We start from the raw sequence: 57,193 nt of genomic DNA on the forward strand, positions 1-57,193 counted from the left end.
CCCCCACCAACACCACCCCCACCAACACCGCCGCCAGCAGTGACGGCTCACTGGCCTACACCGGCATGGAACTCACCGCCCCCGCCATCGCCGGCCTGCTCGCCCTCCTGCTCGGCGCCGCCCTCACCCTCGGCACCCGCCGCCGGGTGACCCACCAGTAAGACCGCGCAGGCGCCACCGGCCCGGCCGCCCCCGAGGGCGACCGGGCCGGTGGCACGCCCTCGATGTCACATCGAGCGGCGTGACCACGGGACGACCCCGCTCGATGTCACATCGAGCGGGGTTGTTCCACGTGGATCAGCGACGGATCAGCTGAAGAGCGCGCTGTACCCGTTCAACGCGGGCTGCCCGCCGAGGTGGGCGTAGAGCACGGTGGCGTCACGGGAGATCTCCCCGGAGCGCACCAGCTCGATGGTCGCGGCCATCGACTTCCCCTCGTACACGGGGTCGGTGACCATGCCCTCGGTGCGGGCGGCGGTCTCCATCGCGCGCAGCGTGACGTCGTCCGGGATGCCGTAGACGCCGGCGTGGAAACGCTCGTCGAGCTCGACGTCGTCCAGTGTCAGCTCGCGCTGCACGCCGATCGCGGCAGCGGTGCGCTGGGCGATCCGGAGCACCTGGTCACGGGTCTCGGTGGGCTTGGCGGAGGCGTCGATGCCCAGGACGCGGCGGGGGCGGGCGCCGTCCTCCTCCAGCTTGGCGAACCCGGCGACCATGCCGGCCTGGGTCGAACCGGTCACCGAGCAGACGACCACGGTGTCGAAGAAGACGCCCAGCTCCTGCTCCTGCTGCGCCACCTCGCGAGCCCAGTTGGCGAAGCCGTGGCCGCCCAGCGGGTGGTCCGAGGCGCCGGCCGGGATGGCGTAGGGCTTGCCGCCGCGGGCCTCGATCTCGGCGAGCGCGGCCTCCCAGCTCTCCTTGAACCCGATGCCGAAGCCGGCCTTGACCAGCCGCACGTCAGCACCGGCCAGCCGCGAGATCAGGATGTTGCCGACCTTGTCGTAGACGGCGTCGGGCCAGTCGACCCAGCTCTCCTGGATCAGCACGCAGGACAGCCCCAGGTGCGCGGCGACCGCGGCGACCTGGCGGGTGTGGTTGCTCTGCACGCCACCGATGGAGACCAGGGTGTCGCAGCCCTGGGCCAGCGCCTCGGCGACCAGGTACTCGAGCTTGCGGGTCTTGTTGCCGCCGTAGGCGATGCCGGAGTTGCAGTCCTCCCGCTTGGCCCAGACGGCGGCGCCGCCCAGGTGCTCGGTCAGCCGGTCCAGGCGGTGCACGGGCGAGGGGCCGAACAGCAGGCTGGTGCGGGGGAAGTCGTCGAGCGTCGTCACGGGGTCTCCTCGGTCAGTTCGGACAGCAGCGCCGTCCAGATGGCGGTGGTGGTGCCGACGGCGGCCTCGACGTCGTGGTGCTGGCAGGCGGTGATGAGCTGCTCGTGCAGGTCCACCGAGTCCGCGCCGTGGGCGGCGGCGAACCGCAACCGCTCCAGCCGGCGGACGACGGGGGTGAAGCGGTCGACGGTGGCCCGCACGGCGCCGTTGCCGCACCGGTCGACGAGCACGTCGTGCAGGTCGTCGTCGGCGTCCATCGCGGCGTCGACGTCCCCGGCGCGGACGGCCGCGGCGAACCGGTCGTTGGCCGCGCGCATCGTGGCGACGTCGTCGGCGCTCACGGCGGGGACGGCGGTTCGGACGGCGAGCTCGTGCATGGCCCGGACGACGACCGCGGCGTCGTGCACGACCGAGGGCACGACGGCGGTGACCCGGGTGTGGCTCTGCGGCTTGGACTCGACCAGGCCCTCGTCGGCCAGCCGGGCCAGCGCGGTGCGGACCGGGGCCACGGAGAGCCCCAGCCGGACGGCGAGCTCGGCGTCCTTGACCACCCCGCCGGGGGGCAGCTCGCCACTGACGATGGCCTCCCGGATGGCGACGAGCGCCTGGTCGCGCAGCAGGACACGGGGGGCGGTCACAACTGACATCTCAGATGTCAGTCAGCCGGATGTCAAGTGGCAGGACCGTTGCGGACGTCGTCAGTCCCGCTCGTGGCGACCACCCCACCTCCTCGCGCAGGCTCCGGGGCATGGACTGGAGCACCGACCCCACCGTCGCCGCCGCGTACTTCGCGCACCGTCTGACGGTCGAGACCGACGTCAGCGACGTGCACGCCGCCCTGGAGTCCGGCGACCCCGGCTTCGTGCTGGTCGACGTGCGCAGCCGGGAGGCGTGGGACCAGGGCCACGTCCCCGGCGCGGTGCACGCGCCGGGCGGCGACCTGGTCACCGACGGTCCGGTCGTCGTCCACTGCTGGGGGCCGGGTTGCAACGGGGCCACCCGGGCCGGGCTGCGCCTGGCCGCCCGGGGGGTGCGGGTCCGCGAGATGCTCGGCGGCTTCGAGTACTGGGCCCGCGAGGGGTTCGCGGTCCAGACGGCCGACGGGGTGCACCACCCGACAGCCGACCCGCTGACCGCGCCGGCCGGGGCGGTCTGCGGCTGCTAGCGGTTCAGGACGGCTGGGTGGGACAGCGTGGCGCCAGGTTCTCGGTCGCCCAGCGGGCCAGCTGGTCCAGCACCGGGGACAGCGCCTCCCCCGACGGCGTCAGCCGGTAGGTGACGCCCACGGGCGGGCCGGCGTCGACGGTGCGCTCGACCAGTCCGCCCTGGGCCAGCTCGGTGAGCCGGTCGGACAGGACGGAGTCGCTGATCCCGGCGACGGCGCGGCGCAGCTCGCTGAAGGTCGCCGGACCGCTGGTCAGCACCGACACGACCATCCCGTTCCAGCGCTTGCCGAGGAAGGAGAAGGCGTGCGTCAGCGCGGCATCACAGGCCCGGGGTTCGTGCTGCACGTCCGCCACACCCACAGCGTACCCGTGCTAGCGTTTCCGGTGTCGCTCTGTTTTACCTAGCTGCACACCTGAGAGAAGTGATCCCCGTGTCCCTGTTCCGCCTGGACGCCAGCATCCGCACCGAGGGCTCCGCCAGCCGCGCCATCGCCGACATCGTCGAGGCGCAGTGGCGCGACGGCGCACCCGACGCCCCGGTCACCCGCCGGCACGTCGGCACCGAGCCGCTGCCGGCCACCGCCTGGGGCGACGCGGTCAACGCGGCCTACACCCCGGCCGAGCAGCGCACCGCCGCGCAGACCGAGGCCGTCGCCCTCGCCGCGACCCTGACCGACGAGCTCGTGGACGCCGAGGCGCTCCTGCTCGCCGTCCCGCTGTACAACTTCGGCGTCTCCCAGCACGTCAAGAACTGGGTCGACCTGGTCATCACCGACCCGCGGATGGCCCCCGGCCAGCCGCCGCTGCTGGCCGGCAAGCCCGCCGTCCTGGTCACCGTGCACGGCGGCAACTACAGCGCCGGCACCCCGCGCGAGGACTGGGACCACGCCACCGGCTGGCTGCGCCGCATCCTCGCCGACGTCTGGCAGCTCGACCTCACCGTCGTCACCCGCGAGTTCACCCTGGTCGGGGTCAACCCGGCCCTCGACGAGTTCACCGCTATGGCCGAGGAGCTCAAGGCCGACGCCGAGCGCGAGGCCGCCGAGCACGGTCGCCGGCTGACCACCGCGCGTCGCGTCGCCGCCTGACCCTGCGCCCACCCAGGCGGGGGAACCCCAGCACCCCACGGCGCGCCGGTCAGGGGGTGCTGGGGTTCCCCGGCCCGGGGTCGTCGGAGAGCCGCGACCAGAGCAGCTCGTCGTGCTTCACGCCGTCCCCGAAGCGGTACGAGCGGCGCAGCCGGCCCTCCAGGGTGAACCCGGCCCGCGCGGCGACCCGACCCGACGCCGGGTTCTCCACCGCGTGCGCCAGCACCACCCGGTCCAGGCCCAGCTCGGCGAACGCCCACCGGCAGACGGCGTCCACCACCCGCGGGGCGACCCGCCGGCCCCGGGCCGCCGGAACCACCCAGTAGCCGACCTCTGCGTCCAGCTGCACCGGGTCGATCGAGTGCAGCGACACCGAGCCCAGCAGGCCGCCGTCGGACCGGGACACGACGGCCCGCGACACGTGGCCCTCCCCCTCACTGCGCCGGGCCAGCCACTGCGTGGCCTCCTCGAGGGACGACGCGCCACTGCCGTTCCACAGCCGGACGGCGGGGTCCTGCAGCGCCGCCCACACCGCGTCCAGGTCGGTGGGCCGCCACGGGCGCAGCCGGAGCTCGTCGACGTCGATCTGCACCCGCCCATCCTGTGCGAGACCGGGGACGGCGGGTAGCCCGACGAGATGGACACCAGCTGGCCGATGGCCGCCCAGGCCACCCTGCACTGCCTCACCGGGTGCGCCGCCGGGGAGGTGACGGGCATGGTGCTGGCCGCCGGCCTCGGCTGGGGCAACGGCACGACGATCGTGGTCTCGCTGCTGCTGGCCTTCGCGTTCGGCTACGCCCTGACGATGCGCGGCGTGCTCCGGGCCGGGCTGCCGCTGCACCGGGCACTGCGGGTGGCGCTGGCCGCCGACACCGTCTCGATCGCGGTCATGGAGGTGGTCGACAACGGCTTCGTCCTCGTCGTCCCGGGCGCCCTGGCCGCCGGCCTCACCACCTGGCTGTTCTGGTGGTCGCTCGCCCTCGCCCTGGGCCTGGCCTTCCTGGTGGCCTGGCCGGTGAACCGCTGGCTGATGTCCCGCGGCCGGGGGCACGCGGTGGTGCACGAGCTGCACCGAGCCGACCGTGGTGGGATCGGCGGGTGACCGCAGCAGAGCCCGTCGTCCGCCTCGCGCAGCGCCGGGACGTCCCGCGCCTGGCCGCCACCCTGGCCGCGGCCTACCCCGACTACCGCTGGACCTCCTGGGCCTTCCCCGAGGACGGGCGGGCGCAGCGGGTGCACCGCTGGCACGAGCTCGTCGCGGGGCTGGCCGGGGTCGACGCGCAGACGACGTGGGTGACCGACGACTGCGCCGCCGTCGCCACCTGGACCCCGCCGGGCGACCCGGCCCCGGCCGCGGACCTGCAGGCGGTGCTGGACCGGGACCTGCCCAAGGTGTTCGGCAGCCGGCACCGGGTCGTCCAGGCCACCGACCGGATCGCCGCGGCCGGACGGCCGGAGACCCCGCACTGGTGGCTGGTGTCGGCCGGGACCCGTCCGTCACAGCGTTTCGCCGGCCTGTCCCGCGCCGTCGTGACGCCGGTGCTGGACCGCTGCGACGCCGACGGCGTCCCCGCGGCGCTGGCCGCCTACACCTCCGGTGTCGTGCACTGGGCCGAGGCGCTGGGCTTCGTCGTCACCCAGTCGACCCGCAGCGCCGTGGACCACGAGCTGCCGGTCTGGACGCTGGTCCGCCCGCCCCGCGGGGCCTGAGGGGCGGGCGGACCGGAGCGGTCAGTCGCGCGGGCCACCCGCGACGTAGACGACCTGGCCGGACACGAAGCCCGCGCCCTCACTGGCCAGGAACGACACCGTGTGCGCGATGTCCTCGGGCTGGCCGACCCGGGCGACCGGGATCTGCTTGGCGGCCATCGCCTTGAAGTCCTCGAAGGGGACGCCGACGCGCTCGGCGGTCGCCGCCGTCATCTCGGTCTCGATGAAGCCGGGGGCGATCGCGTTGGCGGTCACGTTGTAGCGGCCCAGCTCGATCGCCAGGGTCTTGGTGAACCCCTGCATGCCGGCCTTGGCCGCGGAGTAGTTGACCTGGCCGCGGTTGCCCAGCGCCGAGACGCTGGACAGGTTCACGATCCGGCCGAACTCGGCGGCGACCATGTGCTTCTGGGCGGCCTTGCTCATCAGGAAGGCGCCGCGCAGGTGCACGTTCATGACGGCGTCCCAGTCCTCGACGCTCATCTTGAACAACAGGTTGTCGCGGGTGATGCCGGCGTTGTTCACCAGCACGGTCGGCCCGCCGAGCTCCTCGGCCACGCGCTCGACCGCGGCGTTCACGCTGGCCTCGTCGGCGACGTCCGCGCCGACCGCGATCGCCTCGCCGCCCGCGGCCTGGATCGCCGAGACGGTGCCCGCGCAGGACCCCTCGTCCAGGTCGAGGACCGCCACGGCCATGCCGTCGGCCGCCAGCCGGGTGGCGATCGCCGCCCCGATGCCCCGGGCAGCTCCCGTCACGATCGCCGTCCGCTGTGCCTGCGCCATTGCCTGCTCCTCTGCTACTGGTGAGTAGAACGTCTGCGCTGATCTCTACCAGCCTCACCTGCGCGCCCGCGCGGCACCACCCGGGCGGGTGGGAAGGCCCAGGTCAGGGTCGCGGACCCGGGTCCGGTGGCCGATGGGGAACCGACCGGTCCCCCCGCACACCACCGACGGAGCCCTCCCGTGCCGCACCCGACGCCCCCTGGCCGGCCCGACGCCGGCCGCACCCGGGTCCTCGCGGCCCTGGTGGGCGCGTCGGCAGCGATCGGGCTGCTCGCCCTGCTGGACCCGACGACGCTGCGCCCCGGCGCCTGGACGGCGGTCTTCCTCGCCGTCCTCGGGGCGGCGGCACTGACCGCCCTGGCCCTGCTCACCGTCGGCCGTGACTGGTCCGACGCCGTGCTGGGTCTGCTCGTCTGCTGCCTGATGGGGCTGGTGCTCCTCTCGGTGCTGGCCAACCAGAGCCGCGCCGGCGGGATGCTGAACGTCGTCCTGCTGTTGCCCAACGCCGTCTACGCGGCCGTGTACCTGTCCCGGGCGGCGAGCCGGGCGGCCATGGTGACGCTGACCGCCTGCACCGGGGCGGCCATGGGCGCCATCACCAGCGACCCGCTGCAGTGGCTGACGCTGGTCGCCCTGCCGCTGCTGGCCTTCCTGGGGACCACGGAGGTCGTCCTGCGGCTGCGCCACCGACTGGGCAGCGCCCTCGAGGCGCTCCACCGGCAGACCGTGACCGACCCGCTCACCGGCCTGCTCAACCGGCGCGCCCTGCAGGACCGGGTCGCCGCCACCGCCGGCGGCACGCCGGGCACCACCACGGTGGCCGTCCTGGACATCGACCGCTTCAAGACCGTCAACGACACCCTCGGCCACGCCGCCGGGGACGAGCTGCTCCGGCGGTTCGCGGCCGGGCTGGCCGCCGAGACCCGGGACGAGGACGTCGTGGTCCGGCTGGGCGGCGAGGAGTTCCTCGTCCTGTCCACGACCCCGGCCGACCGGGCCGGCGCCTACGCGGAGACGCTCCGGGTGCGGGCCGCGGAGTGGATGGCCGACTGGTCGGCCACCGTCAGCATCGGCGTCGTCACCCTCGCCGGACCCCCGCCCGACGGGCTGGTCGGTGCCGAGCTCGAAGCCGCGGTACAGGCGGCCGACGCCTGCCTCTACGCCGCCAAGCGTGGCGGGCGCGACCGCGTCGTCCTCGCGGAATGGCCACGGGAGCGCCCTGCCGGGGCCGACGCCGTCCGGGCCGGCGTGTCCGGCTGAGCCGGCGTGCGTAGTCTCTGCGGCACAACAGAACACACCGACAGGGGAGCGCCAGGAGGCGCTGAGAGTGCGGGAGACCGCAGACCCTCGAACCTGAACCGGGTCATGCCGGCGTAGGGAGTCTGGAGAGAGCACCATGACCGCTGAGGTCACCCGTCCGACCGCTGCCACCGAGGCCGCGCCGCGCCGCTCCTGGCGCACCGTCGACATCGTCACGACCGCCGTGCTGGGCGTCGCGTTCGGTGTCGTCTTCATCCTGTGGAACCTGCTCAACTCGACCGTGGGCAGCGCGTTCTCCTTCTTCCCGCCCGTGCAGGGCCTGATGAACGGCGTCTACCTGCTGCCCGGCCTGGTCGCCGGCCTGCTGGTGCGCAAGCCCGGCGCGGCCACCTTCGCCTCCACGCTGGCCGCCGCGGTCAGCCTGCTCGCCTCGCCCTACGGCGGGATCATCGTGGTGTACGGCCTGGTCCAGGGCCTGGGCGCCGAGTTGGGCTTCGCCCTCACCCGCTACCGCACCTTCGGCTGGGGCACCGCGGTGCTGGCCGCGGTCACGGCGGGGCTCTCGACCTCGGTGCTGGACAACTCGCTCTACTACGCCGACCTGGGCTTCTGGGCCTACCAGCTGCCCTACACCGTGCTGACCGTGATCAGCAGCGTGCTGATCGCCGGGGTGCTCGGGCTGCTGCTGGTCCGGGCCCTGGCCCGCACCGGCGCGCTGAGCTCCTTCGCCTCCGGGCGCAGCCGCGTCTGAGCACGGCCCGGTCGCGGTCCGGGCACGGGGCCTGGCGGTCCGGCACGCCTCCCGGCTCGCCTGGGCGCTGACCGGCGTCGACCTGGACGTCGCCCCCGGCGAGCGGGTGCTGGTCACCGGCCGCTCCGGGGCCGGCAAGTCCACGCTGTTCGCCGTCCTGGCCGGGCTGCTGGACCCCGAGGCCGCCGAGGTCACCGGTGAGCTCACCGTCGACGACCGCTCCCCCGCCGACGCCCGCGACCGGTTGGGCCTGCTGCTGCAGGACCCCGACAGCCAGCTGGTGATGACCCGCGCCGGGGACGACGTCGCCTTCGGCCTGGAGAACGCCGGGCTGCCGGCCGCGCTCATCTGGCCGCGGGTCGACGAGGCGCTGGCCACCGTGGGCTGGCGGTACGGCCGGGAGCGCCCCACCCAGGCGCTGTCCGGCGGGGAGAAGCAGCGGCTGGTGCTGGCCGGCGCGCTGGCCCGCCGTCCCGGGCTGCTGCTGCTCGACGAGCCGACCGCCCAGCTGGACCCGGCCGGCTCCGACGTCGTCCGGACGGCGGTGGCGCGCGCCGTCGCCGACCGCCGGACGACGCTGCTCGTCATCGACCACGACGCAGCGCCCTGGCTGCCGCTGGTGGACCGGGTGGTGGAGGTGGTCGACGGCGGGCTCATCGAGCACAGTCCGGGGTGGACGCCGGCGCCCCGGACGGCGGGGCTGGACCTGTCGCGCCCGGGAGCGTGGATCAGGGTCCCTGATCAGAGTCCGTCCTCCTCGACGAGATGTGGTGAGGGAGGACGGACGTGGACCAGGGACCCTGATCCACGCTCCTCCCCCCGGCTGGCGGCAGCGGCGGCCGGTTTCACCCACCGCGGGGCGCAGCAGCCCTCGCTGGCGCCCACCGACCTGGAGCTCCCCGCGGCCGCCGTCACGGCGGTGACCGGGCCCAACGGCACCGGCAAGTCCACGCTGGCCCTGCTGCTGGCCGGGCTGCGGGCACCCTCGACCGGCCGGGTCGTCGCCTCGGCGGAGCTGGCCGCCCGCGGGGTCCGGGAGCCGCACCGGTGGCGGGCCGGGGAGCTGGTCACCCGCATCGGGACGGTCTTCCAGCAGCCCGAGCACCAGTTCCTCACCGGGCGGCTGCGCGACGAGCTGGAGCTGGGCCCGCTGCGCTCGGGCGCCGGGTCCACCGCGGCCCGGGCCCGCGCGGAGGAGCTGCTGGAGCGGCTCGGGCTGACCCCGTTCGCCGACGCCAACCCCTTCACCCTCTCCGGCGGGCAGCAGCGCCGGCTGTCGGTGGCCACCGCGCTGGCCACCGCCCCCCAGGTGCTGGTCCTGGACGAGCCGACGTTCGGCCAGGACGCAGTCACCTGGCGGGAGCTGGTCACCCTGCTGGCCGAGCAGCGCGCCGCGGGCTGCGCGGTCTGCGTCGTCACCCACGACCGGGACCTGGTCGACGTCCTCTCCGACGCCGAGCTCGCGCTGTGACGGCGTCCCTGGCGCTGGGCCCGACGCCCGACGTCCCGCTGTCCCGGGTGAACCCGGTCGCCCAGATCGTGGCCACCGTCGTCGTCAGCCTGGTGCTGCTGTCCACCCTGGACGCGGTGACGCCGGCCGTCGTCGTCGCCGCGGAGCTGTGCCTGCTCCCGGCGGCCGGGCTGACCGCGCCGCGGGTGCTGCTGCTGCGCACCTGGCCACTGCTGCTCAGCGCGCTCACGGTGGGCCTGGTCAACCTGGTGCTGGGGGACTCCGGGCCGCTCACCGCCCTGGGGATCACGCTGCGGGTGATCGGGCTGGCGCTGCCCGGGGTGCTGCTGGTGGCCTCGACCGACCCGGTCCGGCTGGCCGACGCGCTGATCGTGCACTGGCGCTTCCCACCCCGGTTCGCCGTCGGGGCGCTGGCTGCGCTGCGGCTGGCCCCGCTGCTGGTCACCGAGTTCGAGACCGTGCGGCTGGCCCGCCGCACCCGCGGCGTCGAGACCGGCCGCAACCCCGTCGCCCAGGCCCGGGCGTTCGCCGGGGTCGCCTTCACGCTGCTCATCGGCGCGGTCCGGCGGGCGGGACGCCTGGCCACCGCGATGGACGCCCGCGGCTTCGACTCCGGCGTCCCGCGCACCAACGCCCGGGGTTCGGTGCTGCACACCCGGGACGCGCTCTTCGTCGCGGGCGCGGTGCTGGTCGGGGCGGTCGCCGTCACGACCAGCGTGCTGACCGGGGCCTTCGACCCGCTGTTCGTCGGCGGCTGATCCGACCGCCCCCGGCCCGCCGGGGACGGGTCAGGACCGGGAGAGGGTGTCCGGGTAGGGCTGCAGGTACTGGGCCACCAGGTAGGTGCGGCGGTCGGCGCCGTCGTCGGCACCCCGGGTCCGGTCCGACCACCGGGCCAGGACGGCGTCCACCTCGCGCGCCAGCTCCTCGGCCTCCGCCTTGGTCAGCCGCATCGTGACGTTGGTGATCGACACGGTGGTCGCGTCGTCGGTGCGCCGGGCGTGGGCGGCGTCGACGACGGCGTGCCCCCAGGCGGTGGACTGCCGGCGGAAGACGCCGACGGCGGCCGCACCGCCGGGAGCGGCCTCCAGCTCGTCGAGGCTGATGCTGAGCCCGTGCTCGGCGACCAGCCGCCACACCCGGTCGCGGCGGTCCCGGCCCTCGCCCTCGGCCTCCTCGACCAGGCCGTACTTGGCCAGCTGGCGGAGGTGGAAGCTGGCCTGGTTGGCCGGGATGCCCAGCTCCCGGGCGACGTCGGCGGCCCGCACGGGGCCGGTTGCGTACATCTCGTCGACGATCCGCGAGCGCACCGGGTGGGCGAGCCCGCGCAGCACCCGGGGGTCGTGCACCGGGCGGGTGGCCCCGGGCTCCTGGGTCATGCGCCGACCCTACCCAGTCCCGCACCCGTCAGTGCGCAACGACCGTTGCGCAACAACCAGTGCGCACCATACGGTGCGCGTCATGCCCGGCCACCCCTCGCTCGCTCGCAACCGCGACTTCCAGACGCTGTGGGTCGGCCAGACCGTGGCCGAGCTGGGCAGCCGGGTCAGCACCTTCGCCTTCCCGCTGGTCGGGTTCGCGCTGTCGGGCTCGGCGGTCGTGGCCGCCCTGGCCGAGGCGGCGTTCCTGGCCGGCACGGTGCTCACGCTGCTCCCGGCCGGGGTGCTCGTCGACCGGTCGGACCGCCGCCGGCTGATGGTCGGGGCGGCCGCGACCGGGGGCGCGCTCTACACCTCACTGGCCGTGGCCGGGGCGGCCGGCGTCCTGACCGTGCCGCACCTGGTCGTGGTGGGCCTGCTGGTCGGCGCGGCCGTCGGGGTGTCCGGCCCGGCGCAGGTCTCGGCGATCCGGTCGGTCGTGCCCACGGGCGACCTCCCGGCGGCGCTGGCCCAGAACGAGGCACGTCAGCACGTCGCCTCCCTGCTCGGCGGCCCGCTGGGCGGGGTGCTGCTGGGGGTCGCCCGCTGGCTCCCCTTCGCCGTCAACGCCGGGACGGCGGTCGTGGCCTGCTGGGCGGTGCGCCGACTGCGCACCGACCTGTCGGCGCCCCCGGCGGACGGCCCCCGCCCCCGGCTGCGCACCGAGCTCAGCCAGGGCCTCCGGTTCGTGCTGGCCCGCCCGCTGTTCCGGACCCTGCTGGTCTGGTCCGCCCTGACCAACCTCGTGCTCAACGCCCTGCTGTTCGTGGTGGTGCTGCGGATGGTCTCCGACGGGGTCTCCCCGGGCGCGATCGGGCTGGTCAACGCGGCGGCCGGCGTCGGGGGCGTGCTCGGGGCGGTGCTGGCCCCGGCGCTGGTCCGGCGGCTGCCGACGGGGCGGCTGACCGTGGCGGTGGCCTGGTCGGTCGTGCTGCCCCTGGTGCCGTTGGTCTGGTGGGCGCACCCGGTCGTCGCGGCGTCGTCCCTGGTGGTGGTCCTGCTGCTCAACCCGGCCGGCAACGCCGGGATCGGCGCCTACCGGATCGCCGTCACACCGGCGGACCTGCAGGGCCGGGTGCAGGCCTCCTCGAGCTTCCTGTCCACGGCAGTGATGCCGCTGGCCCCGCTGCTGGGTGGGGTGCTGCTGGAGTCCCGCGGCGGGGGGACGGCGACCGCCGTCCTGCTGGTGGCGACCGCCGGTGCCGCGCTGGTCGTCACCCTCAGCCCCCAGGTCCGCCGGGTCCCCCGCCCGGAGCAGTGGCCGGACACCGCCGAGTGCGGAGCCGTGCCGGTCACGGGGACGCGATGACCGGCACCGCTCCGCACTCGGCGGGGCGGGCCCGGACGCACGACGGCCGGGGCCCCGTGCGGGACCCCGGCCGTCGGTGGGCGCGGTGCGGTTACTGCTGACCGGCTGCCAGGGGGGCGCCGGCGGGCACGAACCGGGCCGTGGTGGGCGGGCCCCACTGGTTGGGCTGCGGCTCGCCCTCGAGGCAGTAGAAGACCAGCAGCACGATGCCGCCGACGAGGGGCACCAGGCCGATCAGCAGCCACCACGCCGAACGGCCGGTGTCGTGCAGCCGGGTCACGGCCGAGGACACGCTGGGCACGGCGAGCGCCAGGTAGACGACGAAGAGCAGCAGGGCCGGCCCGCCGGTGACGCTGACCTGACCCGGCTCCGACGACTGGCCGAAGGCGGTGAACACGACCGCGGACACCACGACCATGACGACGAACACGGGCAGGAAGTACTTGAGCCAGAAGGTGGACCGGTTGATCCGGCCGCGGCTGACGTACCAGGACACGAGCGCTCCAGGGGGGAGGGGCGCAGACGGCGTCGGCTGCGGGGTGGGCCAGGAGCGGAGACCCGCCCGGCACCGCGGAGCATGCCGGACAAACCGCAGGTCAGAGGCTCGACACGCAGGTCAGTCCTTGCGGCGCTGCGCCGTCTCCACGGAGATCGCGCACAGGCCCGCCGACACCGCCAGGGCGATGGCGAGCAGCAGCTGCGGCACCTCGCCGAGCAACAGGGCCACCACGAGCGGCACCGTGCCGAGCACGCCGAGGTCGGGACCGCGGACCAGGGTCGCCCCCACCCCGGTCGGGACGGCGCCCACCGGCGAGGACAGCACCGGCCCCGACCAGTCCAGCTCGGGCCGGTAGCCGCCGCGGACCGCGGCCCCGGCCCACGCCGGTGCGGTCACCATCCCGAGCACGACCCACTCCCAGCCCAGACCGACCGCACCGGCCGACACCCCGCAGAGCAGCACCAGGCCGACCAGCGGGACGACGGTGCGAGCCCGGACCAGCTCGCGCGACCCCAGCGGCAGCGCACGGTCCGCGGCCGGGGAGCCGTGCGCCCGCCGGCTGGGCTCCCCCAGCGCGACCGCGGCCAGGCCCCAGCCCAGGACGACGGCGACCGCGACCAGCGCCGGCACCTCACCGAGACCGCTGGTCCGGGCGGCCAGGACCGGCAGCGCCGCGCCGATGGCCAGCTGGCCCCACCGCCACGGGGACCGGGCGAGCACGGCCAGGTCCGCGGCGACGACGGCCTGCCACGGCTGCCGCACCCAGGACCAGCGGCGCTGCCGCCGCGGCGGGTGCACCGGGGTGCCCAGTGCCCGGCCGAGCTCCCGGGTGTCCAGCGACAGTGCGGACGCCGAGGCGACGAAGACCGCCGCGCCCCGCTCCCGCAGCGCGCCGGCGGGCAGCCGTCCGGTGACCCGGTCGGCGGCCAGCAGCGCGGCGACCGCGAGCACCGCCGGGACGCCGAGCAGCAGCGGGAGCGGGACGTCGGGGGCGGCGGGCACCCAGTCCCAGGCGTCGACGAGCGTCCCGCCGACCGCGGGGACGACGACCACCGCGGTGGCCAGCCCGCCGGTGACCGGGGCGACCCAGCCGGTCCGCCCGGAGGCCTGCAGCACGACCAGCCCACCGACGACGGCGAGCGCCAGCAGCCCGGCCCCGGCGACGGTGACCGCGACCTCGGGCACGGAGGGCACCTGGGGGGCGGCCAGCACCACCGGCAGCGCGACCGTCACGGCGGCCACCACGCCGACCAGCCCGGTCTTGCCCAGCTCGCCGCGCAGCAGCCCGCGCCGTCCCGCCGGCAGCGGCAGCCACCAGGCGGCGGTGGCCGGGGTGGCGCTGACCGGGCCCAGCCGGGACAGCAGGGCCACGACGGCGGCGGTGACCAGCACGGCGGCGGCGAGCGCGGTCAGCCCGCCGGGCAGCACGGTGGAGCCGGTCGCCGGGCGGGCGGCGATCCGTTCCCGCAGCGAGGCGAACGCACCGCCGAACACCGCGACGACGACGGCCGCGGTGGTGAGCGCGGACAGCACGTCCCCGCCCAGGGTCAGCCAGCTGGTGTCGGCACGGGTCGCGGTGGCCCGGCGGGTGTACCGCCGGACCCCCGCACCGGAGAGCTCCAGGGCCGGGTCGGCGTTCACCCCTCGTGCAGCGCCGCGACGGCGACCTTGGGCGAGACGACGGTGCACTCGTCGTCGTCGACGACGAGCACCCGGCGGGCCACGGTGGACAGGAACTCGGGGTCGTGGCTGGCGAAGACGACGGTGAGCCCTTCGGCGACGTCCTCGGCGATCCGGGCGGCCAGCCGCCGGCGCATCTGGGCGTCGAGGCGGCGCTCGGGCTCGTCGAGCACCAGCAGCCGGGCCGGGCGGACGAAGGCGGCCGCCAGGGCGAGCCGGCGGCGCTGCCCTGACGACAGCGCCGAGGGCAGCGCGTGCGCCCGCTCGGTGAGGCCGAACTCCTCGATCTCCTCGGCCACGGCCTGCTCGGCGTCGGTGACGCCGTGGCCGCGGGCGGTGAGCAGCAGGTGCTCGGCGCCGGTGAGGGAGGGGAAGAACGCGTCGTCGTCCAGGACGGTGGCGACGGCGCGACGGAAGCCGGCCTCGCGCTCGTCGACGTCCCGGCCCTCGAGCTGGACGGTGCCGCCGAGCGCGGGGAGCAGCCCGACGACGGTCTGCAGCACGGTGGACTTCCCGGCCCCGTTGGGTCCGATAACGCCCAGTGCGGTCCCGGCCTGCACGCTCACGGTCACCGGCGCGCAGACCGGCTCCCCGCCGTAGCCGACGGACAGGTCGTGCACCTCGAGGAGCCCGGTCTTCGCCATCGCGGGCAGCGTAGGGCGCCCCGCTGTGCGCCTCAGCGCTCGGTGCGGTCCTCGACGCGCTCCTCGGCGGCCGCCTCGACGAAGGGCTCGGCCGGGGACGGCACCTCGGGGGCGGGCACCGGCCGGCCGGGCAGTACCAGGTTCAGCACGATCGCCACGACCGCGGACACCACGATGCCGGAGCTGAACAGCGCGCCCCACTCCCCGGCGATGCCGGCGATGGCGTCCGGGGCGGCCGCGATGCCCCGGCCCAGCGCGATGGACATGGCCACGATCAGCAGCGACCGGGTGTCCAGGCCGTCCTTGCTCAGCAGCTCGATGCCGATGGCGCAGACCATGCCGAAGAGCACCAGGACACCGCCGCCGAGCACGGCGGGCGGGACGGCGGCGAGCACCGCGGCCAGCTGGGGCAGCAGCGCCAGGCCAACCAGCACGCAGGCGCCGATGGTGACCACGTGCCGGCTCATCTGCCTGGTCAGCGCGACCAGACCGATGTTCTGGCTGAACATCGTCGTGGGCAGCGCGCCGAACACGCCGCCGAGGACCGCCGAGCCCCCCTCGGCCAGGATCCCGCCGCGCAGCTCCCGCCGGGTGGCGGGCCGCCCCGCACCGCCCTCGGTCACCGCGTGCACGGTGCCGACCGAGTCGACCGTGTTGACCACCCCGACGATGCACATCGAGGCGATCGCGACGACCTCGAAGGACACCCCGAACGCGAACGGGGAGGGGAACGCCACGACCGGCCGGTCGCCCACGCCGGAGAGGTCGAGCAGGCCCGCCGGGATGGCCACCAGGTAGCCGACGACGACGGCGATGAGCACCGACGCCGCCTTGGCGATCCCCCGGGCGAACTGGTTGAGCACCACGGTCAGCACCAGCACGAGCCCGGCGACGCCGAGGTTCGTCCAGGACCCGAAGCCCTCGCGGCCGACGCCGCCGGCGGCCAGGTTGATGCCGCTGGGCAACAGCCCCAGGCCGATGACCAGGATGATCGTGCCGGTCACCACCGGCGGGAACAGGAACGCGATCCTGTGGATGCCCAGCCCGATCGCCACCTGGACCAGCGCGGTCACCAGCACCCCGCCCAGCACGGCGTCCAGCCCGAGTTCGGCGGCCAGCGGCACGGCGACCGCGATGAAGGCGAAGCCCGAGCCCATCATCAGCGGCAGCCGGCTGCCCACCGGGCCGAGGCCGATGGTCTGCAGCAGGGTGGCGAGGCCCGCGCACAGCAGGGCGGCCTGCACCAGCAGCACGGCCTCGCCGGTGGTGGCGCCGATGACGCCGGCCAGCAGGATCGCCGGGGTCAGGTTCGAGGTGAACATGGCCAGCACGTGCTGCAGGCCCAGCGGCACCGCCACGCCCCACGGCGGCATCGCGTCCGGGTCGCTGGGGTCCCGCCGTGCCGTCTGCGCCTGCTTCGTCCGAGCCACGTGCCGCTCCCCCTGGCCGTACCGGCGCCGGGCGCGCCGGTGGGGGACGAGACTGCCCGGTACCGGTCACAGCCGGGTCACAGGTGTGTGTCGACCGGGTCCCAGTCGACCGCGGCCAGCAACGCGGCCAGCCGCTCGCCGCGCACGGGGTGCACCTGCGCCACCCACGCCACCCGCCCGGCGAGGTGCGCCCGCAGCGCGCCCCGGTCGCCGTCGAACGCGGCCAGGTCCTGCACCGACGGACCGAGCCGGACCGCGTTGGTCAGCCGGGCCCGCAGCGCGTCCAGCTCGCGGCGGGGCAGCGACGTCCGGTCGTTGACGACGATCCCGGTGACGGTCTGCCGGGCACCCCGGCCGCGGACCCGGGTCTTGGCCGGCTGCAAGGCGAACCCCTCGGCGGCCACGATGCGGGCCACCCCGTGGCGCAGCGCACCCACCCTCCGGGCGACGTCGGGGCCACCGGAGAACGTGAGGTCGTCGGCGTACCGGGTGTAGACGGCGCCGGCGGCCGCCGCGTACCCGGCCAGCCGACGGTCCAGCCGCTGTGCGCACAGGTTGGCCAGCTGCGGGGACGACGGCGCCCCCTGCGGCAGGTGCGGTGCGGCCAGCGCGGACCGGACGTGCGCCCGGGCGGCGTCGGACCCCCCGGGCGGCATGGTGGCCAGGTCGTCGCGGGTGGCCCGGGTGGTGAGCAGCCCGGTCAGCAGGTCCGCGACCGGCTCGGGGTACCCGGCGGTCCGCAGCGTGGCGTACACCCGGCCGGAGGTGACGGTGGCGAAGAAGGCGGCCAGGTCCATCGTGAGGACGACGTCGGCGCCCACGTGCTGCTGGGCGCCGGTCACCGCGGACCGGCCGGTGACGAAGCCGTGTGCGGCGGGGTGCGGCGGGACCGGCGCCAGCACCCGGTCCAGCAACACCCGCTGGGCGGTGCGCAGCCGGGGCCTGGGGGTCTCCAGCAGCCGCGGCACCCGGCCCGGCCGGACCCGCCAGTGCCGGCGGTACAGCTGCAGCCGTCCGGAGGGCTCGGCGCGCTGCCGGCCCTGCCGGTCGGCGTACCAGGCCAGGTGGTCCAGGTCGGTGGCGAGCAGCTCGGCGACGTCGGCCAGGTCGTCCAGCGGGGCCACCCGCCACGGGGTGCGGCCCATCCGGGTGTGCGCCGGGAGCCACCGCACCACCCGCGGGGAGCCGGGGGCGGCGGCCCGGGCGCCCTGCCAGCCCTCCGGCTCCTCGTCGGCCGCCCAGACCAGGAACCCGTCCTCGTCGTCGTCCTCGCCGTCCTCGCCGGAGGTCACCACCTCGGACACCGGCGGCTCGAACACCCCAGGGACGGCGAGCAGCACCCGGGCGAGGTCGGTGAGCCAGTCGGGCTCGGCGTCGAGCACCAGCCGGCCGCGGGCGACGAGGTCGGGCACCTGCCACTCCCGGGCCCCGAGGAAGGCGTCGGCGAGGGCGCGGGCGGTGGTGCGGGGATTCACGTGGAACAGCCGGGTGCGGTGGCGCGGGTCGACCTGTCCCGTCGGACCGGCGCTCTGCTGCGCGGAGCGCAGCGCGGCGCCGGAGGCGTCGTGGTGGAGGCGTCGTGCGGTCCCCGGGGCATCCCCGGAGCTGCCGGACCGACCAGCGGTGCGGCGTCCTCGACCCCGCGCCACCGCATGCCCTCACCCTCCCAGACCGAGACGGTGCCGCCTAGGTTGGCCCCCGTGACCCGGTACGTCGTCCTGCTGCGCGGCATCAACGTCGGCACGGCCCGCCGGATCGCCATGGGCCCGCTGCGCGAGCAGCTCGCCGCCCGCGGACACGGGGCCGTCCGCACCCACCTGACGAGCGGGAACGTGCTGCTGGACAGCGACCTGGACGAGGTCGGGCTGGCCGCCGAGGTGCGCGCCGCGGTGCTCGAGGGCTTCGGGCACGACGTGCCGGTCGTCGTCCGGACGGTGCAGGAGCTCGACGCCCTGGTCGCCGCCGGCCCGCACGTCGAGGGCGACCCGTCCCGCTACCTGGTCGGCTTCTGCGACCGCACCCCCGACCCGGACGCGGTGGCCCGCGTGCCCGCCGCCGGCCCGGACCAGGGTGGGTGGTGGCTGACCGGCCGGGAGCTGCACCTGTGGTGTCCCGACGGCGTCGCCGCGGCCGGTGCGGTGGGCGGCTGGCCGTGGGACCGGCTGCTGGGCGTGCTGGTGACCGCCCGCAACTGGCGGACCGTCGCCCGCCTGACGGAACCGACCCGTACGCACTCCTGACGTGCCCGTTCGGTGGGTCCGTGGTCTCCTTGTGCCGGGTCCCACCGCCTCGGACGTGTGACGGTGGTCCCATCGTGTTTGACGGTCGGTGGCGGTGAGCACCACCGACGGGCGCTGCGGTCGGACCGTGCCCAGACCAGGACCCGATGGAGGACGAGGGAGTGCGCGCGTGACCCGCGAGTCGGCCAGCCCGCTGTGGCCGTCCTCGGCGCCCCCGGACGCACCCGCCGGCCTGACCTGGCCGTTGACCCACGTCGCCGAGCTGCCCCGCGTTCGCGGGCAGCTGCGCCGCCACCTCGTGGCGGCCCTCGACGGCGCCGAGGACGACGCGGCCGCCGAGCTCGTCGACCGGGTGGTGCTGGCCTTCGACGAGATGGCCTCCAACGCGCTGCGCCACGGCGGTGCCGGGGTGGCCGCACGCGTGGCCCCGCACGGGGAGTCCTGGCTGGTCGAGGTCGTCGACTCCGCCGCCGTCCGGCCGCCGAGCCCGGCCATCGGCCGCGACCCCAGCCAGGGCGGCCTGGGCCTGTACCTGATCGCGGAGATGTCCACCGCGCACGGCTGGGTCACCCGCGGGGACACCAAGAGCGTCTGGGCCCTGCTCCCCCGCTGACCGCCCGGTGGGCGCTGCTCAGTCCAGCCGGACCGCGAGCAGCGCGACGTCGTCCTCGGAGCCCGAGGGACGCAGCTGCTCGACCACCCGGTCGCAGAACTCCTCGAGGGCCTGCTCCCCGGGCTGCACCGGGCCCAGCTCGCGCAGCACCCGGTGCAGCCGGGTGAGCCCCTCGTCCAGCGGCATGTCCCGGCCCTCGACCAGGCCGTCGGTGTAGAGCAGCACCGTCGACCCGGGGCCGACGAGCACCTCGTGCTCCCGGCGCGGCAGCGAGTCGTCGACGCCGAGCATCAGGTCGGCGCGGGCGACGGACAGCTCGTCGACCCCGCCGTCGGCACGCAGCACCATCAGCGGCGGGTGCCCCGCGTTGGACCAGCGCACCCGGGTGGAGCCCGCCGGCGCGTCCGGGCCGGCCGGTTCGAGCCGGGCGATCGCGGCGGTGCCCATGGTGTCGACCTGCAGGCCCTGGATGGCCCGGTCCAGGTCGACCAGCACGTCACGCGGGCCCCGGCCCTGGCGGAAGGCGATGCCGCGCAGCAGCCCCCGCAGCTGCCCCATGGACGCGGCGGCCTCCGTGTCGTGGCCCACGACGTCCCCGATGACCAGCACCAGCCCACCGCCGGGCTGGTGGAACGCGTCGTACCAGTCACCGCCGACCTGGGCCGCCTCGGCGGCGGGCAGGTAGCGCACCGCGACCCGGGCGCCCGGGGTCGCCGGCGGTGCCGTGAGCAGGCTGCGCTGCAGCTCCTCGGCGATGCGGCGCTGCTGCTCGTACAGCCGGACGGCGTCCATCGCCAGGGCGGCGCGGTCGGCGACCTCACGGCCGGCCGACAGGTCCTCCTCGTCCAGCGCGGGCCGGGAGGCACCGCGGTAGACCGTCAGCGCACCCACCGTGCGGCCCCGCGCGACCAGCGGGAACGCCGCCACCGAACGCAGCCCCAACCGGGCGTAGCAGTCGGCGACCTCCCCGGCGGGCAGGTGTGCCCCGACCACGGCGTCCAGGTCGTCGCTGGCGGCCACGTGCCCGGAGTCCAGGGCAGCCACGACCGGCGCCGTGGGCTGCAGCGCCGGCAGCCGGAGCGCGGCGTAGCGGGCCAGCACCGGGGCCAGCTCCGGGTCGGCGTGCGCGCTGCTGACGTCGCGCATCCGCCCGTCGGCGTCCAGCCGGCTGACGATGGCGGCGTCCCCCAGCACCGGGACGACGGTGCCGGCCAGGGCGTCCAGGGCGTCCTCGGAGGTGCGGTCCCCGGCCAGCGCGGCGCCGAAGACGGCGGTCACCTCGGCGATGAGCGCCAGCCGCGCGGCGCTGCGCCGGGCACGCTCCTCGGCGGCCCGGCGCTCGGTGATGTCCAGGAAGTAGACGCTGAGCCCGTCCGGGCTCGGCCAGACCCGGATCTCGTACCAGCCGTCCAGCGGCGGCGGGTAGTACGCCTCGAAGACCGCCTGCGCGCCGCTGCTCACGGCCCCGCGGTAGACGGTCTCGAAGTCGCTGCCCACGGTCGCCGGGAACAGCTCCCAGATGACCCCGCCCAGCAGGCCGTCGCGGGACTGCTGCAGCAGCCGCTCGGCCTCGCTGTTGACGTAGGTGAACCGCCACTCCCGGTCCACCGAGTAGAAGGCAGCCGACATCGACTCCAGCACCCGGGCGACCCGGGCGTCGCCGTGCCGCTGGCGGGTGGTGTCGTAGGCGGCACCCAGCAACCGGACCGCGCGGCCGCTGTCGTCGGCCAGCGCCCTGCCCCGGCCCAGCACCCAGCGGGTCTCCCCGGTGGGCAGCTGCACCCGGTACTCGGCCTCGAAGAGGCCGACCGCGGCGATCGAGGCCTCCAGGGCGTCGGCCACCCGGGGGACGTCGTCGGGGTGCAGCCGGGCGTTGAAGTCCTCGATGGTCTCCCCGAAGCTGTGCCGCTCGTAGCCGAACAGCTCGACCAGCCGGTCGTCCCAGACCAGCCGCCCGGTGAGCAGGTCCCAGTCGAAGCTGCCGATCTCGGCGGCGTCGATGGCCAGCCCCCAGCGCAGCCGGCTGGCCTCGAACTCGGTGGACAGCGCGGACAGCTCGAGCTCGGTGGCCACGGAGTCGGCCAGCTGCCCCAGGAGCACCAGGTCGGCCTCGCTCCACTCCCGCGGGGCCGGGTCGAACACGCACAGCGCCCCCACGACGTGCCCGCCGGAGCCGGTCAGCGGCATCCCCAGGTAGGACCCGACCGCGCCCGCGCGGACCGGGGGCAGGTGGGCGACCCGGTCGTCGGCGGCGGCGTCGGTGACCACCAGGGCGCCTGTGCCGCTGGCGGTGACGGTGCACAGCGAGTCGGCCAGCGGGCCCTGGGCGCCCACTGCGTCGGGGGCCAGACCCGAGCCGCCGGCCACCGTCTGCTGCTCACCGAGCAGGGACACCTGGGCCGAGCCGGCGTCCAGCAGCCGGGCGGCGAGCTGGGCCAGCCGCTCCAGGGCGCGCGAGCCGACGGCCGCGGACTCGACCCGGCGCACCGCGGCGACCCGGTCCCGGTCGCCGCGCAGCCTCGCCGCGAGGGCCTGGGTGAGCACGTCGCCGTCCTGCGCGGTCGGTGCCGCCGGTGCACCAGGGGCCCGGGGGCCGGGGACGGCGGACGCGTCGCGCCCGCACCCGTCCCCGTCGTCCACCCCCAGATCATGCCCCCCACCTGCCCGATCCGCTGCGGCCCGTGACGCGCACGGGAGGATGTCGTGGTGGTGGACAGCGCTCGGCGGGCTCGACGGTGGACCGGGGGCCTGGTCCGCACGTGGGCCCGGCACCCGCGGTACGGGCTGGCGGCGAAGGCCGCGCTGGCCGCGTCGCTGGCCTGGGCGGTGGTCCAGCTGGTCCCGGGTCCGGCCGCCGCCTACCCCTACTACGCGCCGCTGGGCGCGGTCATCGCGACGTCCACGACGCTGGCGGGGTCCGCCCGGGAGGCCGCGCAGACCGTCGTCGCGATCTCCCTGGGTGCCGCCGTGGCGCTCGGGGTGGACGCGCTGGCCTACCCCAACGGCGCCACCATCGCCGTCGTCGTCGCCCTCGGGGTGCTGCTGGCCGGGTGGCGGGCGCTCGGCGACTCCGGCAGCTGGGTGGCCACCGCAGCGCTGTTCACGCTGATCATCGGGGACCGGGACCCCTTCGGCTACGTCGCCGGGTACGCCGGGCTCACCCTGCTGGGCGCCGCCATCGGGCTCGCCGTGACCGCCGCGTTCCCGCCGCTGCCGCTGGCCCCCGCGCAGGCGCAGCTCGCCCAGCTGCGGGACCTGCTCGCCGACCAGCTCGACGACCTGGCCGCCGGGCTGCGCCAGGAGTCACCGCCCGCCGGCCACGAGTGGCAGGAGCGGATGCACGCCATCGACCCGGTCCTGACCAGCACCCGCACCGCCGTGCAGCTGTCCGACCAGGCCCGCCGCGGCAACCGCCGGGCCCGCCGGTACGCCGAGGAGGCCCAGCAGCAGTACGAGCACGCCCGCGCGCTGGAGAGCCTGGCCTTCCTGGTCGCCGACGTCACCGAGCTGGTCCGGGAGCACGAGACCGCCGAGCTGCAGATGGACGAGATCGCCATGGGCCCCACGCTGCGGCCACCCACCGCGCAGGCGCTGGCCGCCATCGCCGCCGCCCTGCGGTCCATCGCCGACGACGCCATCGGGGACGACGTCGTCGGCGACCCGGCCGTGGTGGCCACCGCCCGGGTCGCCGTCGAGGAACTCGCGGGGCACGTCCGCCGGCAGCGGACCGCCACCGGGGGTGACCTCTTCGTGGCCGGCAGCGTCGTCACCACGCTGCGCCGGTGCCTGACCGCCGTCGTCGCGCCGGGCCCGGCCGACACACGGCACTAGCGTGCCGGCCATGGCCGTCATCCACGCAGCGACCCTCGTCCCCGGCAAGCTCGAGCTGCTGCAGGCCTGGGTGCCCACCCGACCGTGGGCCGCGGGGCTGGACACGGCGTCCCTGGAGGTGGCCGGGGCCTACCGGTTCGACGACCCGGCCGGCGAGGTGGGCACCGAGACGTTCCTGCTGCGCGCCGGGGACGCCGTCCTGCACGTGCCGGTGACCTACCGCGCGCAGCCGCTGGGAGGCGCCGGCCTGCTGGGGACGACGGAGCACTCGGTGCTGGGCACCCGCTGGGTGTACGATGGCCCCACCGACCCGGTCTACGCCGCCGCGCTGGCCGCCGCACTGCTCACCGGCACTCCGCAGGCGGAGCTGGAACACCAGACGCCCGACGGGCCGGAGCTGCGTGAGCCCACCGCCCGGGTGCACGCCGACGGTGCGCTCGGCACCCTCAGCCCCCCGCCCGCCGACGTCGTCGTCAGCGCCACCGACCAGGACACGACGACGCTGCTGGACACCGGCGGCGCCGAGCTGGTGCTGCTGCGGGTCCTCGGCGGCCCGGCCGAGGGCACCGTCTCGGGCCCGGTGCTGCGCGGCACTTGGGCCGGCCAGGACACCCCCGCCCTGCTCGCCTTCGCCCGCTGACCCCGGTCAGCGGCCGACGGCGTACCCCTGCATGCCGCGGGGGTTGGCGGCCGCGCGCAGCAGCCCGGCCTCCGGGTCGGCGCTGACGGCGGAGAGCCGGCCCAGCGACCACGGGTCGGCGACGAGCACGTCGTGGCCGCGGCGGCGCAGGTCGGCGACGACGTCGTCCCCGACGCGGGACTCGACGACGACCTCCCCCGGGTTGGTCTCCCGCGGGTAGAACGAGGACGGGAACGACGTGGTGTGCCAGGCCGGGGCGTCGATGGCGGCCTGCAGGTCCAGCCCGCGCACGGTGTGGGCCAGCCAGAAGCACAGCTGCCACTGCTCCTGCTGGTCCCCGCCCGGGGTGCCGAAGGCCAGCCAGCGGCCGGTGTCCCGCTCGCGCGCCAGGGTCGGCGTCAGCGTGGTGCGGGGGCGCTTGCGCGGGGCCAGGGAGTTGGGGAGCCCGCGGTCCAGCCAGAACATCTGCGCCCGGGTGCCGAGCGCGAAGCCCAGGCCCGGGATCGTCGGGGAGCTCTGCAGCCAACCGCCGGACGGCGTCGCCGAGACGATGTTGCCCCAGCGGTCGACGACGTCGACGTGGCAGGTGTCGCCGCGGGTGGTGCCGTCGGGCTCGACCACCTGCTCGCCGGTGCGGGCGACGGTGGGTTCCCCGACGCCGGCGCCGGTGGCGCGGCCGGAGGTGTGGGCGCCGGAGGGGTGGGTCACGTGCCGGGGGAGCCGGGGCGGGCGCCCGTCCGGTGAGCCGGGCCGCAGCTGGAGGCTGGCCGTGTCACCGATGAGCGCCCGCCGCTCGGCGGAGTAGTGCGGGGAGAGCAGGTCCTGCAGGGGCACGTCCGGCTCGTCGCCGTACCAGGCTTCCCGGTCGCCCATGGCCAGCTTGACCGCCTCGACGGTGGCGTGGACGACGTCGGCCGTGGGTGCCTGCTCGCCTGCTCCCTGACCCGGCGCCAGGCCCGGGACCCCGTCCAGCATCGCCAGTGCCTGGAGCATCGCCGGTCCCTGGGACCACGGCCCGGCCTTCGAGACGTCCCACCCTCGCCAGTCGGTCGTGACCGGGGGCTCGTACGTCGGCTGCCAGCTGGCGAGGTCGTGCCCGGTGAGGAAGCCCGCGTGGTCGCGACCGGAGTCGTCGCGCACGGGTTGCCGGGAGAACACGTCGATCGCATCGGCGACGAATCCGGAGTACCAGGCCGCGAGTGCCGCGTCGATGCCCGCCTCCCGTGAGGGGCCGCGCGCTGCATCGAGCAGTCGGCGGTAGGTGGAGGCGAGAGCAGGGTTGCGGAACAGGCGGCCGGCTGTCGGAGGAGCTCCGTCGGCGGCGAGCCAGGTGGCGGCCGAGGTCGGCCAGTGGGTGGAGAAGTGCTCGGAGACCGAGTCGACGGTCGCTGCCACCCGTGGTGCGAGGGGGTGGCCGGTCTCGGCGTACTCGACGGCGTAGCGGAGGACGGCGTCCAGCGGCAGGCTGCCGTGGTCGCGGAGCAGGGTCAGCCAGGCACCGACGGCACCGGGGACGGTGGCGGCGAGCAGGCCCGTACCGGGGACCAGCTCGAGCCCCAGGCCCTCGAAGGCCTCGATGCTCGCGGTCGCGGGGGCGACCCCCTGACCGGACAGGACGCTGACGGCCCCGCTCGAGAACCCACCGGCCCCGCCGCGGGCGAAGACGATCGGGACCTCGCCCCCCGGGCCGTTGAGGTGGGGCTCGACGACGTGGAGGGCGAAACCGGCCGCGACGGCGGCGTCGAAGGCGTTGCCGCCCGCCTCGAGCGTCGCCATGCCTGCCTGGCTGGCGAGCCAGTGTGTCGAGGCGACCATGCCGAAGGTGCCGGCGAGCTCGGGTCGGGTCGTGAACCCTGCTGAGGACATGGCGCCACCGTACGGACGCCGCTGCTGGGTCGCAGCGATCCCGAACCGGAGGGACTGGACGTCCACGCCACCCCACGGACCACCGCACGACGCGACGTCCGGACGACCGGACGACTCGCCAGGACCGGCTCCGGGAGGGCGGCAGGCTGGTGGTGCACCGGCGGGGTCTGCACCGGTGCGGGGGCGACGGCGCGGGCCGCGGCAGGGGCCACGACCGGCCTCTCGACGGCGGGGGCGACCGGGCGGGCCGGCATCGCCGACAGCCGGCCCATCAGCACGGCCGGGGCGACCGGGCGGACCAGGTGCGCCTGCTGGCTGCGGCGCACCGGCGGTGGGGACGTCGGGGTGCTGGGCAGCTCCCGCATCGGCACCGGGTCGTCGTCGTCCGGGGCGCGGTGGCGGGCCAGGACGCCGTCCGGCGGCTCCTGGCGGGGGACGACGGCCGCGCGGGACCGGCCCCAGGCCAGGTTCTCGCCGTCGACGCCGGCACCCCACGAGCCCAGCCGGTGCCAGCCGGTGAGCAGCGCGGAGCGCCACCAGACCAGCAGCCGGGCCAGGGTCAGCCGGGGCGGCGTGCTGCGGCGGACGGTGCCCGGGGTGCTGGTCGCGACCGGCGTGCGCCGGCCCCAGCCCTCGGCGTCGCGGGACGGTGCGGTGCGGGCGGCAGCGGTGCGGGCGGCAGCGGTCTGCCGCCGGGGTGCGGTGCCGGCGACCGAGCGGGCGAGCTCGGCGCGGCGGGCCGCGGTCGCCGCGGTGGCCACGGGTCGCTGCGGCGCGACCGGTGCCCGTCGGACGTGCTCGCCGGCGGCGGCGCGGGCCACGGCGGTGCGGCCGGCCGCCGTCGTGCGGGCGGGGTTGGTGCGGGACTCCGGGACCTCGACGCCGCTGTCGATGGCGGAGTACCGGGCGTCCTGGCCGGGGCCGGGCAGCTCGGTGAGGACGAGCGTGGTGGGAGCGGTGATCGAGGTGATCGCCATGTCTCGTGTCTCTCTCCTGGTGGGCGTGGACCGTGGTCGGGGAGGACTGCGGTCAGGGATGAGAGTGACGCGTGGGGCTCCCGTGGTCGGCTCGTACGGACACTCCCTGGAGGCCGCGTGACCGAACCGTTGTGAGAGCCGTGTCGCGGGCCGGTCACCGCCCCCGGGAACCGGTCACTTGTCGACGCGAACCGGCGTTTCCGCAGGTTCGCTGCGCCGGTGGAGTCGGTGACCCCGGGACGCGACGCCTGGGACGGGCGTGTCGGTTGTGACGGACGGTGCGTCCGGCAGCCCTGGCATGGGATCCCCCGCATACCGGATGGGCCGTCTGCGATATGCGGGGGATCCCATGCCGGGGCGGGCGGGGCGGGCGGGGCGGGGGCGTGGCGCAGACTGCGGGGGTGACCGACCGCATCCCCCTGGTGATCGACACCGACCCCGGCATCGACGACGCGCTGGCGGTCCTGCTCGCGCTGGCGAGCCCCGAGGTGGACCTGCAGCTGGTGACGACGGTGCACGGCAACGTCGAGCTGGCGCAGACGACGGAGAACGCGCTGCGGGTGCTGCACCTGGCCGGCCGCTCCGACGTGCCGGTGGCCGCCGGCGCCGCCGGTCCGCTGGTGCACCCGCTGCCCACCCGCGCCGGGCACGTGCACGGCACCGCGGGCCTGGGCGGGGTGGAGCTGCCCCCCTCCCCCGCGTCGGTCGACCCGCGGCCGGCCGTCGTCGCGCTGGCGGAGCTGCTGCTGGCGCACGAGCCGGGCACCGTCACGGTGGCCCCGATCGGCCCGCTGACCAACATCGCGCTGCTGATGGCGGTGTACCCCGAGGCCGCGCAGCGGATCGGCCGGGTCGTCTGGATGGGCGGCTCGGCGCACCGCGGCGGCAACGTCACCTCCGCGGCGGAGTTCAACGCCTGGGCCGACCCGGAGGCCGCGCACGCCGTGCTGACCTCCGGGCTGCCGGTGACCATGGTCGGGCTGGACGTCACGCTGCCCACGGTGCTCACCGAGGAGGGCATCGAGCGCTTCCGCAGCACCGGTGGGACGGTCGGGGAGACCGCTGCCGCGGTCCTGCGCCAGTACGTGGACGCCGCCCGGGACGCCTACGGGATCAGCGGCGTGGTCGTGCACGACGCTCTCGCGCTGACCGAGGCGATCGTGCCCGGCACGCTGCGCACCGTCCGCCGGGACGTCGTGGTCGGCACCACGCTGGGCGCCGCCCGCGGGCAGACGCTGGTCGACAGCCGGTCGGTGTCCACCGCGGACACCGCCGTCGAGGTCGCCGAGACCGTCGACAGCGACGCCGCGGTGGAGTTCCTGGTCAGCCGACTGGCCTCCTACGGGGCCTGATCCAGGCGCGGCTCGTCCAAGAACGCCTCCACCACCTGCGCCATCGCGTCGGCGTGGGTGAAGAGGAACAGGTGCCCGCCCCCGCGGACGACGTGCAGCCGGCCGTGCGGCAGCCGCGAGGCCATCAGCCGGGCGTTGGCCAGCGGGATGATCGGGTCGTCGTCCCCGGCGAGGACCAAGGTGGGCATCTGCAGCCGGTGCAGCCAGGGCAGGCTGGACCAGCGGCGGAGCGCGGCGATCTGGCACAGGTAGCCGTAGGGCGTGGGCGGGTGCGCCGAGCGCTGTGCGGCGTGCTCCCCCAGCAGGTCCGGGTGGTGCTGGATGCCGCCGCCGTAGAGCGTGGGCGCGACCCGGGTCAGGTAGCCCGGGGAGTAGTAGCGCAGCGGTGAGGCCAGCACGCTGATCGCCGCCGGCCGCCCCGGCAGCGACACCCAGCCCGGGGTGGTGCCGGCCAGCACCAGCCGCCGGACGACGTCGGGGTGCCGGCGGGCGAGCTCCTGGGCCAGCGCGCCGCCCCAGGACAGCCCCAGCACGTCGACCTGCTCGTGGCCCACCGCGCGGACCAGCTCGGCGACCACGCCGGCCAGCTTCCGCAGCGTCGGCGGGTAGTGCGGCGTGGAGCTGCCGCCCACGCCGGGTGCGTCGAAGCTGATGGTCTCCCGGTCGGCCAGGTGCTCGCGGAAGGTGTCGAAGAGGTCCCCGGTGGCGCCGATGCCGTTGACCAGCAGCAGCGGGTGCCCGGCGCCGGCGTGGTCGACCCGGACGCGCAGGGAGAAGCCACCGATCTCCAGCTGACGTGGTGCCGCGGTCCGCACGTCAGGTGGTCGCGCGGACGTAGCTGCCCGGCGCGTCCTGGGTCGGCGGGTGGGCCGTGCTGCCGAGGGCCTTCCGGGCCTTGCGCCTGGGCCCGCTGCGTGGCTCGAGCCACTGCACCCAGTGGTCCCACCAGGAGCCCTGGTGCTCGGTGGCCTGCTCCAGCCACTCGTCGGCGCTGGGGGCGTCCTCGCCCTCGGGGACGGGGTCGGTGGTCCGGTAGGACCCCTTGGGGTTGCCCGAGGGGTTGATCAGCGCCTGGATGTGGCCCTGGCTGCTGAGCACGAACTGCACGTCGCCGCCGAGCAGGTCCACCGTGGGGTAGCAGGCCCGCCACGGGCAGATGTGGTCGGTGACGGCGCCGACCACGTAGGCGTCCGCGGTCACCCGGCCCAGGTCGACGGCGGTGCCCAGCACCCGCAGCTCGCCGGGGTGGGTGAGCGCGTTGCTCTGCGCCATGTCCATGAAGTCCCCGTGCAGCCCGGCGGGCAGGTCGACCGCGTCGGCGTTCCAGGCCAGCACGTCGAAGGCCGGCGGGTTCTTGCCCATCAGGTAGTTGTTGACCCAGTAGTTCCAGACCAGGTCGTTGGGGCGCAGCCAGGCGAACACCCGGGCCAGCTCGCGCCCGCTGAGGACGCCGTCCGAGCGGCTCTTGCGCCCGGCCGCGGCCACCACCGGCCGGGAGATGAAGGTGCCCACCTGGGAGGGCACCTCGAAGTCGATCAGGGTGACCAGGAACGTCACGCTGGCGAAGCGGTCGTCCCCGGCGGTGGCCAGGTGGCCCAGCAGGCCGGCGCCGGTGATCCCGCCGGCGCAGACGCCGAGCATGTTCATGTCCGGCGACCCGGTGATCTCGCGGACGACGTCGGAGGCCTCCAGCGCCGTCCGGGCGTAGGAGTCGTAGTCCCAGGCGGCGTCGGTCGCGCCCGGGTTGGCCCAGCTGAGCATGAAGACCTGGTGGCCGTGGCTCACCAGGTGCTCGACCATGCTGCGGCCCGGCGCCAGGTCCAGCACGTAGTACTTGTTGATCTGCGGGGGCAGCACCAGCATCGGCCGGGCGTGCACCTGGGGCGTGGTCGGCGTGTACTGGATCAGCTCGGCGATCTCGTTGGACCAGACCACCGACCCGGGTGTCGCGGCGATCGTCTCGCCGAGCACGAAGGGCCGGCTGTCGACCATCGAGGGCATGCCCCCGTTGTTGCGGACGTCGTAGGCGGCGTGCCGGGCGCCGTCGACCAGGCTGCGGCCGCGGGTCTCCAGCGCCCGCCTCAGCGCGGCCGGGTTGCCCAGCAGCGTGTTGGTGGGCGCGACCGCCTCGGTGAGCAGCCGCAGCAGGAACAGCGCGCGCAGCTTGCTCTTCTCGTCCAGGTCGAGGTCCTCGACCACGCCGTGCACGGCCCGGTTCCAGGCCAGGTAGGACTGGCCCAGCCGCTTGTAGACGGGGTTCTCCTGCCAGGCCGGGTCCTTGAACCGGGCGTCCTTGCGGTCGGGCTCGATCCCCGAGGTGCCGACGGCGACCCGGGCCAGCTGGGCGGTCAGGTCGACCCCGCGGCGGGTCAGCGCGCGGGGCTGGCGGGCGACCGTGCCGACCAGCCGGCGGGCCGCGGCGAGGCCCTGGGTGGGGCTCAGCGCGACCGGCAGGGCACCGGTCAACGCCTCGATCGCGGCCTCGACCAGCTCCAGGTCGGACTGCTGCTCGGCGGGCTCGGCCACCGTGGTGTGCGCCGGTCCCGCGTCGGGACGCCGTTCGGTCGTGGTCATGCGGTGTCTCCCGACCTCGGACAGCCCACCACCCGACCGGTCGTGTGCTGCCGGTCACATCCTGCACCGACCTGCCCGGTACCGCCCGTCCGGTGTCAGGAGAGCTCGTCGACGACCTGCTGGGCGCGGTCCCGGTCGGCCGTGGCCTGCTCGGCGTCGGCCACCGCGCCGTCCCGGTCCCGGCCGGCCTGCTCGGCGGAGGCCTCCGTGGTGGCGACGTCGTCCTCGGCGGCGGCCGCCAGCTCGCGCGCGGCGGCCAGCTGGGCCTCCAGCTCCTCGACCCGGGCCCGGGCGTCGTCCCGGCCGCGACGGGCCTGGTCGGCGGCCCGCTCGGCCTCCCGGGCCGCGGCCACCGCCTGCTCGGCCTCCTCGGCTGCCTCCTCGGCGACGGTCCGGGCGGCGCGGAGGGTGGCCCGGGCCTGGCGCAGCCGTTCCTCGGCCTCGCGTCGGGCGACCCGCTCGGCCTTCGCGGCCCGGGCCGCCTCCAGGTCCACCGGCGGGGCGGGCTCGGTCTCCGGCTCGGCGGCGGGTGCCTGCCGCGGTGGTGGGGCCGGACGGCGTGCGGGCACGGTCGGCGCCGAGGTGTCCGGCGTCCCCAGGCCGTTGTAGGACAGCGCCCCGGTCAGCCGGCCGGCGAGGACCGCCTGCCCCGCGGCCGGGTCGGCGACCGCTGCCCGCAGCGTCTCCTCGACCTGGGTGGTGACCTGGTCGCTGACCGGGTGCCCGGCCCGGCGGGCCAGCCGGGCCGCCTCCCGGGCCAGCGCGCGGACCACCTGCTGGCGCTGCTTGGACAGCTCCCGCATGGCCTCGGGGTCCAGGGTGTCCTGCGCCTGGCGCATCAGCTCGCCCAGCCCGACCAGCTCCTGCACCTGGTCCCCGGCGGACCGGACCAGCGTGTTCACCGTCCAGGCGGCCAGCGTCGGCTTGCCCAGCTCGCCGATCCGGCGGGCCAGCACCTTGTCGGTGCCCTTGGCCTCCGCGACGGCGTCGGCGCGGGCGGCGACGAACCCGGTCGGGACGACGGCGTACAGCTCGTCGGCCACCTCGTCGAAGGACCGCACCCCGCCTCCTCCCTGCACGTGTGTCAGGTGCCTCCCGACGCGGTAGACACTCTGCCCCGGCAGCCTGCACCCACGGCTGACCGACCCGACCCGCCGCCCGCGCGCGGCCCCACACACGGAGGGCTCGTGAGCACGCTGAGCCGGTTCACCGACGCGATCGCGGCGGCGGAGGCGTCCGGGACGATGGGCGCCGAGCTGCTGCCCGAACGCCTGGCGATGGCCTGCCTGGCCGCCCTGCCGGTCGACGGCGCCGGGATGAGCGTCCTGTTCGCCCCGGACCGCCGTCTGCCGCTGGGCGCGAGCTCGGCGATGGCCGCCGACGCCGAGCGGCTGCAGTTCACCGTCGGCGCCGGCCCGTGCCTGGCCGCCGCGGCCACCCGGGCGCCGGTGCTGGCCAGCGAGGCCGAGCTGGCCAGCCGCTGGCCGGGGTTCCACGCCGGGCTGGTGGAGAACACCGACTACCGCAGCGTGGCCTCGCTCCCGTTGGCGGGCGGTCTGACCGGCATCGGCACCGTCGACCTGTACCTGACCCCGCCGCACGGGCTGGACGAGATCGGTCTGGGAGACGCGCTGGCCGTGGTCGGGGAGATCAGCTCGGTCTTCACCGGCGCCATGGCGCACGCCTCCCGGGGGGCCGAGACCCCGGCCTGGCTGGACGCCCCGCCGGCCGGGCGCCGCGCCCAGGTCTGGGTCGCCATCGGCGTCCTCAACGCCGAGCTGGGCGTCACCAGCCCCCAGGCGCTGTCACTGCTGCGGGCCAGCGCCTACGCCGCCGACCTCGACGTCGACCAGCTGGCCGCCGAGCTGGTCAGCGGCCGCCGCTCCGCGGAGGACCTGCGACCGGTCGGCGACCTGCCCGACTGACCGGCCGGGGTCCTCACTCGACCAGGCCCTCCGAGCGCATCCAGTCCAGCGCCACGTCGACCGGCTCCTCGCCGTCGACGTCGACCCGCCGGTTGAGCTCGATCATCACCTCGTCGGTGATCAGCGGGGTGATCTCGGCGAAGACGTCGGCCAGCTCGGGGTGCTCCTCCAGCGTCTGGGTGTAGACCACCGGGGCGACGTTGTAGGCCGGGAAGAACTGCCGGTCGTCCTCGAGGACGGTCAGGTCCAGGGACTCGATCCGGCCGTCGGTGGTGAAGACCTCGCCGAAGTTGCAGGCGCCCTGGTCGGTGGCCGTGTACACCGCCCCGGTGTCCAGGGTCGAGACGGCGTCGCGGGGGACGCCGTCCGCGCTGCCCAGCGGCAGTCCGTACCTCTCGAGCATGGGCACGAAGCCGTCGTTGCGGCTGGCGAACTCCGCCTCGACGCAGAACGTGCGGTCCTCCACCGGCAGCGCGGCGATGTCGCTCAGCGTGGTCACGACCAGGTCGGCGGCCGCCTCGCTGCGGATCGCGAAGGCGTAGGTGTTGTTCATCTCCGCCGGCGGCAGCCAGGTCAGCCCGTTGGCCAGGTCGGCCTGGCGCACCGCCTCGTACTGCTCCGTCCGGTCCGGGATGCCCTCGGGCTCGCTGAGGTAGGTCAGCCAGGCCGTGCCGGTGTACTCCCAGTTCATGTCGATCTCCCCCGACGTCGCGCCGGTGCGGACCGGCACCGAACCGGGGATGTTGGTCCGGTCCAGCACGTCGAACCCGGCGGTCTGCAGCGCGATGACGGCGATCTTGCCGAGCACCAGCTGCTCGGTGAAGTTCTTGGCGCCGACGACGAGCTCGACGCCCTCGGCCCCCTCGACCGGCTGGATCGACCCGGGCTCCGCCTCGGGCGTGTACTGGTTGGCGGCCTGCAGCCCGCACCCGGCCAGCAGCAGGGGTGCGGTGAGCAGGGCGGCGGCCGTGCGGCGCATCGTCACAGTCCCTTCGGGCGGGCCAGGGTCTCCACGACCCGGCCGACCCAGTCCACGGCCAACGCCAGCAGCGCGACCAGCAGGGCCCCGCTGTAGAGCAGGGTGTCCAGGTTGAGGTTGATGCCGGTGGTGATCAGCAGGCCCAGCCCGCCACCGTCGATGAAGGTGGCCAGCGTGGCGGTGCCCACCAGCAGCACCAGCGCCGTCCGGACGCCGGAGAGCACGACGGGCACCGCCAGCGGCAGCTCGACCCGCAGCAGCACGGCCAGCGCGCTCATGCCCATGCCGCGGCCGGCCTCCACGAGGCGGGGGTCCACGCCCTGCAGTCCGACCATCGTGTTCCGCAGCACCGGCAGCACCGAGTAGAGGACCAGCGCGACGACGGCGGACCCGAAGCCGAAGCCCAGCCAGGTGGCCAGCAGCACGAAGAGCCCGATCGCCGGCGCGGCCTGACCGGTGTTGGCCACGCCCAGCACCAGCGGGCTGGCCCGCCGGAACGGGCCCCGGGTGAGCAGCACGCCCAGCGGGATGCCGACGGCCAGCACGACGACCGCGGCCACGGCGACCAGTTGCAGGTGGTCCAGGATGCTGCCGCCCAGCGCCGACCAGGCCAGCGGCCGGGCCTCGGCGTCGGTCAGCGTGGCGGTGGAGCGCCAGACGACGAACGCCACGGCGACGACCACGATCAGCGCGGGCTGCACCAGCAGGCCGCGCCAGGCGACGCCGTCGCACCGTCCCCCGGGTTCGACGGTCTCCGGCGCGGTGACCGCGGGGTCCACGGCGGCGGTCACCCGCGGGTCTCCCCGCGGGTCGACTGGATCGCGGCCATGACCTGCTCGACGACCAGCACCCCGGCCACCGCGTCCCGCCGGCCGGTGACGACGACGCCGCCCTGGCTGGCGGCGAGCATGGTGTCCAGTGCGTCGTTGAGGGTGGAGCGCAGACCCACGACGGGCAGCCGCTCGTCGCGGGTGGCCGGCACGGTCGTCGTCCGGGTGAGCTCGGCGACCGAGGGCCAGCTGATCGGCCGGCCACGGCCGTCGGTGACCACGACGTACTGCTCGCCGGCCGCGGTCGCCCGGGTGACGACGGCGGCGCTGTCCTCACCGGCGGCCGCGGTGACCGGGGTGTGCAGCCCGGTGTCGCCCACCCGGGTCAGGGTCAGCTGCTTGAGGGTCGCGCCGGCACCGACGAAGTCGGCCACGTAGTCCTCGGCCGGTTCGGCCAGGATCGCCTCGGGGGTGTCGTACTGGACGACCCGCGCACCGACGTCGAAGACGACGATGCGGTCCCCGAGCTTCACGGCCTCGTCGAAGTCGTGGGTGACGAAGACGATCGTCTTCCCCAGCTCCTCCTGGATCCGCAGCAGCTCGTCCTGCAGCCGCTGCCGGGTGATCGGGTCGACCGCGCCGAAGGGCTCGTCCATGAGCAGCACGGGCGGGTCGGCGGCCAGCGCCCGGGCCACACCGACGCGCTGCTGCTGGCCACCGGAGAGCTCCTTGGGGAACCGGTCGCGGTAGACCTCGGGGTCCAGCCCCACCAGGTCCAGCAGCTCGTCGACGCGCTCGGCGATCCGCTTCCGGTCCCACTTGAGCATCCCGGGGACCAGGCCGATGTTGGTGCCCACGGTCATGTGCGGGAACAGCCCGCCGGCCTGGATGACGTAGCCGATCCGGCGGCGCAGCTGGTCGGGGTCCTGGCCGGTGACGTCCTCGTCGCCCAGGTAGATCTTCCCGCCGCTGGGCTCGATGAGCCGGTTGAGCATCTTGAGCAGGGTGGTCTTCCCGCACCCGGAGGGGCCGACGAACATCACCGTCTCGCCGGCGGCGATCTCCAGGTCCACGGCGTCGACGGCGGGCTCGGACTGGCCCGGGTAGCGCTTGGTGACGCCCTCCAGGCGGATGGCGACGCCGCTGACGGTGCGGTCGTGGGCGGGGTCGCCGGCGTGGGTCAGGGTCTCAGACACGGATGCCCCTCGAGGTGGTCAGGCGACCGACCAGCACCAGCACCACGTCCAGGACGAGGGCCAGCAGGACGATCGCGATGGTCCCGACGAGCGTGGCGTTCAGCGCGTTGGCGCCGCCCAGCCGGGAGAGTCCGGAGAAGATGAGGCTGCCCAGGCCCGGCCCCAGCACGTAGGCGGCGACGGCGGCGATGCCCATGACCATCTGGGTGGACACCCGGACGCCGGCCAGGATCACCGGCCAGGCCAGCGGCAGCTCGACCCGCCGCAACGTGGTCAGCCGGCTCATGCCGATGCCGCGGGCGGACTCGACCAGCGACTGGTCCACGCCGCTGAGGCCGACCAGGGCGTTGCGCAGCACCGGGAGCGCCGCGTAGAAGACGACGGCGACGACCGCCGGGGTGATGCCGAAGCCGAAGGGGGCCAGCAGCAGGCCCAGCAGCGCGAACGAGGGGATCGTCAGCCCGATCGCGGAGACGCTGTTGGCCAGGCTGGTGACCCGGGCGCTGCGGTAGGACAGCACCGCCAGGCCGACGGCCAGCACGGTGGCCAGGACGACGCACTGCACCACCAGGCTCACGTGCTGGTAGGCCTGGAAGGCGATCAGCTCACGACGGTCGAGGAGGTACTGCCACAAGGGCCCACCCGCTTCCCTGGTCTCGGGGACCGCCCGTGGGTTCGAGCGGGACGGACACAGCGGGGCCTCAGGTGGTCGGCGGCCCCCGCTGCGGACCCGTGGCGCAACGCCACCGGATCGGTTCGACTGCGGACCAACGTGCCACAGCAGCCCCAGGCGTCGCACGACGGAGGCGGTCACGATGCGGTCACGGGCGTGCCCGCCGTCACGTCCGCCGTGGTTTGAGCCCGGTCGCCGGCGGAGACGACACCTGGTGCAGCGTTGCAGAGGAGGACCCCGTGGAGACGGTGCACGACCATGCCGAGGACGTGCCGTTCACGGTGTCGACCCGGCCCGGCGAGGACGGCGAGCTGGTCGCCGCCGTCACCGGGATGCTCGACTCGGCCTACAACCCGGCGTTGCAGCAGAGCCTGCTGCACGCCCTGCGCGGGGCGCCCGAGGTGCTCACCGTCGACCTGTCCGACGTGCACTTCTTCGGTTCGGCCGGCGTCACCGCGCTGGTGTGGCTCAGCCAGCACCCCGAGGCCCACGACAAGCGGGTCCGGGTGATCGCCACCAGCCGCATCGTCACCGGCCCGCTGGAGCTCACCGGCCTGCTGCAGCAGCTCGACGTCAGCGGCATGCCCGCGCACGCGGTCCCGCCGGCCGACCGCACCGGGCCGGCGGTGCCGCCGTCGGCTTGACTGGGGGCATGTCGAACCCCCCGTCGGACCCCCGGACGCCCACGACCGCCGACAAGGCCGTCGAGCTCCTGCGCCTGCACACCGACCCCGCGCTGCTCACCGTGGTCAACGTGTGGGACGTGATCACCGCGACCGTCGTCGCCGCGCTGCCCGGGACCCGCGCGCTGGCCACCGCCAGCCACTCGATCGCCGCCTCCCACGGCTACCCCGACGGCGAGGCCATCCCGGTCGACACGATGATCGAGGCCGTCGGCCGGATCGCCGGCGCGGTGTCGGTGCCGGTGTCCGCCGACCTGGAGGCCGGCTACGGCGACGCCGGGGAGACCGTCCGCAAGGCCATCGGGGTCGGTGTCGTGGGCGCCAACCTCGAGGACCAGATGAAGCCGCTGGACCAGGCCGTCGCCGCCGTCCGCGCCGCCGTGGCCGCCGGTGAGGCCGAGGGCGTGCCGTTCGTGCTCAACGCCCGCACCGACGCCTTCGTCAAGGCCGGCGACCGCCCCAAGGCCGACGTCGTCGCCGACGCGGTCGAGCGCGGCCGGGCCTTCCTGGACGCCGGCGCGGCCTGCGTCTTCGTCCCCGGCAAGCTCGACGAGTCCACCGTCGTCCAGCTGGTCCAGGGCATCGGCGAGCGCCGGGTGTCGGTCATCAACGTGCCCGGCTCGCTGCCCCAGGAGCGGCTGGCCCAGCTCGGCGTCGCCCGGGTGTCCTTCGGCCCGTGGACGCAGCGCCTGGCGCTCACCGCCTTCGCCGACTTCGCGGTCTCCGCGATCCGCGGCGGCAACCTGCCCGACGGTGTCCGCGCGCTGAACTGAGCCGGCCGGGCGGTCCACCCGCCCGTGTGTTCGACCGGGTGGACCTGAGCCCCGTACCGGCGACCTGGCGCCTGTGTACTCCGGCCGGCTGTGCGGCCGGGGGCATCAGCTCCCGGCGCGGGTGACGGCGGCGCAGAACCGGTCGTGGTCGGCACCGGTCTCGGCGAGTGGCTCCAGGACCTCGACCCGGCCGACCTCGGCCACCGCGTCCTCCAGCCGCCGCCGGGCCCGCCGAGCCCGGCGGCGGGCCCGGAGCGCGACCAGCGGCCGGCACAGCAACGCCAGCAGGGCCCCGGCCAGCAGCCCGCCCACCAGCAGCACGGTGGGGACCGGCAGGCCCTCCACCCGGGGCAGCGGGACGACGTCGTCGAGCTGCAGCCAGCCCAGCGCCACCAGGGCCAGCAGCCACAGCGCCCCGACCAGGGCGGTGGCCACCAGCAGCCACTGCAGTGCGCCGACCCCGCGCTGCCACAGCGGGGTGCGCTCGGACCCCAGGTCGGTGCCGGTCACGGCCCGGTCCAGCCGATCGGTCAGCCGGTCGGAGTGCACCTCGACGGTGCGCCGCAGGTCGTCGGTCCAGGCCACCGGCAGCCCGGCCCCGGCGGTGTCCCGGGCGCGCCGGACCGCCGTCGCCACGGCCGCCTGCTGGACGGCCCCGGCCGCCGGCAGCGAGCTGCGCGCGTCGGCGGACCCCAGGTGCAGCCGGCCCAGCGGGTCCGGGCGGAGCTTCCCCAGCCACCGGACGACGGGCCAGCCGGTCTGCGCGGTGCCGGCCCGGACCGTCGAGCGCTCCACGGCCGCGACCACCGCCGGCACCCCGGCCGCGTCGCCCAGCGCCCGGGTGAGGGAGCCCCGGTCGGCGTCGGACGTGCGACCGGAGGAGCCGCAGTGCGCCGCCAGCGCGGTCGCCACCCCCCGGACGTCGGCGGTCAGCCGCAGCGCCGCGGCACGGCGTGCGGCGACCCGCTCGGCCAGCCGGGAGCGCAGCCCGGGCAGGCCGTCCCCGGTGCGTGCGCTGACCGCCAGCAGCTCGGTGTCGGCCAGTCCCTCGGCGTCCAGCAGCCGGCGCAGGTCGGCCAGGCAGGCCGCCGCCGCGGGGTCGTCGAGCCGGTCGACCTGGTTGAGCACGACCAGCAGCGTCCCGCTGTGCCCGGCCAACGGCCTCAGGTAGCGGTCGTGCACGGCCGCGTCGGCGTACTTCTCCGGGTCCAGCACCCAGACCAGGACGTCGACCAGCTCGACCAGCCGGTCCACCTCCAGGCGGTGCTCCAGCCGGACACTGTCGTGGTCGGGCAGGTCCAGCAGCACCAGGCCGTCCAGCGCCGGGTCGGGGGCGTGCCGGTGCCGGCGCGGGACCTCCAGCCAGTCGAGCAGCCGGTCGGCGGAGTCGTCGGCTGCCCACACCGTGGCGTGTGCGACCCCGGTGGTCGGCCGGCGCACCCCGGGGGTGCTGACCTCACTGCCGGACAGCGCGTTGAACAGGGTGGACTTCCCGCTGCCGGTCGCCCCGGCGAGCGCCACCACGGTGGCGTCCCCGAGCGCCTGACGGGCCCCGGCCTTGGCCAGCAGCTGCCGGGCCCGGCCCACCTCCGGGACGTCGAGCCGGCCCTCGGCCACCTCGACCGCGTCGCGCAGCGCCGACAGCCGGTCGGCCAGCGGCAGCTCCCGGCGGCTCACCGCCGGACCCGGGCCAGGTCGGCCACGGCGGCGCGCAGGCCCGTGGCGTCCTGCGGGGTGGCTGCGCCGGCCAGCAGCTCGTCGAAGCGGCGTTGTTCCACGTGGAGCAACGCGGCGGCCCGCTCGTCGAGGTCGGCGCGGGCCCGGTCGGCGAGCTGACGGATGGCGGAGTCGCCGAACACGGCCTCCAGCACCTTCTGCCCGACGACCGTGGTGCCACCGGCGACGGCGACCTCGGCCCCGGACAGCCCCGCCGTCTGGGCGAAGACCGCGACCATCACCACCGCACCCGCCCCGTTGACACCCCAGGACAGCACCCGCGCCCGGGACCGCTTGCCCGCACCCTCACCGCGGACCAGCTCCAGGACCGCACCCTGCCAGCCCCGGACGGCGTCCGCGGCGGCCTCGGTGAAGCCGGGCGAGACCGTGGACAGCTCCCGCTCGCGGCCGGCGACCAGCGGACCACCGCCGGGCAGCGAGCGCCACGCGGTGACGGTGCGCTCGGCGGCGTCGTCGGCGGCGGAGCGGAGCAGGTGCTCGACGCTGGACTCCAGGGCGACGGTGAGGTCCTCGGCCGGGGTCTGCCGGCCGGTCAGGGCCGCGGTCACCCGGTCCCGCAACCGGCCGATGCCGGCCTGCATGGACCGCATCCACTCCCCCGTGCCGACGAACTCCTGCCAGCGCGCCAGCACCTCCCCGCGCAGCAGGGTGCCGCTGCGGACGCCGTCGTCGACGTCGTCGCGGGCCTGGGCGTGCGCGGCGTCGGCGGCCCCGCGCAGCGCCGTCGCCGCGGCGGTCTGCTCGGTGACCTCGGCCTCGACCACGGCCACCCGGTCGTCGAGGCTGGCCAGCGCACCGACCAGGGTCTGCCGGACCACCTCGGCCCGGGCCCCGGCGTCCGCGGCCAGGCCGTGCAGCCAGGACCGCAGGGCGCCCACCTGGTCCTCGGGGAGCCGGCCCTCGACCAGCGGTCGCTCCTCCACCACGACGAGCCGGGCCTGGGCGAGGCCCGCGCGCTGCAGCATCCCGGCCAGGTCGGCGCTGACCTCGGCGGCGGCCTCCGGCGGCACCCGGTCCAGCACCACCGCGAGGGCGGTGCCCCGGTCGGCCGCGGTGCGCAGCAGGTCCCACGGGACCGCGTCGGCGTACCGGGAGGCGGTGGTGACGAAGACCCACAGGTCCGCGGCCGACAGCAGCTGGCCGGCCAGGTCCCGGTTGGCCTCCACGACGCTGTCCACGTCCGGGGCGTCCACCAGGGCCAGGCCCGGGGGCAGTCGGGCGGAGACCACCAGCTGCACCGAGCCCGCGCCCGCCGACCCCCCGGTCGTGCGCGCCAGCCCGGGCAGCACCCGGTCGTCGGCGAAGGCGGCCCGGTCGTCCGGGGCGCAGACCAGCACCGGGGAGCGGGTGGTCGGACGGAGCACGCCGGGGGTGGTGACCTGCTCCCCGAGCAGGCTGTTGACCAGCGTGGACTTGCCGGCCCCGGTCGAGCCGCCGACGACGGCCAGCAGCGGTGCGTCCAGGTCGCGCAGCCGGGGCAGCAGGTAGTCGTCCACCTGGTCGACGACGGCCCGGGCGGTCCGCGCGGCGGCGTCCCGGCCGGGGGTGGCCAGCACCAGCGGGACGGCGGCGACCCGGTCGCGCAGCTGCTGAACCGCAGCGGCCAGGTCGGGCGCGGGGGACGCGGGCACCCCGTGGTCTCCGGCCGGGCTCGTGGGCGTCACGGGGCGATCCTCCCGGTCGGCGGGCCCGGCGGCACCTCGTGCCGGCCCGGCGGCGCTCCGCGGTCCCGCGCGTCCCACCAGCACCGACGCACCGGAGGGCGGTGACGGAACGGATCCGTGCCTTCCGTGTGCGCGTCGGGCCACCGTCCCCCAGGATGGGCCCGTACAGCCTTCGAGCCGAGGAGGACCTCCGTGAGCGAGCTCCACGACCGGACGCAGGGAGTCGGCACCCCCGCACGCGCGGTCGACGAGCCACCCCGAGGAGGACACGTGGACAGCCAGACCTGGCCGGCGGCACCGGTGCCCGACGTCCCCGGCGACGTGTGGCGCTGGCAGCTGCCCAGCGTGCACGACGCCTCGCGCGTCCGGATGGACCTGCGGGCCCGCCTGGCCCACCCGTCGCTGACCTCCTCCTCCACCGAGGACGCCCGCGAGGGCCTGCTGCTGGCCTTCGAGGAGCTGGCCTCCAACGCGCTGCGCCACGGCGGCGGCGCGGTCGAGGCGGTCATCGTGGCCACCCGGCAGGGCTGGCTGCTGACGCTGTCCGACGAGTCCCCCGACCGGCCCCCGGTCCCCGCCGTCGACCGCGACCCCGCGCTGGGCGGCATGGGCCTGCCGATGGTGGCCCAGCTGTCGGTCCGCTACGGCTACGCGGTGGACGCCGAGCGCAAGACCGTCTGGGCCCAGCTGACCTCCGGCGTGCCGGTGGGCGGGGCACCGACCCCGCGGGGCTCCCGGGCCTGACCCCGCGCGGGCGCTCAGCCGAGTTCGACGACCAGGAAGGCGACGTCGTCGAGCCGGCTGGTGACCAGGCCGGCCATCGCGTCGGCCACGACCTCGACCGGTGCGCCCACGGGCAGGTCGGCCAGCAACGCGGTCAGCCGCGCCGTGCCCAGGTCGGTGTCCCGTTCGGGGCCGTCGTCCTCGGGCTGCTCGATGAGCCCGTCGGTGAAGCCGACCAGCTGACTGCCGGCCGGCACCGTCGTGGTGACGACGCGGCGGCGGGCCCCGGCGTCGGCGCCCAGCAGCAGGTCGTGCTCGGGGGTCAGCGGGGCGACCGCGCCGTCGGGGGTGCGCAGCAGCACCGGCGGGTGACCAGCGTTGGAGCACTCGACCCGCCAGGGCCCCCCGGGCTCGGCCGGGCGGTGCGCCCGCAGGTGGACGGCGGTCGCCAGCCCTGGCACGGAGAGCACGTCGACCAGCCGGTCGACCCGGGTGAGCACCTCGGCGGCGTCCGGGGCGTCCCGGTCCCAGCAGGCGGCCCGGATGAGACCGCGCAGCTGCCCCATGGTCGCCGCGGCGTTGAGGTCGTGCCCGGCCACGTCGCCGATGACCAGACCGACCCGGTCACCGGGCAGCTCCAGGAGGTCGTAGAAGTCCCCGCCCACCGCCGCCGCCGCCGAGGCCGCGGTGTAGTGGGCGGCGGCCCGCACGCCCCGGATCTCGGGCAGCTCGGGGAGCAGGGACCGCTGCAGCGTCTCGGCGACCGAGGCCTCCTGCTGGTAGAGCCGGGCGTTGTCCAGCGCCAGGCCGGCCCGCCGGCCCAGGTCCTGGGCCAGGTCCACGTCGGCGGGGCTGAACCCGTCGTCGATGCCGCGCATGAGGGTCAGCACGCCCCGGGTCCCCCCACGCGCCGGGAGCGGGACCGCCAGCAGCGACCGGGTGCCCAGCTCGGCCAGCAGCCGGCCGTCCAGCCCCCGGGTGTAGCCGGTCATCGTCTCGGGCCGCAGCCCGCCCAGGACCACCGGCAGACCCGACTCCACCGCGGCCCGGCCGGGCGCCGAGTCGGGCAGGTGCCGGCCCAGGAACGCCGTCCGGATGTCGACCAGCTGCTCGACGGGGACGCCGGTGTGGTGCACGGCCACCTCGTCGACCACGCCGTCGCCGTCCAGCCGGGCGATGAAGACCCAGTCGGCCAGCAACGGAACGCACAGCCGGGCCAGCCGGTCGAGCAGCACGGTGGTGTCCAGGGTGCTGGAGAGCTGGCTGGTCGCCTCGGCCATCAGCCGCAGCCGGTCCTGGGCGAGCTCGGACTCCCGGCGGGCGGCCCGCTCGGCGGCGTGCGCCGCCTCGCGCTCGGTCTCCAGCAACACCCGCTGGGTGACGTCGGACTGCACGCCCACGAAGCTGACCAGCTCGCCGCGCCCGTCCAGCACCGGGCTGATGGACAGCTGGTTCCAGAACGCGGTGCCGTCCTTGCGGTGGTTGAGCAGCGTCACCGTGGTCTGGGTGCGGGCGGCGATGCCGGCCCGGATGGCGTCGACCGCGGCCGGGTCGGTGGCCGGTCCCTGCAGGAAGCTGCAGTTGCGCCCCACGGACTCCTCGGCGGAGTACCCGGTGACCCGGGTGAAGGAGGGGTTGACCCAGACCAGCGGGTTCCCGGGGCGGCGCGGGTCGCTGATGGTGAAGCAGATGTCGGTGGCCACGACGGCGCGCTCGCGCAGCGACTGCAGCAGCAGGTCCGTGCCGGCGTCGCCACCCTCGTCGTCCACGCCGAGCAGGACGACCAGGGACAGCGAGCCCTCGTCGGGGGCCAGCGGGAAGCCGGTGACCCAGAGCAGCTGGTCGGGATCGCCGGCCACGCTGCGGCGGACCGCCTGTCCGGCGACCGGCTGGCCCGCGGCCAGCTGGGTGAGGGGTCCGTCCGTGCCGGCCAGCGGGCGGCCGTCGAGGTCGGTCAGTCCGGCGGCGGTGCCCCAGGCGTCGGCGCCGACCGGCAGCGGCACGTCCCCGGCGAGCTCCCATGCGGCGGAGTTGGCGTAGGTGACCTGCGCGCTCGCGCGGTCGATGAGGACGACGGCGACCGGGGCGTCACCGAGGACGCGCGGCAGCGACCGCACCCCGGCGGGGTCGCCGGACAGGCCGGCCGCCGCAGCACCCAGCACCTCGTCCTGCTGCGCCACGGCCGCGGGGCCGGGACCCCGGCGGGCCGGACCGGAGGTCGACGCGGGGACCCCGACAGACGACTCGGGGCGCAGTCCCGTGTCATCAGACCGCACACGACCGATCGTAGTTCGACGGGGCCCGGTCGCCCAGCCGCCGTGCACAGGCACCCCGCACGGGACCGTCCCGTCCCCCGTCCGTGACCTGGCCGTGACATCCGACCCGGGGTGCGGTTACGGTCGGTGGGGCCCACGGGTCCCAGCCACACCATCCGTCACAGCGTCATGTCGCGTCGTCACCCTGACGGCCAGCACGCCACAGCGCCCCCGGAGGCCCGTCCTGCTCGCCCTGCGCCACGATCTGCCCCCTCGTCGACGCCGGGTGCTGACGACGCTCGTCGCCGTCCTCGCGACGGTGACCCTCAGCGGGCTCGCCGCGCCCGCCGCCGTCGCCGCCCCGGTCGACGCCTCCGCCGTGGCCGCCGCCACCGCCGAGGTGGACCGGGTCTCGGCGCTGGTCGCCGCCGCCGAGGAGGAGCTGGCCCGGGCCACGGTCACCGCCGAGGCCGCCGCCGACGCCGACCGGGCCGCGCAGGACCAGCTGGTCGCCGCACAGACCGCCGCCGCGACCACCGCCGCCCAGCTGCAGACCGCCCAGGCCGCCACCGCGGTCGCCGAGGCCGACGTCGCCACGCTGGGCCGGGAGGCCTTCATGGGCCGGCAGACCCTGGGCGACGCAGAGGTGCTGCTGGGCGCCGAGGGCCCCGAGGAGCTGTTGCAGCGGGCGACCACGCTCGAGCAGCTGGGCGTGGACCGGTCCGAGCGGCTGGAGGCCGTCGAGGCCGTGCAGGCCGACCAGGAGGACGCGGACCGCGCCGCTCGGGACGCGGTCACCGCGCTGGACGCCGCGGCCGCCGCCGCGGCCGCGGCCGACGTCGCTGCCCAGGACCAGCTGGCCGCCACCCAGGCCTCCTACGACGAGGTCGCCGCCGAGCGGGCGGCACTGGAGACCGAGCTGCTGGCCGCCCAGACCGCGCTGCTGGAGGCCCAGGGCGTCGCCGACGCCGCCGAGGTCGCCGCCGCCCAGGCCGAGCAGGCCACCGTCGTCGCGAGCGCCGGGACCGGCTCACTGGTCACCGGCCGGGTCACCTCCTGCTACGGCAACCGCTGGGGCACGACGCACTACGGCATCGACATCGCCGCACCGATCGGCACGCCGATCTACGTCCCCGAGGACGGCGTCGTGCTGCAGGCCGGGCCGGCCAACGGCTTCGGCCAGGCCGTCTACGTCCAGCACCCCGACGGCGTGATCAGCCTCTACGGCCACGTGGACACCTTCACCGTGCGTGCCGGCCAGGTGGTGACCGCCGGGCAGCAGATCGCGACCGTGGGCAACCGCGGCCAGTCGACTGGGCCGCACCTGCACGTCGAGACGCACTACGGCGGGCTCTACGCCGAGCGCCGGGACCCGGTCGCGTGGCTGAGCGCCCGCGGGGTCAGCGTGGGTTCCTGCACCTGAGGCGCGGGCGGCGGGTCAGCCCGTCGCCAGCCCCCGGGTGAGCGCCTCGCGGGCGACCGGCCAGTCCTCGTCGGTCATCGCGAACTGCACCGTCGTCCGCCAGGTCCCGTCCCGGCGACGGCGGTGCTTGCGCAACCGGCCCTCCTCGACCGCGCCCAGCGCCGCGATGGCGGCCCGGGACGGGGCGTTGCGCTCGTCGGTGTGCCACACGACGCGGACCGCACCCAGCTCGTCGAACGCCCGGGTGAGCAACAGCCGCTTGGCCTCCCGGTTCACCCCGCTGCGCTGCGCGGTCCCAGCCAGCCAGGTGTAGCCGACCGCCAGCGACCGGTTGCCCGGGTCCACGTCGTAGAACGAGGTCGAGCCGAGGAACTCCCCCGCCGGTGACAGCTGGGCGAACGGCACCCGGTCGGCCTGGGTCAGCGCGGTGGCGATCTGGTCCAGCGCGCCCGCCCGGTCGGCCGGTGGGCCGATGGACAGGTGCTCGGCGACCGGGCCGGTCAGCCCCGCCAGCCAGCCGGTGGCGTGCTCGGGGCCCAGCGGCACCAGGTGCACGCGGGATCCGGTCAGGGAGACGCGCTCGAACCAGTCGGCCACGGCGCGATCATGCCCGCACCGCGTCCGCGGTCCCCTCCAGGGGAGTCGATCACGAGCTGCGGTTCCCGCTCCAGGAGTTCCGTTGCACGACCAGAAAGGTGGAGGACGACCGTGACCCGGGCGGCGCCTGTGCGTTGACCGTGCGTAGGTGCGTGCGCGTGACGGGCGACCCCCGGGACAGCGCACCGCCGCCGGGACCCACCCCAGCACCCCGGCCGCCCACCGGAACCGCTGCAGCTGACGAAGGGGTCACCTGTGAGTCTGGAAACGTCCGAGTCCGTCCCGCTCCCCGCCGAGGGGCAGTCCGAGGGGGAGCGCCGGTCGCACAGCCGCCGCCGCTTCCTCACCTACCTGGTCGCCGCACCGACCCTGGCCGTCGCCGCCCGCCTGGGCGCCGACGCCGTCGCCCCCGGCGTCGCGAACGCCGTCGTCCCCTCCTTGCCCGGCCCGGCCGAGATCCTGGACCTGGGCGACGTGCTGATCCTGGCCGGTGCGCCCACCTCCGGGCTCATCGTGGTCACCGTCGACGAGGCCGGCCGCGTCGGCCTGGCCCTGCCCCGCGCCGAGGTCGGCCAGGGCATCACCACCGCGGTCGGCATGCTGCTGGCCGACGAGCTCGACGTCCCGCTGGACCGGGTCGACGTCACCCTGGCCGACTCCCGGCCCGAGCTGCTGTTCAACCAGCTCACCGGCGGGTCCAACACCATCCGCAGCGTCTACGGGCCGGTCCGGTCCGCCGCCGCCCAGGCCCGCGCCCGGCTGCTGGCCGCCGCCGCCGCCCGCTGGGGCACCACGACCGTCGGCCTCACCGTCACCGACGGCGTCGTCACCGCCCCCGACGGCCGGACCGCCACCTACGGCGAGCTGTCCGCCGCCGCGGCGAGCCCGTCGCTGTCGGTCGTGCTGGCCACCCCCAAGCCGGCCTCGGCCGCGAAGCTCGTGGGCACCCCGACCAACCGGGTCGACGCCCGCAAGATGGTCACCGGCCAGATGGACTACACGCTGGACCTCGACGTCGTCCCCGGCGCGCTGCCCACCATGGTCCGCCGCCCGGCGTCCATCAACGGCACCGTGCGGTCGGTCGCGAACCTGGCCGCGGTCAAGGCGATGCCCGGGGTGGTCGACGTCGTCACGATCCCGACCGGGGTCGCCGTGCTGGCCGAGACCTTCGGCCAGGCGCTGGACGCCAAGGAGGCCCTGCAGGTCACCTGGGGCCCCGGCACCGTGGACGGGGAGGACGACGAGACGATCAAGGCCAAGCTCCGCGGGGCGGCGCTGCCCTTCGTCGTCCCGCCGCTGCTGTCCACGACCGTGGACGCCGAGTTCGACTTCGCCACCGTCAGCCACGCGCCGATGGAGACCAACTCCGCCGTGGCTGACGTGGCGGGCGGGAAGGCCGAGATCTGGTCGGGGCTGAAGTCCCCGATCGTCGCCCAGCAGGCCATCGCCGCCGACCTGGGCCTGCCGCAGTCCGCCGTCACCGTGCACGTCACGCAGGGCGGCGGCTCGTTCGGCCGCCGGCTGTTCTTCGACGCCGCCCTGGAGGCGGCCCGGATCTCGAAGGCCGCGGGGCGGCCGGTGAAGCTGATGTGGTCCCGGATCGACGACATGCGGCACGGCCGGGCCCGCGCGGCCAGCTTCCACCGGGTCCGCGCGACCGTGGCACTGGGCCAGGTGGTCAGCTTCGAGCACCGCGTCGCCAGCGTGGAGACCGACACCAAGCACGGCCTGGGCGAGATCCTCACCGCGACCGCGGCCAGCCTGCCGGTGGCCGGGAACCTGAGCTTCGCCCAGACGATCTTCCTGACGACGATCCACTCCCCGTACCACCTGGGGGTGACGACGCAGCTGCTCAACGAGGTGCCGCTGCAGATGCACACCGGGTCGTGGCGCTCGGTCTACTCGGCGAACACCCGGGGCGCCGAGGAGATCGTCATCGACGAGATCGCGGCGAAGATGCGCAAGGACCCGCTCGCCTTCCGCCGCGAGTTCCTCAAGGAGGACCGCTACCGCGCGGTGCTGGACAAGGTCGCCGCCGAGGGCCAGTGGGGCAAGACCATGCCGCGGGGCACCGCGCAGGGCATCGCCTTCCACGCCGAGTACAAGTCGTGCACCGCGATCCTGGTCGAGGTCGACGCCCGCGACCCGCGCAACCCGCGGGTCACCAAGGCGACCATCGCCGCCGACGTGGGCCGCCCGATCAACCCGCGCGGGTTGGAGTCCCAGCTGATCGGCGGCCTCACCGACGCCATCGGGACGACGTTCCGCGCCGGGCTGCACATCGACGCCGGCCTCCCGCTGGAGGGCAGCTACTCGCAGTTCCACTACACCCGGCAGGCCGAGAGCCCGCTGGAGACGAAGGTCTTCGTCATGCCGGCCAACGGCGAGCCCGGCGGGGCCGGCGAGCTCGGCGTGCCGGCCGCCGTGGGTGCGATCGCGAACGCCTACGCCCGGGCCACCGGCACCAAGCCGCGCAGCTTCCCGGTGAACTTCCCGGTCGACTTCGACCCCTTCCCCCGCTGAGCCAGGAGACGACATGCCCAACTACACCTTCCAGCTCAACGGGGAGACCGTCACCGTCGACGCCCCCGCCGACCTCCCGCTGCTGTGGGCGCTGCGCGACAAGCTCGGCGTCACCGGGCCGAAGTACGGCTGCGGGATCGACGTGTGCAAGGCCTGCACCAGCCACCTGGACGGCGAGGCGATCAACCCCTGCGTCACGCCGACCGCCGACGTCGCCGGCCGTGAGTTGACGACCATCGAGGGGCTGGCCGGCACCTGGTCCGACGACCCGGACGAGCTGCACCCGGTCCAGGAGGCCTGGCTGGAGCGCGACGTCGCCCAGTGCGGGTACTGCCAGCCCGGCCAGATCATGGCCGCCGTGGCGCTGCTGCGGCGCACCTCGAACCCCACGGACGCCGACATCGACGCCATCGAGAACGTCTGCCGGTGCGGGTCGTACTCGCGCATCCGGGAGGCCATCAAGGCGGCCGCCGCCGCCATGTGAGCGCCCGTTCCCCCGGACGGCGCCGCCGTCCGGGGGAAGCGGCGCTTCCGGGGCCCTGGAGAAGCCCTTCGTGCGGCAGACTGTGGCCCATGGAGTTCCGTTCGACCGTGCTGCTGGCCGGCAAGACCGCCACCGGTCTGGTCGTGCCGGCCGACGTCGTCGAGGCACTGGGCGCCGGCGCACGGGCGCCGGTCACGGTGACCCTGGCCGGGTACAGCTACCCGAGCACCCTGGCCGTCATGGGCGGGCAGCACCTCATCCCGTTGGCCGCCGAGCACCGCACCGCCGCCGGCGTCTCCGCCGGGGACGACGTGCTGGTCGACCTGGTGGTGGACACCGCCCCGCGCACCGTCGAGCTGCCCGCGGAGCTGGCCGAGGTCCTGGACGCGTCGCAGCGGGCCGCCTTCGCCGCGCTGTCCCCGTCCCGGCAGAAGGCGCACGTCGTCTCCGTCGGCTCCGCGAAGACCCCCGAGACGCGGGCCCGGCGGATCGCCGCCGTCGCCGTGGCGCTGAGCGCGTGACGGCCGTCGACCGGACGGCACCGCACGCCGTCGTGCGGCTCCCCCGCCGGACGCCGTTGCCGCCGATCCCGGACGAGGCGTTCGAGCGGTTCGCCCGGCTGGTCCGCCACCAGCTGGGGGTGCCGGTCAGCCTGGTGAGCCTGGTCGACGAGGACCGGCAGGTCTTCCCGGGCGCGGTCGGACTCCCCGAACCGTGGGCCACCACCCGCACGACCCCGCTCACGCACTCCTTCTGCCAGCACGTGGTGACCTCCCGCGAGCCGCTGGTGATCGCCGACGCCCGGCTCGACCCGCTGGTCGTGCACAACCTGGCGATCCCGGACCTCGGGGTCATCGGCTACGCCGGCATCCCGCTGACCGACGTCGACGGCGACGTCATCGGGTCGCTGTGCGCCATCGACCACCAGCCGCACGCCTGGACGGCGCTGGAGATCGCGGTCCTCACCGACCTGGCGGCGGCGTGCTCCTCGGAGCTCCAGCTGCGCCAGCTGCAGGCCCGGACCGAGCAGACCGCGACGGTGCTCGCCGAACGCGGCCGGCAGGCCCGCATGCTGCTGCGCACCTCGAGCCTGCTCAACCAGGCGACCACGACCACCGAGATCGGCGCCGCCGTCGGCCGGCTGGCCGGTCAGGGCTTCGGCGCGGACACCGCGGTCGTCTGCCTGGCCACCGAGCACACCCGGGAGCTGCGCCCGCTCGCGGTCGAGGAGCTCACCGCGGCCAGCCGGGCCGCCTGGCGCGGCGTCTCGGTCGACGCCGACCACCCCGCGGCGCGCACCCTGGCCGACCGGGTGGAGCGCCAGCACCGCGACGCCGGCGAGCTGCTGGCCGCCTTCCCGGGCCTGGCCGGCCGGCTGCCGGAGACCTGGCAGGCCGACCTGCACCTGCCGCTGGACCTGGGCCCCGGGGTCACCGGCGTGCTGAGCCTGAGCTGGCCGGTGGCGCGCGAGCTGGACACCGACGTCCGGACGACGGCCCGCGCCTTCGCCGGCTTCGTCAGCCAGGGCCTGCAGCGCGCGATGCTGCTGGAGGACCGCCGGAGCACCGCCGAGACGCTGCAGCTGGCCATGCTCACCGACCTCCCGGCGCCCACGCACCTGCAGCTGGCCGCCCGCTACGTGCCGTCCTCGGCCGAGCAACAGGTCGGTGGCGACTGGTACGACGCGTTGATCACCCCCGACGGCACCACCGTGCTGGCGATCGGCGACGTCACCGGGCACGACATGTCGGCCGCGGCAGCGATGGGCCAGCTGCGCACCCTGCTCCGCGGTCTGGCACACGACCGTGAGGAGCCCCCGGCGTCCACGCTGACCCGGCTGGACACCACCGCCGCCGGGCTGGGGGTCGGGACGCTGGCCACCGTCGTGGTGGCCCGGGTCGAGGCCGACGGCCGGCTCCGCTGGTCGAACGCCGGCCACCCGCCGCCGGTGCTGCTGCACGCCGACGGCCGGGTCGAGCTGCTGGAGACCCGGCCGGAGATGCTGCTCGGCCTGGACCTCGCGGTGCCGCGCACCGACCACGTGGTCGACCTGCCGCCGGACAGCACGCTGCTGCTCTACACCGACGGCCTGGTGGAGAGCCGCACCCAGGACCTCGACGTCGGCACCGCCTCGCTGCTGGCAGCCGTGCACACCCGCCGGCACCAGCCGCTGGACGAGCTGCTGGACGGCCTGCTCGGCGACCTGGCCCACGGTCGGGACGACGACATCGCACTGCTGGCGGTCCGATCCGCGCCCGCGGGCTGACGGCCGGCGCGCCGGGGTGACTACGGTGCGCAGATGACCGGAACGGATCGGACCGGTTCGCCGGACTCCTCGCTCGGCGCGGTGATGAGCCGCATCGCCCGGGAACTGCAGCAGGAACACGGGGACGTGGGGGCCACCCTGCAGGCCATCGCGACCACGGCGGTGGACGCGGTCCCCGGTGCGCAGCACTGCGGCATCAGCCTGGTCCTGGAGCGGTCCCGGGTGCAGCCGCGGGCGTCCTCCAGCCGGCTGCCGGTGGTCGTGGACGCCCTGCAGGAGCGCCTGGGCCAGGGGCCGTGCATGGACGTGGTCTGGGACCAGGAGGCCGTCCGCGTCGACGACGTCGCCACCGACGGGCGCTGGCCGGCGTTCGCAGCAGCGGCCGCCGAGGCCGGGGTGGGCAGCATGCTCTGCTTCCGGCTGTACGTCAGCGGCGACGAACTGGGTGCCATGCACCTGTACTCCGCCGCGCCCCGGGCCTTCGACGACCAGTCGGTCGACCACGGCCGGCTGCTGGCCGGCCACGCGGCGGTCGCGCTGGCCGGCGCCCAGCACGAGCACCACCTGCGCTCGGCCATCGACCACCGGGACCTCATCGGGCAGGCCAAGGGCATCCTCATGGAGCGGTACAAGACGACCGCCGACCAGGCGTTCGCGATGCTGGTCCGTTCCTCCTCGCTGACCAACCGGCGGCTGTGGGACGTCGCGGAGGAGCTGAGCACCACCGGCTCGCTGCCCCGCAGGGAGGGTTGACACCCGGCCGTCCCCGCGGGCGTGCCGGTGCAGATCGCCGTACCCAGCCGGTCACGGAGAGCCACCTGGACGCCCATGGCGTGTGTCACGGCGGCCGGCACCTGCTGCCCGCGCCCCGTTCACCTGCCGGTCGTCCGGTGTCGACAGGTTCGACCGGTCACGACCCTCGGCGAACGGACCCACCCCACGATGCGACCCCTCCCCCGGACCGGCGTGCTCGGTACCGCGCTGGTCTGCCTGGCCGGCAGCCTGGTGCTCGGCGCCGCCGTCCCCGCCTCGGCGGCCGGCCCCTCCCCCGACCCGCAGGCCGCTGCCGCAGCGGCCCCCACCGGCATCGCCGTCAACGAGGTGGACCCCTCCGCCGACTGGGTCGAGCTGGTCAACACGACCGCCACCCCGCAGGACGCCTCGGGCCTCGTGCTGCGCGACGACGCGGACGACCACGGGGTGGTCGTGCCCGCGGGCACCGTGCTGACCCCGGGCGGCCACGTCGTCCTGGACACGGACGCCGACGCACTGGGCGAGGCGGGCTTCGGCCTGGGCAAGGCCGACGCCGCCCGGCTGTTCGCCGCCGACGGCACCACGCTGCTGGACTCGTTCTCCTGGCCCACCCAGCCGGCGACCTCCTGGGGCCGCTGCCCGGAGGGCACCGGCGCGTTCGTCGTCACCGGCGCCGCCACCCGCGGCGAGGTGAACGACTGCACCCCTCCCGCCACCACCCCGCCCACCACCACCCCGCCCACCGTGCCCGCCGTGCCCGGCGCGCTGGTGGTCAACGAGGTCGAGTCCAACGGCGACGACACCGACTGGGTGGAGCTGACCACCACCGGGGACAGCCCGGTCGACGTCAGCGGCTTCACCTTCCGCGACGACGACGACAGCCGGGTGCCGTACACCCTCCCGGCCGGCTCCGTGGTCACCCCCGGCGGCTTCCTCGTCGTCGACCAGGCCAGCGGCTCGAACCCGGCCGGCTTCGACTTCGGGCTGGGCAACGCCGACTCCGCCCGCCTGTTCGACCGCACCGGCGCGCCGGCCGCCTCGTACTCGTGGCCGGCGCACGCCACGGTGAGCTGGGGCCGCTGCCCCGACGGGACCGGCGACCTGGTCGACACCACCCGCTCGACCAAGGGCGAGGCGAACGACTGCTCCTCGCCGGTCCGGGTCAACGAGGTCGAGTCCCAGGACGGCGAGCCCGGCGACTGGGTGGAGCTGACCTCGATCGGCGCCACCGCGGTCGACGTCTCGGGCTACGCGCTGACCGACGCCGGCGGCGGGCGCTCCGTGCTCCCGGCCGGCAGCACCCTCGCCCCGGGCGGGTTCCTGGTGCTGGACCAGCTGGGCTACGGCCTGGGCGGTGCGGACTCGGTGACGCTCACCGACGCCGCCGGCACCGAGGTCGACTCCTACGCCTGGACGGCGCACGCGACCACCACCTGGGGCCGCTGCCCGGACGGCACCGGTGACCTCGGCACGACGCTGGCCCCGACCAAGGGCACCGCGAACGCCTGCGAGGGCGCGCCGCTGCCCTGGCCCGGCGGCCCGGAGGAGACCCCGGTCGACGCGGAGGGCACCTTCTCCGGTGACCTGAGCGGCCTGGACGTCGAGCCCTCGGGCACCGCCGCGCCGGGCACGCTGTGGGCGGTGCAGAACGGCGACGGCCTGCTCTACCGGGCGGTCTCCGACGGCGCGGGCGGCTGGACGGTCGGCGAGCCGTGGACGCTGGCTTACCCCGGCGGCGGCGCGGGCGTGGTCGACGCCGAGGGCGTCACCGTCGCCGACGACTCCGCTGCGGGCGGGGTCTACGTCTCCAGCGAGCGGGACAACTCGGTCGGCTCGGTCAGCCGGCCCTCGGTGCTGCGCTACGAGCCCACCGGCGTCGGCGGCACGCTGACCGCCACCCGGGAGTGGGCGCTGGCCCCGGACTTCCCCGGACTGGGCGCCAACGCGGGCCTGGAGGGCATCACCTGGGTGCCGGACTCGTTCCTGACGGCCGGCGGTCTGCTGGACGCCTCCACCGGCGCCGCCTACGACCCGGCCCGGTACCCCGGCCACGGGGACGGGCTGTTCCTGGTGGGCGTCGAGGGCACCGCCGCCGTGTACGCCTACGCACTGTCCGAGGACGGCTCGGCCGACCGGGTCGCCACCGTCCCGACCGGCTTCGACCTGGTCGCCGACGTCCAGTTCGACGCCGACCTGGGCGCCCTGTGGGTGGTCTGCGACGAGGCGTGCGGCGGGCGCACGGCGCTCTTCGAGCTGACGGACGGCGCCTTCACCGAGGCCGCCCAGTTCCTCCCGCCGGCCGACGCCGACCCGGGGCTGGCCAACGAGGGCTTCGCGGTCGACACCGAGGCGACCTGCGTCGACGGCGTCCGGACGACGTTCTACGCCGACGACGCGGACACCGACGGCTTCTCGCTGCGCACCGGCACGCTGTCCTGCGTCGACGAGGGCGGTGAGAACCCCGGCGGTGAGCACCCCGGGGGCGAGGGCCCCCCTGGTGAGCAGCCGGGCGCCGGCGGACCGGGCACCCCGCCCGGCCCCGGCCCGACGCAGCCCGGCCCGACGCAGCCCGGCCCGACGCACCCCGGCCCGACGCACCCCGGCCCGACCCAGCCGGGCACGCCCCAGCCGGGCACGAGCCAGCCGGGCACGGTGCAGCCTGCGCCGGTGCAGCCGGTGACCCCGCCGGTCACCCGGCCGGCGACCCAGCCCGTCGCCGGACCCCGTCCGGGCACCCCGGCGGCGCTGGCCAGCACCGGCGCCGAGGTCGGCACCTGGGCCGCACTGGCCGGCCTGCTGGTGCTCACCGGGGCCGGCGCGGTCGTCGGGGGGCGTCGCCGCGCCTGACGCTGCGCCCGCACCGCACCGCACCCGCACGACGGCCGTGGCCCCCGCACCCGGGGACCACGGCCGTCGTCGCGTGCAGCGTCGCGTGCCGGGCGCTCAGCCCCGGGCGCTCCAGGCCGACCAGAGCCGGGCGTAGCGGCCGCCGGCGGCGACCAGCTCGGCGTGGGTGCCCTGCTCCACGACCCGGCCGGCGGCCAGCACCACCACCCGGTCGGCACGGGCGGCCTGGGTGAGCCGGTGCGCGACGACCAGCGTGGTGCGGCCGGCGGTGGCGGCCAACGCGGCGTCCTCCAGGTCCCGGGCGCCGGCGCTGCCCGCCTCGGCGGTGGCCTCGTCGAGCACGGCCACCGGCGGGTCGGCGAGCACGAGGCGAGCCAGGGCGAGCTGCTGGGCCTGCGGGGCGGTCAGCTCGCGGCCGCCCTCCCCGACCGGGGTGTGCAGGCCCTCGGGCAGCGCCGCCACCCAGCCGGCCCCGACGACCGCCAGCGCCGCGGCGACGTCGGCGTCGGTGGCGTCGGGCCGGGCCAGCCGCACGTCGTCGACCAGCGGACCGGCGAACACGTGCACCTCCTGGCTGACCAGCCCGACGTGGTCGCGCAGGTCCTCGACGGCCCGGCCGTCCAGCAGCACGGTGCCCGCGGTGGGTTCCAGGCCGCCGGCCAGCACCCCGGCCAGGGTGGTCTTGCCGGCACCGGAGGCACCGACCAGGGCGACCCGCTCGCCCGGCGCCAGCGTCAGGTCGACGTCGGCGAGGACGGTGGGGCCGCCGTAGGAGTGCCAGACCCCGCGCAGCTGGACCGCCGGGCGGTCCGGCGTCCGCGGGACCTCCCGCACCGGGCCGGCCGGCAGGTCCGCCACCCCGACCATCCGCACCAGCGAGGCGCCGGCGGACTGCACGTCGTCGAAGGTGAACAGCAGCAGCCCCAGTGGGCCGAAGAGCCGGTGGAACAGCAGCGCCGCCGTGGTCACCGCACCGACGGTGACGGCGTCGTCCCGGACCAGCCAGAACCCGACCCCGAGGACGGCGGCCAGGCCGACGTACTCGGCCCGGTTCATCCGCCAGCCGAAGTCGGTGAACAGCCGGAACACCCCGAGCGTGAGGCCCAACGACCGTGCCGAGCGGTCGGTGACGACGTCGCGGTGGCGCTGCTCGTCGGCGTAGGCGTGCACCGTCTCCACGCCCTGGACCGAGCTGACCAGGGCCTGCGAGCGCTCGCCCATCGCCACCCGCTCGGCGGCGTACCGCGGGGCCGAGCGCGGCAGGTACCAGCGCAACGCGAGCACGTAGAGCGGGATGGCGACCAGCCCGGCCAGCGCCAGCCGCCAGTCCAGGGCGCCCAGCCCGACCACGGTCAGCAGCACGGTGAGCCCGGCGCCGGCCACCTGGGGCAGCGCGCCGGTGACCGCGTCGGCGACCTTGGCGACGTCGTCCCCGACGCGGGAGAGGAGGTCCCCGCCACGGACGGCGTCCAGCCGGGCCGAGGACAGGTGCAGCGCGCGGTCCACGACGGACTCGCGCAGCCGGGCCAGCACGGTCTCCCCCAGCCGGCCGATGAGCACCGCGGACAGCCCGGTGAGGACGGCGACCAGCAGCGCGGACCCCAGCAGCGCCCAGACGAACGGCCAGACCGAGCGCCCCTGGGCCGCGGTGACCGCGTCGACCAGGGCACCCAGCACGGCCGGGGCGACCAGCCCGGCGGCCGAGGCGGCGACGGCGGACAGCGCGGTGAGCGCGGTGACGACGGGACGGGCCCGCAGGTGCTCCCAGACGACCCGGCCCGCGCGCCGGCCGGTGGCGATCGGCAGCAGCACCGGGTCGACCTCGACCGCGCTCACCGGAGCACCGCCGCGGCGTAGGCGGGGTGGGCGGTGAGCTCGGCGTGGGTGCCGGCGGCGTCCACGGCGCCCTCGCGGAGGACGACCACCCGGTCGCAGCGACCCAGCAGCGCGGGACTGCTGGAGACCAGCACCGTCGTCCGACCGTGCCGCAGGCCGGTCAGCCCGGCGGCGATCTCCTCCTCGGTGACCGCGTCCACGGCGGTGGTCGGGTCGTGCAGGACCAGCACGTCGGGGCGGGCCAGCAGGGCGCGGGCCAGGCCGACCCGCTGGCGCTGCCCGCCGGACAGCGAGCGGCCACGGTCGGAGACCGGCAGCTCCAGGTCGGCGAGGTCGGCCGCGCCGGCGGCGGTGAGCGCGGCGGTCAGCGCGTCGTCGTCGGCGGCACCGGCCGGGTCGACGGCGGAGCGCAGGGTGCCCTCGAAGAGCACGACCGCGTGCGGCTCGACCAGCACC

The 57,193-nt window shown here is 75.9% G+C and carries 51 protein-coding genes and 1 riboswitch (1 of these 52 cut by a window edge); of the genes, 25 read left to right on the forward strand and 26 right to left on the reverse strand.

What is annotated here, in order from left to right; translation table 11 throughout:
* Window positions 1-308 precede the first annotated feature (308 nt).
* Both AC0IVP_RS13245 and AC0IVP_RS13250 read right to left on the reverse strand, forming a co-directional pair.
* Window positions 309-1,331 (reverse strand): 1-aminocyclopropane-1-carboxylate deaminase, encoded by a 1,023-nt coding sequence (locus AC0IVP_RS13245; protein WP_056296469.1) that lies wholly within the window; start codon window positions 1,329-1,331, stop codon window positions 309-311.
* A complete protein-coding gene (locus AC0IVP_RS13250; protein WP_471757085.1) occupies window positions 1,328-1,978 on the reverse strand; it encodes a GntR family transcriptional regulator in 651 nt (216 codons plus the stop codon). The genes AC0IVP_RS13245 and AC0IVP_RS13250 overlap by 4 nt, the downstream gene beginning before the upstream one ends.
* Window positions 1,979-2,079: 101 nt before the next feature.
* Here AC0IVP_RS13250 and AC0IVP_RS13255 point away from each other — a divergent pair, with 101 nt between their 5' ends.
* Window positions 2,080-2,496: a rhodanese-like domain-containing protein gene (locus tag AC0IVP_RS13255; protein ID WP_471757087.1), complete on the forward strand. Its 417-nt coding sequence runs from the start codon at window positions 2,080-2,082 to the stop codon at window positions 2,494-2,496.
* A gap of 4 nt (window positions 2,497-2,500) precedes the next feature.
* Here AC0IVP_RS13255 and AC0IVP_RS13260 read toward each other — a convergent pair whose 3' ends face one another.
* Complete coding sequence (locus AC0IVP_RS13260) at window positions 2,501-2,851, reverse strand: winged helix-turn-helix transcriptional regulator (protein WP_056296460.1); 351 nt, start codon at window positions 2,849-2,851, stop codon at window positions 2,501-2,503.
* A 77-nt stretch (window positions 2,852-2,928) separates the two neighbouring features.
* Between AC0IVP_RS13260 and AC0IVP_RS13265 the strand changes: the two genes are divergently transcribed.
* Window positions 2,929-3,585, forward strand: coding sequence for an FMN-dependent NADH-azoreductase (locus tag AC0IVP_RS13265; RefSeq protein ID WP_471757089.1), 657 nt, complete (start codon window positions 2,929-2,931; stop codon window positions 3,583-3,585).
* 49 nt (window positions 3,586-3,634) lie between these two features.
* On the opposite strand, the gene AC0IVP_RS13270 is transcribed toward AC0IVP_RS13265, so the two are convergent.
* Window positions 3,635-4,177 carry a GNAT family N-acetyltransferase gene (locus AC0IVP_RS13270; protein ID WP_471757091.1) on the reverse strand — a complete coding sequence of 181 codons (543 nt, stop codon included), beginning with the start codon at window positions 4,175-4,177 and terminating at the stop codon, window positions 3,635-3,637.
* A 45-nt stretch (window positions 4,178-4,222) separates the two neighbouring features.
* On the opposite strand from AC0IVP_RS13270, the gene AC0IVP_RS13275 reads away from it, so the two are divergent.
* Window positions 4,223-4,687 (forward strand): DUF4396 domain-containing protein, encoded by a 465-nt coding sequence (locus AC0IVP_RS13275; RefSeq protein ID WP_056296454.1) that lies wholly within the window; start codon window positions 4,223-4,225, stop codon window positions 4,685-4,687.
* Complete coding sequence (locus tag AC0IVP_RS13280) at window positions 4,684-5,295, forward strand: hypothetical protein (RefSeq protein ID WP_056296451.1); 612 nt, start codon at window positions 4,684-4,686, stop codon at window positions 5,293-5,295. The genes AC0IVP_RS13275 and AC0IVP_RS13280 overlap by 4 nt, the downstream gene beginning before the upstream one ends.
* Before the next feature lie 21 nt (window positions 5,296-5,316).
* Here the strand turns inward: AC0IVP_RS13280 and fabG are convergent, their stop codons facing one another.
* Window positions 5,317-6,075: a 3-oxoacyl-ACP reductase FabG gene (gene fabG / locus AC0IVP_RS13285; protein ID WP_056296448.1), complete on the reverse strand. Its 759-nt coding sequence runs from the start codon at window positions 6,073-6,075 to the stop codon at window positions 5,317-5,319.
* Window positions 6,076-6,255: 180 nt separating this feature from the next.
* Here fabG and AC0IVP_RS13290 point away from each other — a divergent pair, with 180 nt between their 5' ends.
* The 4 genes from AC0IVP_RS13290 (at window position 6,256) to AC0IVP_RS13305 (ending at window position 10,315) form a co-directional block, all read left to right on the forward strand.
* Complete coding sequence (locus AC0IVP_RS13290; RefSeq protein WP_056296445.1) at window positions 6,256-7,335, forward strand: GGDEF domain-containing protein; 1,080 nt, start codon at window positions 6,256-6,258, stop codon at window positions 7,333-7,335.
* 32 nt (window positions 7,336-7,367) lie between these two features.
* Window positions 7,368-7,472: riboswitch (TPP riboswitch) on the forward strand.
* Window positions 7,472-8,086, forward strand: a complete 615-nt coding sequence (locus AC0IVP_RS13295) for an ECF transporter S component (RefSeq protein WP_056296442.1) — start codon at window positions 7,472-7,474, stop codon at window positions 8,084-8,086. (Overlaps the previous riboswitch by 1 nt.)
* Window positions 8,087-8,153: 67 nt before the next feature.
* Window positions 8,154-9,557 (forward strand): ABC transporter ATP-binding protein, encoded by a 1,404-nt coding sequence (locus tag AC0IVP_RS13300; RefSeq protein WP_157519435.1) that lies wholly within the window; start codon window positions 8,154-8,156, stop codon window positions 9,555-9,557.
* Complete coding sequence (locus tag AC0IVP_RS13305) at window positions 9,554-10,315, forward strand: energy-coupling factor transporter transmembrane component T family protein (RefSeq protein ID WP_471757093.1); 762 nt, start codon at window positions 9,554-9,556, stop codon at window positions 10,313-10,315. The genes AC0IVP_RS13300 and AC0IVP_RS13305 overlap by 4 nt, the downstream gene beginning before the upstream one ends.
* A 30-nt stretch (window positions 10,316-10,345) precedes the next feature.
* Here AC0IVP_RS13305 and AC0IVP_RS13310 read toward each other — a convergent pair whose 3' ends face one another.
* Window positions 10,346-10,936, reverse strand: coding sequence for a winged helix-turn-helix domain-containing protein (locus AC0IVP_RS13310; RefSeq protein ID WP_056296435.1), 591 nt, complete (start codon window positions 10,934-10,936; stop codon window positions 10,346-10,348).
* 82 nt (window positions 10,937-11,018) lie between these two features.
* On the opposite strand from AC0IVP_RS13310, the gene AC0IVP_RS13315 reads away from it, so the two are divergent.
* Window positions 11,019-12,284, forward strand: coding sequence for an MFS transporter (locus AC0IVP_RS13315; RefSeq protein ID WP_471757095.1), 1,266 nt, complete (start codon window positions 11,019-11,021; stop codon window positions 12,282-12,284).
* Window positions 12,285-12,375: 91 nt separating this feature from the next.
* Here the strand turns inward: AC0IVP_RS13315 and AC0IVP_RS13320 are convergent, their stop codons facing one another.
* From AC0IVP_RS13320 to AC0IVP_RS13340, 5 genes are all read right to left on the reverse strand, one after another.
* Window positions 12,376-12,780, reverse strand: a complete 405-nt coding sequence (locus AC0IVP_RS13320) for a DUF805 domain-containing protein (RefSeq protein WP_056296432.1) — start codon at window positions 12,778-12,780, stop codon at window positions 12,376-12,378.
* Window positions 12,781-12,900: 120 nt separating this feature from the next.
* The gene (locus tag AC0IVP_RS13325) at window positions 12,901-14,424 is read right to left on the reverse strand and encodes a DUF6297 family protein (protein ID WP_471757097.1); all 1,524 of its coding nucleotides are present in this window, start codon (window positions 14,422-14,424) and stop codon (window positions 12,901-12,903) included.
* Window positions 14,421-15,107, reverse strand: coding sequence for an ABC transporter ATP-binding protein (locus tag AC0IVP_RS13330; protein ID WP_471757099.1), 687 nt, complete (start codon window positions 15,105-15,107; stop codon window positions 14,421-14,423). The genes AC0IVP_RS13325 and AC0IVP_RS13330 overlap by 4 nt, the downstream gene beginning before the upstream one ends.
* Window positions 15,108-15,139: 32 nt before the next feature.
* The gene (locus AC0IVP_RS13335; RefSeq protein ID WP_471757101.1) at window positions 15,140-16,537 is read right to left on the reverse strand and encodes a uracil-xanthine permease family protein; all 1,398 of its coding nucleotides are present in this window, start codon (window positions 16,535-16,537) and stop codon (window positions 15,140-15,142) included.
* A 77-nt stretch (window positions 16,538-16,614) separates the two neighbouring features.
* The gene (locus AC0IVP_RS13340; protein WP_471757103.1) at window positions 16,615-18,012 is read right to left on the reverse strand and encodes a reverse transcriptase family protein; all 1,398 of its coding nucleotides are present in this window, start codon (window positions 18,010-18,012) and stop codon (window positions 16,615-16,617) included.
* Between the two features lie 225 nt (window positions 18,013-18,237).
* On the opposite strand from AC0IVP_RS13340, the gene AC0IVP_RS13345 reads away from it, so the two are divergent.
* Window positions 18,238-18,777: a DUF1697 domain-containing protein gene (locus tag AC0IVP_RS13345; protein ID WP_471757105.1), complete on the forward strand. Its 540-nt coding sequence runs from the start codon at window positions 18,238-18,240 to the stop codon at window positions 18,775-18,777.
* 169 nt (window positions 18,778-18,946) lie between these two features.
* Window positions 18,947-19,390: an ATP-binding protein gene (locus AC0IVP_RS13350; RefSeq protein ID WP_056296413.1), complete on the forward strand. Its 444-nt coding sequence runs from the start codon at window positions 18,947-18,949 to the stop codon at window positions 19,388-19,390.
* Between the two features lie 18 nt (window positions 19,391-19,408).
* Here AC0IVP_RS13350 and AC0IVP_RS13355 read toward each other — a convergent pair whose 3' ends face one another.
* The gene (locus AC0IVP_RS13355; protein ID WP_471757107.1) at window positions 19,409-21,934 is read right to left on the reverse strand and encodes a SpoIIE family protein phosphatase; all 2,526 of its coding nucleotides are present in this window, start codon (window positions 21,932-21,934) and stop codon (window positions 19,409-19,411) included.
* A gap of 162 nt (window positions 21,935-22,096) precedes the next feature.
* Here AC0IVP_RS13355 and AC0IVP_RS13360 point away from each other — a divergent pair, with 162 nt between their 5' ends.
* Window positions 22,097-23,221 carry an aromatic acid exporter family protein gene (locus tag AC0IVP_RS13360; protein ID WP_471757109.1) on the forward strand — a complete coding sequence of 375 codons (1,125 nt, stop codon included), beginning with the start codon at window positions 22,097-22,099 and terminating at the stop codon, window positions 23,219-23,221.
* A 10-nt stretch (window positions 23,222-23,231) separates the two neighbouring features.
* On the forward strand, window positions 23,232-23,861 hold the full coding sequence (locus AC0IVP_RS13365; protein ID WP_471757111.1) for a maltokinase N-terminal cap-like domain-containing protein: 630 nt from the start codon (window positions 23,232-23,234) through the stop codon (window positions 23,859-23,861).
* A 6-nt stretch (window positions 23,862-23,867) separates the two neighbouring features.
* Here the strand turns inward: AC0IVP_RS13365 and AC0IVP_RS13370 are convergent, their stop codons facing one another.
* Window positions 23,868-25,727, reverse strand: a complete 1,860-nt coding sequence (locus AC0IVP_RS13370; protein WP_471757113.1) for a gamma-glutamyltransferase family protein — start codon at window positions 25,725-25,727, stop codon at window positions 23,868-23,870.
* A 1,378-nt stretch (window positions 25,728-27,105) separates the two neighbouring features.
* On the opposite strand from AC0IVP_RS13370, the gene AC0IVP_RS13375 reads away from it, so the two are divergent.
* Window positions 27,106-28,056 (forward strand): nucleoside hydrolase, encoded by a 951-nt coding sequence (locus AC0IVP_RS13375; RefSeq protein ID WP_471757115.1) that lies wholly within the window; start codon window positions 27,106-27,108, stop codon window positions 28,054-28,056.
* On the opposite strand, the gene AC0IVP_RS13380 is transcribed toward AC0IVP_RS13375, so the two are convergent.
* The 3 genes from AC0IVP_RS13380 to AC0IVP_RS13390 form a co-directional block, all read right to left on the reverse strand.
* A complete protein-coding gene (locus tag AC0IVP_RS13380; protein WP_471757117.1) occupies window positions 28,044-28,871 on the reverse strand; it encodes an alpha/beta fold hydrolase in 828 nt (275 codons plus the stop codon). The genes AC0IVP_RS13375 and AC0IVP_RS13380 overlap by 13 nt on opposite strands.
* Window position 28,872: 1 nt before the next feature.
* Window positions 28,873-30,630 (reverse strand): PHA/PHB synthase family protein, encoded by a 1,758-nt coding sequence (locus AC0IVP_RS13385; protein WP_056296397.1) that lies wholly within the window; start codon window positions 30,628-30,630, stop codon window positions 28,873-28,875.
* Window positions 30,631-30,725: 95 nt separating this feature from the next.
* Entirely contained in the window at window positions 30,726-31,691 is a 966-nt protein-coding gene (locus AC0IVP_RS13390; RefSeq protein WP_471757119.1) for a hypothetical protein, read from the reverse strand.
* 126 nt (window positions 31,692-31,817) lie between these two features.
* Here AC0IVP_RS13390 and AC0IVP_RS13395 point away from each other — a divergent pair, with 126 nt between their 5' ends.
* Window positions 31,818-32,555 carry a GAF domain-containing protein gene (locus AC0IVP_RS13395; RefSeq protein ID WP_471757121.1) on the forward strand — a complete coding sequence of 246 codons (738 nt, stop codon included), beginning with the start codon at window positions 31,818-31,820 and terminating at the stop codon, window positions 32,553-32,555.
* A 13-nt stretch (window positions 32,556-32,568) separates the two neighbouring features.
* Here the strand turns inward: AC0IVP_RS13395 and AC0IVP_RS13400 are convergent, their stop codons facing one another.
* From AC0IVP_RS13400 to AC0IVP_RS13415, 4 genes are read right to left on the reverse strand one after another with little or no spacing between them, the layout of a single operon-like run.
* A complete protein-coding gene (locus AC0IVP_RS13400; RefSeq protein WP_471757123.1) occupies window positions 32,569-33,534 on the reverse strand; it encodes a glycine betaine ABC transporter substrate-binding protein in 966 nt (321 codons plus the stop codon).
* A gap of 2 nt (window positions 33,535-33,536) precedes the next feature.
* Window positions 33,537-34,325, reverse strand: coding sequence for an ABC transporter permease (locus AC0IVP_RS13405; protein WP_471757125.1), 789 nt, complete (start codon window positions 34,323-34,325; stop codon window positions 33,537-33,539).
* A complete protein-coding gene (locus AC0IVP_RS13410) occupies window positions 34,322-35,500 on the reverse strand; it encodes an ABC transporter ATP-binding protein (protein WP_471757127.1) in 1,179 nt (392 codons plus the stop codon). The genes AC0IVP_RS13405 and AC0IVP_RS13410 overlap by 4 nt, the downstream gene beginning before the upstream one ends.
* Window positions 35,493-36,134: an ABC transporter permease gene (locus AC0IVP_RS13415; protein ID WP_056296380.1), complete on the reverse strand. Its 642-nt coding sequence runs from the start codon at window positions 36,132-36,134 to the stop codon at window positions 35,493-35,495. Before AC0IVP_RS13415 ends, AC0IVP_RS13410 begins: the two co-directional genes overlap by 8 nt.
* 278 nt (window positions 36,135-36,412) lie before the next feature.
* On the opposite strand from AC0IVP_RS13415, the gene AC0IVP_RS13420 reads away from it, so the two are divergent.
* Both AC0IVP_RS13420 and AC0IVP_RS13425 read left to right on the forward strand, forming a co-directional pair.
* Window positions 36,413-36,817 (forward strand): STAS domain-containing protein, encoded by a 405-nt coding sequence (locus AC0IVP_RS13420; RefSeq protein ID WP_056296377.1) that lies wholly within the window; start codon window positions 36,413-36,415, stop codon window positions 36,815-36,817.
* 8 nt (window positions 36,818-36,825) lie between these two features.
* Entirely contained in the window at window positions 36,826-37,629 is an 804-nt protein-coding gene (locus tag AC0IVP_RS13425; protein ID WP_471757129.1) for an isocitrate lyase/PEP mutase family protein, read from the forward strand.
* Between the two features lie 105 nt (window positions 37,630-37,734).
* Here AC0IVP_RS13425 and AC0IVP_RS13430 read toward each other — a convergent pair whose 3' ends face one another.
* Together AC0IVP_RS13430 and AC0IVP_RS13435 are read right to left on the reverse strand one after the other, a co-directional pair.
* Window positions 37,735-39,306: a GTPase gene (locus AC0IVP_RS13430; protein ID WP_471757131.1), complete on the reverse strand. Its 1,572-nt coding sequence runs from the start codon at window positions 39,304-39,306 to the stop codon at window positions 37,735-37,737.
* The gene (locus AC0IVP_RS13435) at window positions 39,303-41,030 is read right to left on the reverse strand and encodes a P-loop NTPase family protein (RefSeq protein ID WP_471757133.1); all 1,728 of its coding nucleotides are present in this window, start codon (window positions 41,028-41,030) and stop codon (window positions 39,303-39,305) included. The genes AC0IVP_RS13430 and AC0IVP_RS13435 overlap by 4 nt, the downstream gene beginning before the upstream one ends.
* 270 nt (window positions 41,031-41,300) lie before the next feature.
* On the opposite strand from AC0IVP_RS13435, the gene AC0IVP_RS13440 reads away from it, so the two are divergent.
* Window positions 41,301-41,774 (forward strand): ATP-binding protein, encoded by a 474-nt coding sequence (locus AC0IVP_RS13440; protein ID WP_471757135.1) that lies wholly within the window; start codon window positions 41,301-41,303, stop codon window positions 41,772-41,774.
* A gap of 14 nt (window positions 41,775-41,788) precedes the next feature.
* Here the strand turns inward: AC0IVP_RS13440 and AC0IVP_RS13445 are convergent, their stop codons facing one another.
* Window positions 41,789-43,933, reverse strand: coding sequence for a PP2C family protein-serine/threonine phosphatase (locus AC0IVP_RS13445; protein WP_471757137.1), 2,145 nt, complete (start codon window positions 43,931-43,933; stop codon window positions 41,789-41,791).
* Window positions 43,934-44,294: 361 nt separating this feature from the next.
* Here AC0IVP_RS13445 and AC0IVP_RS13450 point away from each other — a divergent pair, with 361 nt between their 5' ends.
* Window positions 44,295-45,431, forward strand: coding sequence for a M23 family metallopeptidase (locus AC0IVP_RS13450; RefSeq protein ID WP_471757139.1), 1,137 nt, complete (start codon window positions 44,295-44,297; stop codon window positions 45,429-45,431).
* Between the two features lie 15 nt (window positions 45,432-45,446).
* Here AC0IVP_RS13450 and AC0IVP_RS13455 read toward each other — a convergent pair whose 3' ends face one another.
* Window positions 45,447-46,028, reverse strand: coding sequence for a GNAT family N-acetyltransferase (locus tag AC0IVP_RS13455; protein ID WP_471757141.1), 582 nt, complete (start codon window positions 46,026-46,028; stop codon window positions 45,447-45,449).
* Window positions 46,029-46,283: 255 nt separating this feature from the next.
* Here AC0IVP_RS13455 and AC0IVP_RS13460 point away from each other — a divergent pair, with 255 nt between their 5' ends.
* The 6 genes from AC0IVP_RS13460 to AC0IVP_RS13485 all read left to right on the forward strand — a co-directional run bounded on the left by AC0IVP_RS13460 (window position 46,284) and on the right by AC0IVP_RS13485 (window position 54,901).
* A complete protein-coding gene (locus AC0IVP_RS13460) occupies window positions 46,284-48,551 on the forward strand; it encodes a xanthine dehydrogenase family protein molybdopterin-binding subunit (protein WP_200938960.1) in 2,268 nt (755 codons plus the stop codon).
* 13 nt (window positions 48,552-48,564) lie between these two features.
* Window positions 48,565-49,035: a (2Fe-2S)-binding protein gene (locus AC0IVP_RS13465; RefSeq protein ID WP_471757143.1), complete on the forward strand. Its 471-nt coding sequence runs from the start codon at window positions 48,565-48,567 to the stop codon at window positions 49,033-49,035.
* 89 nt (window positions 49,036-49,124) lie between these two features.
* On the forward strand, window positions 49,125-49,556 hold the full coding sequence (locus AC0IVP_RS13470; RefSeq protein WP_056296353.1) for a DUF1905 domain-containing protein: 432 nt from the start codon (window positions 49,125-49,127) through the stop codon (window positions 49,554-49,556).
* A complete protein-coding gene (locus AC0IVP_RS13475) occupies window positions 49,553-51,301 on the forward strand; it encodes a GAF domain-containing SpoIIE family protein phosphatase (RefSeq protein WP_471757145.1) in 1,749 nt (582 codons plus the stop codon). The genes AC0IVP_RS13470 and AC0IVP_RS13475 overlap by 4 nt, the downstream gene beginning before the upstream one ends.
* Before the next feature lie 33 nt (window positions 51,302-51,334).
* Window positions 51,335-52,054, forward strand: a complete 720-nt coding sequence (locus AC0IVP_RS13480; protein ID WP_471757147.1) for a GAF and ANTAR domain-containing protein — start codon at window positions 51,335-51,337, stop codon at window positions 52,052-52,054.
* A gap of 189 nt (window positions 52,055-52,243) precedes the next feature.
* The gene (locus AC0IVP_RS13485; RefSeq protein WP_471757150.1) at window positions 52,244-54,901 is read left to right on the forward strand and encodes a lamin tail domain-containing protein; all 2,658 of its coding nucleotides are present in this window, start codon (window positions 52,244-52,246) and stop codon (window positions 54,899-54,901) included.
* Between the two features lie 96 nt (window positions 54,902-54,997).
* Here the strand turns inward: AC0IVP_RS13485 and AC0IVP_RS13490 are convergent, their stop codons facing one another.
* Together AC0IVP_RS13490 and AC0IVP_RS13495 are read right to left on the reverse strand one after the other, a co-directional pair.
* Window positions 54,998-56,737, reverse strand: coding sequence for an ABC transporter ATP-binding protein (locus AC0IVP_RS13490; protein ID WP_471757152.1), 1,740 nt, complete (start codon window positions 56,735-56,737; stop codon window positions 54,998-55,000).
* Window positions 56,734-57,193: the final stretch of an ATP-binding cassette domain-containing protein gene (locus AC0IVP_RS13495; protein ID WP_471757154.1), read on the reverse strand. 1,187 nt of this gene lie beyond the right edge of the window; 460 of the gene's 1,647 nt are visible here — the last part of the coding sequence; its start codon lies beyond the right edge, outside the window — the gene reads right to left on this strand; its stop codon occupies window positions 56,734-56,736. The genes AC0IVP_RS13490 and AC0IVP_RS13495 overlap by 4 nt, the downstream gene beginning before the upstream one ends.

The organism is Klenkia sp. AC732, assembly GCF_979256525.1.

What these genes read in the sequence shown, in the direction of transcription:
- AC0IVP_RS13485 (WP_471757150.1), top strand. Translation starts at nt 52,244, where the DNA reads ATGCGACCCCTCCCCCGGACCGGCGTGCTCGGTACCGCGCTGGTCTGC.
- AC0IVP_RS13275 (WP_056296454.1), top strand. Translation starts at nt 4,223, where the DNA reads ATGGACACCAGCTGGCCGATGGCCGCCCAGGCCACCCTGCACTGCCTC.
- AC0IVP_RS13330 (WP_471757099.1), bottom strand. Translation starts at nt 15,107, where the DNA reads ATGGCGAAGACCGGGCTCCTCGAGGTGCACGACCTGTCCGTCGGCTAC.
- AC0IVP_RS13315 (WP_471757095.1), top strand. Translation starts at nt 11,019, where the DNA reads ATGCCCGGCCACCCCTCGCTCGCTCGCAACCGCGACTTCCAGACGCTG.
- AC0IVP_RS13465 (WP_471757143.1), top strand. Translation starts at nt 48,565, where the DNA reads ATGCCCAACTACACCTTCCAGCTCAACGGGGAGACCGTCACCGTCGAC.
- AC0IVP_RS13310 (WP_056296435.1), bottom strand. Translation starts at nt 10,936, where the DNA reads ATGACCCAGGAGCCCGGGGCCACCCGCCCGGTGCACGACCCCCGGGTG.
- AC0IVP_RS13425 (WP_471757129.1), top strand. Translation starts at nt 36,826, where the DNA reads ATGTCGAACCCCCCGTCGGACCCCCGGACGCCCACGACCGCCGACAAG.
- AC0IVP_RS13365 (WP_471757111.1), top strand. Translation starts at nt 23,232, where the DNA reads ATGGCCGTCATCCACGCAGCGACCCTCGTCCCCGGCAAGCTCGAGCTG.
- AC0IVP_RS13255 (WP_471757087.1), top strand. Translation starts at nt 2,080, where the DNA reads ATGGACTGGAGCACCGACCCCACCGTCGCCGCCGCGTACTTCGCGCAC.
- fabG (WP_056296448.1), bottom strand. Translation starts at nt 6,075, where the DNA reads ATGGCGCAGGCACAGCGGACGGCGATCGTGACGGGAGCTGCCCGGGGC.
- AC0IVP_RS13295 (WP_056296442.1), top strand. Translation starts at nt 7,472, where the DNA reads ATGACCGCTGAGGTCACCCGTCCGACCGCTGCCACCGAGGCCGCGCCG.
- AC0IVP_RS13400 (WP_471757123.1), bottom strand. Translation starts at nt 33,534, where the DNA reads ATGCGCCGCACGGCCGCCGCCCTGCTCACCGCACCCCTGCTGCTGGCC.
- AC0IVP_RS13480 (WP_471757147.1), top strand. Translation starts at nt 51,335, where the DNA reads ATGACCGGAACGGATCGGACCGGTTCGCCGGACTCCTCGCTCGGCGCG.
- AC0IVP_RS13370 (WP_471757113.1), bottom strand. Translation starts at nt 25,727, where the DNA reads ATGTCCTCAGCAGGGTTCACGACCCGACCCGAGCTCGCCGGCACCTTC.
- AC0IVP_RS13250 (WP_471757085.1), bottom strand. Translation starts at nt 1,978, where the DNA reads ATGTCAGTTGTGACCGCCCCCCGTGTCCTGCTGCGCGACCAGGCGCTC.
- AC0IVP_RS13470 (WP_056296353.1), top strand. Translation starts at nt 49,125, where the DNA reads ATGGAGTTCCGTTCGACCGTGCTGCTGGCCGGCAAGACCGCCACCGGT.
- AC0IVP_RS13385 (WP_056296397.1), bottom strand. Translation starts at nt 30,630, where the DNA reads ATGACCACGACCGAACGGCGTCCCGACGCGGGACCGGCGCACACCACG.